This window comes from Salegentibacter agarivorans, assembly GCF_900113135.1.
Lineage (GTDB): Bacteria > Bacteroidota > Bacteroidia > Flavobacteriales > Flavobacteriaceae > Salegentibacter > Salegentibacter agarivorans.
The window spans coordinates 57,672-115,342 of the sequence record NZ_FOOH01000011.1 but is presented as its reverse complement, the minus strand read 5'-3'; the positions used below and the strand labels follow the sequence as shown (position 1 = coordinate 115,342).

General features: G+C 37.7%; 46 protein-coding genes (2 of these 46 cut by a window edge). 37 read left to right on the top strand and 9 right to left on the bottom strand.

What is annotated here, in order from left to right; genetic code table 11:
* The 6 genes from BM084_RS09910 to BM084_RS09885 form a co-directional block, all read right to left on the bottom strand.
* On the bottom strand, positions 1-1,085 hold the 5' portion of the coding sequence (locus BM084_RS09910) for a tetratricopeptide repeat-containing sensor histidine kinase (protein WP_093304556.1). 877 nt of this gene lie to the left of the window's left edge; 1,085 of the gene's 1,962 nt are visible here — the first part of the coding sequence; it begins with the start codon at positions 1,083-1,085; its stop codon lies beyond the left edge, outside the window.
* A gap of 94 nt (positions 1,086-1,179) precedes the next feature.
* Positions 1,180-1,986, bottom strand: coding sequence for a response regulator transcription factor (locus tag BM084_RS09905; RefSeq protein ID WP_075325437.1), 807 nt, complete (start codon positions 1,984-1,986; stop codon positions 1,180-1,182).
* 359 nt (positions 1,987-2,345) lie between these two features.
* Positions 2,346-4,823 (bottom strand): glycoside hydrolase family 9 protein, encoded by a 2,478-nt coding sequence (locus BM084_RS09900; RefSeq protein ID WP_093304554.1) that lies wholly within the window; start codon positions 4,821-4,823, stop codon positions 2,346-2,348.
* A gap of 253 nt (positions 4,824-5,076) precedes the next feature.
* Complete coding sequence (locus BM084_RS09895; protein ID WP_093304552.1) at positions 5,077-7,614, bottom strand: glycoside hydrolase family 9 protein; 2,538 nt, start codon at positions 7,612-7,614, stop codon at positions 5,077-5,079.
* Positions 7,615-7,836: 222 nt separating this feature from the next.
* Complete coding sequence (locus tag BM084_RS09890) at positions 7,837-8,718, bottom strand: DMT family transporter (RefSeq protein WP_093304550.1); 882 nt, start codon at positions 8,716-8,718, stop codon at positions 7,837-7,839.
* A 105-nt stretch (positions 8,719-8,823) separates the two neighbouring features.
* Complete coding sequence (locus BM084_RS09885) at positions 8,824-10,662, bottom strand: PLP-dependent aminotransferase family protein (protein WP_093304548.1); 1,839 nt, start codon at positions 10,660-10,662, stop codon at positions 8,824-8,826.
* 155 nt (positions 10,663-10,817) lie between these two features.
* Between BM084_RS09885 and BM084_RS09880 the strand changes: the two genes are divergently transcribed.
* From BM084_RS09880 to BM084_RS09830, 11 genes are all read left to right on the top strand, one after another.
* Positions 10,818-13,586: a helix-turn-helix and ligand-binding sensor domain-containing protein gene (locus BM084_RS09880; RefSeq protein ID WP_075325442.1), complete on the top strand. Its 2,769-nt coding sequence runs from the start codon at positions 10,818-10,820 to the stop codon at positions 13,584-13,586.
* Positions 13,587-13,826: 240 nt separating this feature from the next.
* Entirely contained in the window at positions 13,827-16,853 is a 3,027-nt protein-coding gene (locus BM084_RS09875; RefSeq protein ID WP_093304546.1) for a SusC/RagA family TonB-linked outer membrane protein, read from the top strand.
* 11 nt (positions 16,854-16,864) lie between these two features.
* The gene (locus BM084_RS09870; RefSeq protein ID WP_075325443.1) at positions 16,865-18,328 is read left to right on the top strand and encodes a RagB/SusD family nutrient uptake outer membrane protein; all 1,464 of its coding nucleotides are present in this window, start codon (positions 16,865-16,867) and stop codon (positions 18,326-18,328) included.
* Positions 18,329-18,340: 12 nt separating this feature from the next.
* A complete protein-coding gene (locus BM084_RS09865; protein WP_093304544.1) occupies positions 18,341-20,422 on the top strand; it encodes a hypothetical protein in 2,082 nt (693 codons plus the stop codon).
* Between the two features lie 12 nt (positions 20,423-20,434).
* Entirely contained in the window at positions 20,435-22,081 is a 1,647-nt protein-coding gene (locus BM084_RS09860; protein WP_093304542.1) for a family 16 glycosylhydrolase, read from the top strand.
* Positions 22,082-22,336: 255 nt separating this feature from the next.
* Positions 22,337-24,613, top strand: a complete 2,277-nt coding sequence (gene bglX / locus BM084_RS09855) for a beta-glucosidase BglX (protein ID WP_093304578.1) — start codon at positions 22,337-22,339, stop codon at positions 24,611-24,613.
* A 2-nt stretch (positions 24,614-24,615) separates the two neighbouring features.
* Positions 24,616-25,374, top strand: coding sequence for a glycoside hydrolase family 16 protein (locus BM084_RS09850; protein WP_075325446.1), 759 nt, complete (start codon positions 24,616-24,618; stop codon positions 25,372-25,374).
* A gap of 123 nt (positions 25,375-25,497) precedes the next feature.
* A complete protein-coding gene (locus BM084_RS09845) occupies positions 25,498-26,856 on the top strand; it encodes a 3-keto-disaccharide hydrolase (RefSeq protein ID WP_075325447.1) in 1,359 nt (452 codons plus the stop codon).
* Between the two features lie 2 nt (positions 26,857-26,858).
* On the top strand, positions 26,859-28,199 hold the full coding sequence (locus tag BM084_RS09840; RefSeq protein WP_075325448.1) for a Gfo/Idh/MocA family oxidoreductase: 1,341 nt from the start codon (positions 26,859-26,861) through the stop codon (positions 28,197-28,199).
* Positions 28,200-28,301: 102 nt separating this feature from the next.
* Complete coding sequence (locus tag BM084_RS09835) at positions 28,302-30,386, top strand: ATP-binding protein (RefSeq protein ID WP_075325449.1); 2,085 nt, start codon at positions 28,302-28,304, stop codon at positions 30,384-30,386.
* Between the two features lie 174 nt (positions 30,387-30,560).
* The gene (locus BM084_RS09830; protein ID WP_143083641.1) at positions 30,561-30,809 is read left to right on the top strand and encodes a hypothetical protein; all 249 of its coding nucleotides are present in this window, start codon (positions 30,561-30,563) and stop codon (positions 30,807-30,809) included.
* Here BM084_RS09830 and BM084_RS09825 read toward each other — a convergent pair whose 3' ends face one another.
* The gene (locus tag BM084_RS09825; RefSeq protein ID WP_075325451.1) at positions 30,810-31,397 is read right to left on the bottom strand and encodes a riboflavin synthase; all 588 of its coding nucleotides are present in this window, start codon (positions 31,395-31,397) and stop codon (positions 30,810-30,812) included.
* Between the two features lie 146 nt (positions 31,398-31,543).
* On the opposite strand from BM084_RS09825, the gene pdxA reads away from it, so the two are divergent.
* The 9 genes from pdxA (at position 31,544) to BM084_RS09780 (ending at position 39,186) form a co-directional block, all read left to right on the top strand.
* Positions 31,544-32,590 (top strand): 4-hydroxythreonine-4-phosphate dehydrogenase PdxA, encoded by a 1,047-nt coding sequence (gene pdxA, locus BM084_RS09820; protein ID WP_093304540.1) that lies wholly within the window; start codon positions 31,544-31,546, stop codon positions 32,588-32,590.
* Between the two features lie 96 nt (positions 32,591-32,686).
* A complete protein-coding gene (locus BM084_RS09815; RefSeq protein WP_075327882.1) occupies positions 32,687-33,226 on the top strand; it encodes a YceD family protein in 540 nt (179 codons plus the stop codon).
* 9 nt (positions 33,227-33,235) lie between these two features.
* Positions 33,236-33,433, top strand: a complete 198-nt coding sequence (gene rpmF, locus BM084_RS09810) for a 50S ribosomal protein L32 (RefSeq protein ID WP_037318365.1) — start codon at positions 33,236-33,238, stop codon at positions 33,431-33,433.
* Between the two features lie 178 nt (positions 33,434-33,611).
* On the top strand, positions 33,612-34,607 hold the full coding sequence (locus BM084_RS09805; RefSeq protein ID WP_075325453.1) for a beta-ketoacyl-ACP synthase III: 996 nt from the start codon (positions 33,612-33,614) through the stop codon (positions 34,605-34,607).
* Positions 34,608-34,628: 21 nt separating this feature from the next.
* Positions 34,629-35,147, top strand: coding sequence for an acetyl-CoA carboxylase biotin carboxyl carrier protein (gene accB, locus BM084_RS09800; protein ID WP_075325454.1), 519 nt, complete (start codon positions 34,629-34,631; stop codon positions 35,145-35,147).
* Between the two features lie 55 nt (positions 35,148-35,202).
* Positions 35,203-36,558 carry an acetyl-CoA carboxylase biotin carboxylase subunit gene (gene accC / locus BM084_RS09795; protein WP_075325455.1) on the top strand — a complete coding sequence of 452 codons (1,356 nt, stop codon included), beginning with the start codon at positions 35,203-35,205 and terminating at the stop codon, positions 36,556-36,558.
* Between the two features lie 231 nt (positions 36,559-36,789).
* The gene (locus BM084_RS09790; RefSeq protein WP_075325456.1) at positions 36,790-37,905 is read left to right on the top strand and encodes an NAD(P)/FAD-dependent oxidoreductase; all 1,116 of its coding nucleotides are present in this window, start codon (positions 36,790-36,792) and stop codon (positions 37,903-37,905) included.
* On the top strand, positions 37,902-38,573 hold the full coding sequence (mtgA, locus tag BM084_RS09785; RefSeq protein ID WP_075325457.1) for a monofunctional biosynthetic peptidoglycan transglycosylase: 672 nt from the start codon (positions 37,902-37,904) through the stop codon (positions 38,571-38,573). The genes BM084_RS09790 and mtgA overlap by 4 nt, the downstream gene beginning before the upstream one ends.
* 160 nt (positions 38,574-38,733) lie before the next feature.
* Positions 38,734-39,186 (top strand): transcription elongation factor, encoded by a 453-nt coding sequence (locus BM084_RS09780; protein ID WP_075325458.1) that lies wholly within the window; start codon positions 38,734-38,736, stop codon positions 39,184-39,186.
* A 384-nt stretch (positions 39,187-39,570) separates the two neighbouring features.
* On the opposite strand, the gene BM084_RS09775 is transcribed toward BM084_RS09780, so the two are convergent.
* Both BM084_RS09775 and BM084_RS09770 read right to left on the bottom strand, forming a co-directional pair.
* The gene (locus BM084_RS09775; protein WP_075325459.1) at positions 39,571-40,539 is read right to left on the bottom strand and encodes an ABC transporter ATP-binding protein; all 969 of its coding nucleotides are present in this window, start codon (positions 40,537-40,539) and stop codon (positions 39,571-39,573) included.
* Between the two features lie 52 nt (positions 40,540-40,591).
* A complete protein-coding gene (locus BM084_RS09770) occupies positions 40,592-41,638 on the bottom strand; it encodes a ferredoxin--NADP reductase (RefSeq protein ID WP_075325460.1) in 1,047 nt (348 codons plus the stop codon).
* A 182-nt stretch (positions 41,639-41,820) separates the two neighbouring features.
* On the opposite strand from BM084_RS09770, the gene BM084_RS09765 reads away from it, so the two are divergent.
* From BM084_RS09765 to BM084_RS09685, 17 genes are all read left to right on the top strand, one after another.
* Complete coding sequence (locus tag BM084_RS09765) at positions 41,821-43,302, top strand: DUF5687 family protein (protein ID WP_075325461.1); 1,482 nt, start codon at positions 41,821-41,823, stop codon at positions 43,300-43,302.
* Between the two features lie 11 nt (positions 43,303-43,313).
* Complete coding sequence (locus tag BM084_RS09760) at positions 43,314-44,039, top strand: ABC transporter ATP-binding protein (protein ID WP_093304538.1); 726 nt, start codon at positions 43,314-43,316, stop codon at positions 44,037-44,039.
* Between the two features lie 90 nt (positions 44,040-44,129).
* Positions 44,130-46,643 carry a type IX secretion system periplasmic lipoprotein PorW/SprE gene (gene porW, locus BM084_RS09755; RefSeq protein ID WP_093304536.1) on the top strand — a complete coding sequence of 838 codons (2,514 nt, stop codon included), beginning with the start codon at positions 44,130-44,132 and terminating at the stop codon, positions 46,641-46,643.
* Positions 46,644-46,662: 19 nt separating this feature from the next.
* Positions 46,663-46,893: an AtpZ/AtpI family protein gene (locus BM084_RS09750; RefSeq protein WP_093304534.1), complete on the top strand. Its 231-nt coding sequence runs from the start codon at positions 46,663-46,665 to the stop codon at positions 46,891-46,893.
* The gene (locus BM084_RS09745; protein WP_093304532.1) at positions 46,883-47,266 is read left to right on the top strand and encodes a hypothetical protein; all 384 of its coding nucleotides are present in this window, start codon (positions 46,883-46,885) and stop codon (positions 47,264-47,266) included. The genes BM084_RS09750 and BM084_RS09745 overlap by 11 nt, the downstream gene beginning before the upstream one ends.
* Before the next feature lie 134 nt (positions 47,267-47,400).
* Positions 47,401-48,489 (top strand): F0F1 ATP synthase subunit A, encoded by a 1,089-nt coding sequence (atpB, locus tag BM084_RS09740; RefSeq protein WP_075325465.1) that lies wholly within the window; start codon positions 47,401-47,403, stop codon positions 48,487-48,489.
* 23 nt (positions 48,490-48,512) lie between these two features.
* Entirely contained in the window at positions 48,513-48,737 is a 225-nt protein-coding gene (gene atpE, locus BM084_RS09735; RefSeq protein ID WP_037318413.1) for an ATP synthase F0 subunit C, read from the top strand.
* Positions 48,738-48,826: 89 nt separating this feature from the next.
* Complete coding sequence (locus tag BM084_RS09730) at positions 48,827-49,321, top strand: F0F1 ATP synthase subunit B (RefSeq protein WP_075325466.1); 495 nt, start codon at positions 48,827-48,829, stop codon at positions 49,319-49,321.
* A gap of 6 nt (positions 49,322-49,327) precedes the next feature.
* The gene (atpH, locus tag BM084_RS09725) at positions 49,328-49,882 is read left to right on the top strand and encodes an ATP synthase F1 subunit delta (protein WP_093304530.1); all 555 of its coding nucleotides are present in this window, start codon (positions 49,328-49,330) and stop codon (positions 49,880-49,882) included.
* Positions 49,883-50,006: 124 nt separating this feature from the next.
* Positions 50,007-51,587, top strand: coding sequence for a F0F1 ATP synthase subunit alpha (gene atpA, locus BM084_RS09720; protein ID WP_075325468.1), 1,581 nt, complete (start codon positions 50,007-50,009; stop codon positions 51,585-51,587).
* A gap of 119 nt (positions 51,588-51,706) precedes the next feature.
* Positions 51,707-52,567, top strand: coding sequence for an ATP synthase F1 subunit gamma (gene atpG / locus BM084_RS09715; RefSeq protein ID WP_093304528.1), 861 nt, complete (start codon positions 51,707-51,709; stop codon positions 52,565-52,567).
* A 114-nt stretch (positions 52,568-52,681) separates the two neighbouring features.
* Entirely contained in the window at positions 52,682-53,122 is a 441-nt protein-coding gene (locus BM084_RS09710; protein WP_075327883.1) for a hypothetical protein, read from the top strand.
* Between the two features lie 19 nt (positions 53,123-53,141).
* A complete protein-coding gene (locus BM084_RS09705) occupies positions 53,142-54,593 on the top strand; it encodes an oligosaccharide flippase family protein (RefSeq protein WP_075325470.1) in 1,452 nt (483 codons plus the stop codon).
* Between the two features lie 2 nt (positions 54,594-54,595).
* The gene (gene dut / locus BM084_RS09700; protein ID WP_093304526.1) at positions 54,596-55,030 is read left to right on the top strand and encodes a dUTP diphosphatase; all 435 of its coding nucleotides are present in this window, start codon (positions 54,596-54,598) and stop codon (positions 55,028-55,030) included.
* Between the two features lie 81 nt (positions 55,031-55,111).
* Complete coding sequence (locus BM084_RS09695; RefSeq protein ID WP_075325472.1) at positions 55,112-56,128, top strand: sugar phosphate nucleotidyltransferase; 1,017 nt, start codon at positions 55,112-55,114, stop codon at positions 56,126-56,128.
* A 100-nt stretch (positions 56,129-56,228) separates the two neighbouring features.
* Positions 56,229-57,605: a tetratricopeptide repeat protein gene (locus tag BM084_RS09690; protein WP_093304524.1), complete on the top strand. Its 1,377-nt coding sequence runs from the start codon at positions 56,229-56,231 to the stop codon at positions 57,603-57,605.
* On the top strand, positions 57,606-57,671 hold the 5' end (the start) of the coding sequence (locus tag BM084_RS09685) for a lipoprotein insertase outer membrane protein LolB1 (RefSeq protein WP_075325474.1). Its footprint extends 705 nt past the window's final position; the window shows 66 of its 771 coding nt (coding positions 1-66); it begins with the start codon at positions 57,606-57,608; its stop codon lies beyond the right edge, outside the window.

The following is a 57,671-nucleotide window of genomic DNA, read 5'->3' as shown; positions in this document are numbered from 1 at the left end:
GCTTCCTGATACTGTGCATTTTTCGCATAAGCTTCACCAAGACTGTTATAAGCTTTGCTTAAGAAGAAACCATCTCCAAAGCTTGGCGTAGCCACCTCGATAGATTTTTTAATATTAGTTATTGCGGCAGGATAATTTTTGTTCTGAATTTGTAACTCTCCAACCGAAAGGTAAGAACGCATTAGCATAAACGCATTATCTAGAAGATAGGCATACTTTATGGCATTTTTACCGGCTTCTTCAGCGCTTTCAAATTCATTCAAAAATGCATAAAGATCTACAAGAGAAATGTAAACATCGCTTAGATTATTATAAAAACCATAACGTTCACCAATTTCAATAGAACGTGTATAGTACTCCATTGCTTTGTTGTATTGTTTAAGTTTTAAATAATTATTTCCAACCACGTAAAGTGTAAAATCATAATCAAGATCTACTACGTTTCTTTCTTCAAAAAAGGAAAGTGATTTCAGGCCATACTCCAAACCTTCCTCATATTTTTCCTGCTTCCAAAACAAGTTGCTTAAATCGCTGTAAGCAATTCCAATTGCTTTATTATTATTTAATTTTTCTCCCAGGCGCAAAGTTTCGAGGGCAAAATCGGCAGCTCTTCCTAATTGTCCACGGCGTTCGTAAACATAGCCTAATTGTGTATTAAGAAATGAAAGGTCGCTTTCTGTTACTTTGGCTTCAGCTTCTTTGAGGACTGCCTCTGCTTCATCTAGTTTTTCCTGGCGCAATAGAATAGCAGCCTTGGTAATTTGGAATCTACCATTCCAAAGCGAATTATTTTTTTCTAAAGTAAGTGCCAATCCTTTTTCGGTAAACTCCAGGGCAGTGCTGAGGTTCCTGGTATGCCAGTAATAAGCCAGATCGTTTAAAACTTCAAACTTAAGAGTATCTGACTCAATTTTCTCCAAAGATTCTTCTAGCTCTTTCAAGTAAGAAAGGCCAAAATCATCGGTTTCTACAAAAATCTTTTTGTATGGATCAGGTTTACTAAAATCGAAGATTTGCCCATAAATTGATGGACTAAAAAGCACTAAAAAGGAAAGCGCTAAAAATAATTTTTTCTCCAGAATCAAGGATCGTAATATTGAGATATCCTTATAAATATAAGACTAAATAACTGTTTGTGAGAACTTTATTGATATAAAATTAAATGGTGTAAAACTGTTTTCAACTTAATACCGGGGAAATTATTCCGGTAGTAAGACATTTGGCAACAAGTTCAGTAGTATTTCTGCAACCGCTTTTTTGTAGTACGTTTCTTCTATGCGTCTTAATGGTGTGAGGAGAGAGGTTCATTTCTGTGGCTATTTGTTCAGCATTTAATCCTCGGGATAATTTACAAACAATAGTTTTTTCTTTTTCGGTGAGAAATTCTGAAAAATTGGCATCTGCACTTTCGCCGGGTTCAAATGTACCTTTAGAAATATCTATATTATAATAAGATTTTCCGCCGTTTATATGAATAAATGAAACTGTATTGGTACTGGTCACTTTAAGGTGAGAAACATCGGTTTGAATGCACAATACATGTTCTGGGGTTCCATTTTCTAACACACTTAATGGGAATGCTTGATACAACATAGTTCGTGTTTGTTCGCCGGCATTTTTCATTCTATAAGAAAACATATTTTTATAGTTTAATACATCTTCTTTATCAAGAAATTCGGTATAAAAATTATTGATGACTTTGCTCTTAAGACTTATAATTTCAATTTCTTCGGGGATAACGGTTTGTAATAAATCCTGTAGCGTAATATCTCCGGCCTTTTTATTTACAAAACGTTCTACCGAATTAGAAACATATTCCAATCCAAAATTATGAAGGTTTACAATATATAAATAGGAGTCTCCCGGGGCGAAAATAGTGGCAAATCTTTTAAATTCTTCAGAGATTTCAAACGGCCGATACTCTTTTACCTGGCGGGAATACATTTCCTGCCAGTAAGCGGAGATTTTTTCGAAATCCTTTTGCATAAAGTGTGATTGTTTAATCACATTAAATATAGGAATTTTCCTTATTTACCTTAGTCTTTTCAAGTTTTGTGGTAGAAAATTATATAAATGAAAAAACCTCCAGGGAAATCCTGAAGGTTTTTGCGTCAAATACTTTTTAATGGTATTAGAAATTAGATACTCATAAATGTTAATCCCCAAATCAAACATTTAAGAAGTTAGCCCTACCAAATCTTCTTTGAACTAATCTGCTATTACAATTAGTAATTTGACAAGGCTAAGATAGAGACAGAAAATAATTTATAAAATACCACTTTAAAGGTAATTTATTAGGTAATGAGATTTGAATATTCTAAGCTTTTTACAGTGAGATTTTCCAATTATTCGTTTAATAATTTATCGGCTGCCAATACTAAAAAAAGGTAATCTGTAGTACCACCGCCTAAAACATATTCGGTTTGTTGCCAAAGAAAAGGCCATTCCAGCAATTCAGGAAAATCGGGTCGAATTAATGCCGTTCCCGAGCCAATTCCGCCGGGAGTAAAAGAGAAATCGCCCCGGTTCATTCCATAAGCCTGGGTTAAGGAGCGAGAACCCACTCCCGAAGCAAAAGAAGATGTATTTACACCCGGATGTGTTCCTAAAACAAAATTGAGCGCGTTTAGCATATATTTCTTCGGAAAGATTTCAGGAAAAGCGGTATGTAAAAAATACTGTTTCATCCCAAAATTCTGAATTCCCCATCCTGCACCCCAAATATCGGGTTCATAAGGCATTCCGTAGGGAGTTTGCGCTCCTAATTTTTCTACTTGCACGTAATAATCTTCTACAGAAGCTTTTATTTTATTTCTGAAATTTTCATCTTGAATTTCATCAAAAACGGGTGCGAGAACCCAGCCGGTTTGCGCAATATTTTCAGCAAAAATTTCAGCATTTTCTTTTATAAAATTTTCATATTTCGCGTCAGAAGTACTTCTGAAGAGTTCTACACCTAAGCTGAGTTTGTGCACGGGATTATCTGTAGAGGTAGTTTCCCAGGTTTTTTTAGCAATTTCCAGGGCATCTTCAGCCAGGTCTGGATTAAAATCTTTTAGAGACCTGTAGGTGGCAGCTAGGGCCGCTGCACTTTGTAATTCCCTACGCGGATTTTCTTCGGTAAACACCCAGCGATCATCTGGCGCGCCTTCCTGGCCTAACGGAATTTCTTTTGAAGTACTGGTTTCTTTATAAATCTCGCCATCAGAATGGTTTACCGGGTCGCCCAACAAAACATATTGGTCTAAAGTAGGCACAATCACCCCACGATAAAACCGACCCAAAGATTTATAGCCATTTACAATATGTATGGTGCCGTGTTCTATTTGCTGAAGAAAATCGGGCTTTCCATCGGGTTGCAAAATATCTACGGTTTTTGTTTCCTGGTTTATGGTGGTATTATCATAATCTTCCTGAAAAATCTCATAAATATGCGAAAGTCCGTGGATGGTAGAAGCCTGGGATTCTATTCTAAGATCGTAATCTCCGGCATCGTGCCAACCACCGGCATCTAGCCCCGGTACGTGTTCGCCAGGTTCAAAATTGGTAAGGGTTTCAGGGCCTTGCAGGTAACCATCAAAATGATTGGTATCTACAGGCGCCATTCTTGCATCGTCTAAATGACAACGGCCATGCCATATTTTATATCTATCGTTTACCAACATATGGCACATTTGCACCGGTAAAAAATATTCTAAAGTGGGTTGCCAAACCTCACGTTTATAAACATCTTTGCTAATTTGAAAAGCTTCAGGAGTATAATCGCCGTATTTTACAACATACATTCCGGGTTCTTCGATTTTGGTAAAATCCAGCTGATAATATTTATACCTGAGGAATTCCCCCCAATTTGAAGGATTTTCTGAAAGAACCTCGGTAAAACCACCTTCATTATTTATCCGTAATAATTTCGCCTCTTTCAGGTTAGTATCATTTTTATCGGTTTCTATCACGGCAATTTTTTCCTGGGCGGGATGATAACCAACCTGGGAAATTTGAACTACGGGATCGTATGTATAATCTTCCAGGGTGTTTGGAGTAATAAGCCATTCAATAGCATTTTTGGTGGCTCCTGAAGGAACTAGTGACCTAACCACAAACCAGCCATTACTATGCTGTGCACGGCCATCTATTAACTCTAAATTATTTTCTTTTAAGTTTTCAATTTTTAAAGTTTGCCTGGGCGTACCGGGGGCAATCACTAATTCTTTTCCCGTAGCCATAGGCTTTATTTGATATTCATCGTCATCATCATAAGATCCCGGGCCATTTGCCTGGCGGTTAAAAAGACCAAATTCGTTATCCATATAATATGATTTGCCAAAAAGGTAGCCGGGGAAGAATTCGATATTCATTCCCACTTTTCCAATCCATTCTTCAGGCAAAGCTTCATCCAGGTCTACTACGATTTTAAAAGATTTTCCCTGCGGAATTATTTTCAGGTTATAAGAAAATTCCAAATCGGGATATTCAATAGGATTAAAGCCTGTTCGGTTTTTGGCTTCATCGGGATAAGCCATTTTCACACTAATATTATTATTTTCCCTATTTACAACCCGTTCCCCAACTTTTGGTACCGGTTGCCATTGCCCTGGGGTAGGCTCCAGGCGTAAATCTCCGTTGGTGGCAACTCTAATTCCATTTTGAATAATTCCTACACCGCCCTGATGACTTTCCGGATAAAAATCGTGCGCAAGCATGACGTTGAGACCGCGCATTTCAAGATATTCCTGCTCATTAATTTTTAAACTGTCTCCCTGGTTTTGGGCAAAAATTGTTGTTATTGAAAAACAAATTAGAAAGGAAAGTAATAGTGATTTCATATTGTTGAAGTTTGGCTATAAACTATAGAAAAAGATTTATAGGTTAGTTGGTAATTTTTAATTCTTGATCTTTATTTTAATCTAAAAGCTATTCTTCTTTTGAAATTAATGAAAAAACGGAAGAAGAGCTAACAAAGCGTTTATATTCTGAATATTAGGACATTATAAGTAGTTAAATATTCATTTGAATAATAGGAGTAAAAAGAGGAGACCGTTTAACTTTAACTAACAGCCTCCTTTTTGAATCAGTAGCTTATTTTTCGTTCAGGAGTTCATTTGTGGCATTAACAAGAAAAATATAGCTTGCTCCAATATCTACTATATATTCATTTTCGCCCCAGAAAAAAGGCCAGTTTTCCTTATTTTCGGGAAAATCAGGATTCATCAATAAAATGCCCGGTACAATTCCTCCCGCAATAAAACTGAAGTCTGCCCGGTTACTACCGTAGGCAACTTTTTTAGTTTTTGTCCCCACTCCCGAAACAAAAGAGAGATTAGAATGCGGATGTCTTCCAAAAATATAATGTAATCCCTTAAATACATGTTCTTTATCTACCAGGTCTGGATATAATTTATGCGCCCTGTAATTTGCGATGGCAAAATCAATAATCCCGTGATTTCCACCCCAACCCGGTCTGAGAAACATAGGTACACCGTAGGGATTGTCTTTTTCTAACTGGTCAATTTCATCAACATATTTTTGAACATAAGTTTTCAGTTTTTTATTGAATTTCTCATCCATATGAGGCGCGGCATGTAATGCAATATCTATGGTTCTGTCCAGACTTTCATCCATCGCTTTCCAGATTTTTTCTTCAAAAGCTTCGGCATATTTTTCCTCTTTAGTACTTACGTAAAGCTGCATGGAAGCATTCATTTCACTAAGCTTTAGAAAACGTGCAAAATAGCCGGAAGAGGCTTCCTCTAAGGGCATATTTTCATTTTCCTCCCATAGTTTCTTTGCTAATTCAATGCATTCTTTAGATAAAGAAGAATTGTAATCCTTTAAAGCCCGGCTGGCTGCTGCCAATGCACCGGCGGTGCGGTAATCCAGGTAAGGAGAACGCTCTGTAAAAACCCATCTATCATCTAATGTTCCACTGGATAAACCATCGCTTTCAAACGGTTCCAAATCGGGATTGTAGGGCAGGTTATCAGTTTCGGTAGAGGCATCTCCAAGATGATGGTACTGGTGCAGGTTGGGAACCACTATCCCACGTACCGGATGCCCTATATTATTAATTTGAGCCACAAGATTTAGGGTTCCATGTTCAATTTGCTGAAGGATATCTATTTTTCCATCAGGCCGATGAATATCTACATAACGATTTTTCTGATTAATATGGGTTTGATCACGTTCCAGCCCAAATTCTTCCCAGGATGCCACAAGATCTGTAATTGTGAGACAATGTGTGCCGGTTTGGATGTCGTAATCTCCTGCATCAAACCATCCGCCTACATCCAGGCCGGGAATATGTTCATAGGGTTCAAATTTAGTATCGGTAGAAGAGCCCATACTGTAGCCATCAAAATGTTCCTGATCCAGCGGGGCTTGTATAGCATCATCCATAAATGGTCTGCCGTGCCATGTTCTATAGGCTTCATTCACCTTCATATGGTCCATTTGCACGGGGAAAAACACATCCAGGGTTGGATGCCAGGCCGTTTCATAAACCTGCTCACTAATAGGAAATGTATTTGTTGTTTGATCTCCATATTTAATATAATAAATCCCAGTTTCCGTGATATCAGAAAAATCAAATTCAGCATAATTATACCTAAAATGTTTTCCCCATTCGGCCACTTTTTTACTAAATTTTTCGATTGTTTTTCCCTCAGAAGTTACCTGGTATAAGGAAGCAGTTTGCAGTTGATTATCATTTTCGTCCAGTTCTATAATGGCAACCTTTTCCTGGCTTGGATGGTAACCTACCTGGGAGAAGCCAATATTTGGATCGCGTAACCAGTTGGATACCGTGTTGGCTTCTAAATGCCATTCTAACACCTTTCCGGTCTTATTTGCCGGTAGTATACTGCGGGTAACAAACCAGCCGTTTTGAGCCAGGCTTCTTCCATCAAATAATGAAATTTCGGTTTCTGAAGTAATTTCTACGTGGTGATAAGGATCTTCGGGTGCCAGAATAATGGTGTTACCACTGGCAAGGGGTTGGGGTACTATAAATTCTTCTTCCCCACGGGTGTCCAGGGTAGAATGCCCGGCAAACTGCGGTACTTTTTCACTAATGGGTTTAATCTTAGTATTACCTGATGGGTAAAGGGGAAAAATACCGGGATTACCATTTACCAGGTAGGATTTTTCAAAATAAGCAGCTGGGAGAAATTCTAAATTAAATCCTGCTTTTCCTTCCAGGTTTTCAGGAAGAGGTTCATCCAGATAAACAGAAATATTTATTCTTTTTCCTTCGGGTTTAACAATGATTTTTGATGTAAATTCTAATTGCTCATACCTGGTAGTTACTTCTACGGTATTGGTACTACGATCTACCTTTCGTTCTAAAAGTGAAGGTACGAGATCCCATTGTTCGGGGGTATTTTGTAGTCTTACAGCACCTCCGGTACTGCTTCTCATCCCGTGATGAATTAGTTCAATTCCTGCGTTTTTCTCATCAAAAAAGAATCCGTTATACTCGTTACTAAAAACAAGGACATTGAGCCCCCGCGTTTCAAAATATTCTTTTTCGTTAAGCTCAAGTTGAGCAAATATTTGGCCGGTACATAAGCTGCAAAAAACAATGAGTAACCAATTCTGAACTGAGTAATTTCTATGCATAAGTGTTTAGTTTTTATAAAAGTATAAAATAATTGTTAAATACACACTTTATTATTTTTCAGTTAAAAAGAATGGGAAAAGCAATAATTTTTTTGAAGATTTAATGAGTGAAAAAAGAAGGTTCTCAGTTAAAAAAATAGACCGGAGTTGTGTTTTAGTGGAAAGAGAATTTTAATTATTCAGCAATTATATAAAGAGAGAGGTATATAGGCTGGTGAAACTTTAGTTTGACCGGGAAGTTAATATTACACCCAAAAATACTACGCTTAAGCCAACAATATCCATAATCTTAATAGTATCACCAAAAGCTATCCAGGCCATGAGCATGGTCACCGGCGGCCCCAGGTAAAATAAACTCGCTACCCGGGTGGCGTCAAGTCGTTCAATTAACCGCCACATGAGAATATAGGCGCCGAGGGAGACAGCCAGAATGAGCCATATCATAGCAAAAGTAAATTCAGAAACCCATTCTACAGCTAATTTTTCTACAAAAATTGAAGGGATAGCTAAAGCCAGCATAGTGGCCAGACTTTGATAGAAAAGAGTCTGGTCTAGTGGTAGTTTCTCGTTCTTATCATCTATCTCCATTTTACGCTGAATTAATGTAGCAATAGTGATTCCTACAACAGATCCTAAAGGAATTAGATAACCAAAAATTGAACTTGATTTGCTAAAATCTATTCTAAAAGCTACGGTTAATACTACACCTAAAAAACCTAATATTAATCCCCACCATTGATATTTATTGGTTTTTTCATTAGTAACATAACCAGAAAGTGCACCGGTGGCTAATGGCTGCAACGCGACGATTAGGGCTACTATCCCCGCCGGCACTTCTTCCGCAAGCGCAAGTAAAACGCAGGTTAGCCATACTCCATGCGCCAGGAAACCAATAAGCATATTGAGGGACACCGCTTTAAAACCTACCCATTTCAATCTATTTCTGAAAAGAAGGTAAAGCAATAATAATACGGTTACTGCGAGATATCTTAGGAAGATTAAAGTAAAAGGCCCGGTATAAGGAAGTCCATATTCGGCTCCTATAAAACCGGAGTTCCATAATAAAACAAAGCCTACAATTAGTAAAATTGTACTTCTTTTCATCGTAGCGGTTTTCTACAGCGCGCAGCGCTTTAACCATTGAAACTACACAGTTTTTAGCTAACTCACAATAGAAAAAAGAGGGAGGCCTTAAAACCTCCCCTAACTCTAAATTTGTTCAACGAAATCTAAAAAGACTTTTTTATGAAGCTCAAGATCCAAATCGGGAGATACAGATACCCGGGCTATATAATCTTTGTCGGCTTCTTTAGTAGTTCCCTGGGTAGACGTGGCAGGGATTGTCCAGTAACAACCCTTTAGTTGCCCATAACTCACACAATATTTACTTTCGTTTGGAATTTCACTAATCATCATATTGATTAGCTTTTGATTTAATTTCCTTTTATAAGCTTCTCTTTCTTCTTGTGTATTTCCTTTTGTAGGAAGATCTAATGAAAATACAGAGGGAGTAAAGCCTTGCTCAGCTAATTCTTCTGATACAAAATTGATTTTTGCGTCTGGTAATGTTTTCCTGATAAAGTCTACAAATTCCTGTGTGTTCTTATAGGCATCGGCAATTCTTTGATTCATAGAAGGTAATTGCTCTGCTAATATTTCAACCTGAAGGGCAGTTGCTTCATTATCACAAAGAATAAGATGCTTATCTATCTTGCTCAATAAATTTTCAGCTTTTTGATTGGCAACACAGTAACCGGCAGTACATTTTCCGCCACTTGGAAATTTAGATCCACTAACATATGAAATTGTTCGAATAGAAGATAATATTCCATCTTCGGCTAAAAATTGTACGTTAGGACAAAAGGTTTGATCTAAAATAAATACAGGATCTATAGCCGTTTCGCCCCTGGCGGTTTTACGTTTTTTGCTTAAAGCGTCTCTTAATTTTTCCAGGTTGGGAACTTCAACTCGTGGATTGGTAGGGATTTCGGCAATAATATAAGGAACAGCATCTTCTTTGGCAACCTGCTCCAAAACCATATCAGTACTTTGCACCATATCATTATCACCGTCTACCGGTAAATCTACAATGTCTACATTTTCCAGGCTGGCAGCAACCCGTCTTGCCTGGTCGTTTGTACCACCGTAACAATTAGGAGGAACAACAATTTTAATCGCTTTTCCAGGATGTTTCTCCAGGGCTTCGTCAATAAGTCCCATTATAATGGCATATTGCATCGAAAGTCCGCACGAGGCAAGTAATGCATTTGAATTTGTGCCGGTAATATTTTGGATTGATGTAATTACACTAGCTTTATTGTTTTCAGTATTATTGCGGTTAGAAGAAGGTTTTCCTGCTAATTGTTTTAAAGCAGAAAAAGAATCTGCCGGGGTCATAGCAATACTTTCTCTTCTTCTTACGTGTTGTATTTCAGAAATGTACGTCTCATTTTTTTCGCCATTTACCAGTAAAATACTTCCAGTATTTGGATAAGTATTAAGCCAAAAGTCGATATTTGGATGCAGATCAACTTTGCCAATTTCGTCTTTTTGTGAAATAAATATAGTGCTCCCGTTAAATTCAGAAATCTCTTCAGCATTCTCCACCTGTTTTAATTCAAAATTATATCCGTACACATTTTTTAGCGCTTCAGTATCAAAAAAATCCGGTAACGAATTGGTATAAACGATCTGTGTATTTTTATTGTCGAATAGATTTTTTCTTAAAACCGCTAAAACAGGCATCGTCCTGGAAGAAAAACTGATAATATTTTCGGGCTTGAGATTATTCAATTTAGCAATTCCCCATTCCAGAACAGACGATAAGGGGTGACCTAAACGAATATAATCGAAAGCAGTGGGTAATGCTTTAAGTGCTGAGGTTTCAGCATTGTTAGCAGCAAATAAGGTTTCAAACTTTTCAAGAAATTCAGTTTTCGCCAATTTTTCATTATAAATGTCCAATCTATGGGTGGTTAGTTTCAACCAATCATTGGGTACGTTTTTTATTACCTCTTCAATATAGTTTAGCACTTTCTGCTCTTTCATAACTTAACTTTTAGATAAGTTGGTAATATAAACTGCTTAATACAATTTTAAAAGTAAAAGCGATCGATTTTCTTAGTACCGTTATAATTCTTTTCTTAATTTTTCCCTTTAGTAAAAGCCCATATTATTTAGTAATTTCCGTTTTTTGCTAAACTATGCGTTTACTTGCTCTCTTTTTGTTTTTTAGCTTTAGCCTGTTTGCTCAGGAGCTGCCGCCAATTACCAATTTTGACCCCGGAATTTACAATGCCGGCAATCAAAACTGGATGCTGACGCAAGCAGATAATAACCATATTTATATAGCCAATAACCTTGGCTTACTCTCTTTTAACGGTGAACATTGGAATTTACACAGGGTGCCAAATGCCAGTGCGGTTCGCTCTGTGTTAGCCAAGGATAAAAGAATTTATACGGGGTCTTATATGGATTTTGGATATTGGGACACAGACCAAAAAGGAGAACTAAATTATACCAGCCTAAAAAACCTTTCTGAAGAAAAAATCCTTGATGGCGAACAATTCTGGCATATTGAAGCCCTGGAAGAATATATTATTTTTCAAAGTTTACGTCGGCTTTATAGCTTTACCCGGGAAACCGAAGAAATTAATACAATTAATGCCGGTAATATTATCTCCAATTTATTTAAGGTAAATAATAAACTTTACTACCAGGTTGCAGAAGACGGACTTTACACCATAGACAACGGGAGGATTGAACAGGTTATTTCTAATGCTAAAATTAAAGACAAACCCATTGTAGGTCTATTTCCTTTTGAAGAAAATAAAATGCTTGCCGTTACCCGTGATGACGGGCTTTTCACTATTGAAAATTCTAATTGGGAGCCTTTTCAGTTTAAAGATTATCCTTTAAATGAAAGTATTTTTACCGCAAAATTGCTGGAAGACCAAACCCTTGTTTTAGGAAGCATTGGTAATGGGCTGCACGTTTATGACCTGGCAACTTCACAAAACTACCAATTGCTCCAACCGGTAATTAATAATAATACGGTTTTATCAATTTTGGAGGATAAAGCCGGTAATATTTGGGGTGGGCTGGATAATGGACTTGTGCTTATTAATCGTAAAAGTCCGTTTAGGTTATTCACCGATATTTCGGGAAAAGTAGGCACGGTTTATTGCAGTCATCAATTTGGGGATAATTTGTATTTAGGTACTAACCAGGGTTTGTATCTTAAAATAGGAACTTCTAATACTTATGAACTCATTCCCGGTACTAGCGGTCAGGTATGGAGTATTAATGAAATTAAAGGAAAACTTTACGCAGGGCATGACCGCGGAATTTTTGCAATTGAAGGGAACAGTGCAACCCATATTTCAGATGGTCCCGGGGTCTGGGAAATAAGGGAATTTAAAAACGGACTGCTTCAGGGGCATTACGACGGAATTAGTTTTTGGGAAGAAGGAAATGTTGAAAATGATCCCGTTTATTTAGCAAATTTCGATCTTTCTTCGAGAAATTTAGTGGTACAGAATGATTCTACTTTTTGGGTGGGCCACGATCATAAGGGAGTTTTTAAATTAAAAATTAATGCTGAAGTAAATGAAGTTTTAGACCTGGAAAATTACAGCGTATCCTACGATGGTGGTATGGGACTTAAAGTATTTCAGTTTAATGGCGCTATCTATTATTCTACTGAAGATGAAATTTATAAATATGAACCAAAAACTGACACCTTCAGCCTTGAAAATGAATTAAATAATTTAATTCAGGAGCAAAGAATTAGCGGAATTTCCCACGTTTTACCCGATAATACCTGGTGGGGATTTGGTGAAGACAATCTTTTATATGTTACCCGAGATGCTTTTCAGGATAGGTTAAGCGCAAAATCGGCAGCTATTCCCTTAGAATATAGGAGTATTGCGAAGGGTTTTGAAAATATTTCCCTAATTGGGGAAAGTGAATATCTGGTGGGTTCTAATGTAGGCTATACTATTTTTTCTACCCCTTTAGATTTGCCTTCTATGGAGCAACTTAATATAAATAAGGTTTCTACTGCTGCGTTGGAGGAGGAGTTTAAAAGTCACAAGTTAGACCTTAATCAATTAGAATTACCAAACTCGGTTAATAATATCAATTTTGAATTTAGTATACCGGCCTATTCCAAACTTGCAAAACCGGTGTATAGTTATAGAATTAAAGGTTTTAGTACGGGTTGGAGCACCTGGCAACGCAACGGTAGCGCAACTTTTGAAAATCTTCCGGCGGGAGATTATGTATTTGAAGTACGTGGTAAATATAATAACAGTATAAGTGAAATAGCTACTTACGCATTCACTATTGCTTTACCATGGTACGCTACAACGGTAGCAATTGTAGTTTATATTTTACTTTTCTTATTGCTCATTTTTATCTTGCATAAAATTTACACGGGATATTACAGAAAACAGCGGGAAAGATTATTGGAACAGAATAAAAAGAAGCTGGAAATACGGCAATTAGAATCGCAACAGGAGATTATTACACTTCAAAATCAAAAACTGGAATCTGATGTAGCTTCTAAAAACCGGGAATTAGCGGCCTCTACGATGAATATTATTAAAAAGAATGAATTTCTTACCCAGCTTAAAAACAAACTGACTGAAGCCAATAAAAAGGAAGATATTCAGGAGGTCATTTCTATTATTAATAAGAATATTGCCGAAAAAGATAACTGGAAACTATTTAAAGAAGCTTTTGATAATGCCGACAAGGATTTCCTGCAATCTGTAAAAAAAGAACATCCTAACCTAACTTCTAACGATCTTAAACTTTGTGCTTATTTAAGGCTCAATTTATCCTCAAAAGAGATCGCTCCACTGCTTAATATTTCGGTGAGAAGTGTAGAAATAAAACGATATCGTTTGCGGAAGAAAATGAATTTAGAGCATGATCAGGGATTGGTAGAATACATCCTTAAGTTTTAGTGCCTTTACATGAACGTATTCTTCCTCAACATTACCACAACATTTAATGTAAACCACAGAAAATCAATATTTAGCTTAAAATAATTATAGGCTGCGTATTCATTGATTTCAGCGGGTTTTGTATGCATATTTCGCAAAATTCACCTAATAATTTTTCCTGTATACTATTTGTAAGGGTGATTTATTATTGCTGTTAATGCTTTCTTAATACATTGATTTCCGAATTTAAATCATCAACAAATGAATAAAATACTCGTACTAATTTTGTTTTGTATAGGAACCTTTTCCTTGCAGGCACAAACCTTTTCTGTTTCGGGAATGGTAGATGAAGCTGATACCGGACTTCCACTACCGGGAGTAAACATTATTGTAAAAAATACTTCTAATGGAGTGGTAACCGATTTTGATGGAAATTACACCATTAATGAAGTTTCAGCCGGAGACGTTTTAGTATTTTCCTATGTGGGGTTTCTTCCGCAGGAAGTTACCGTGGGAGAAAATCAGAATGTAATAGATGTTACATTAAAAACAGATGCTGCTGCTTTAGAAGAAGTTGTAGTAATTGGTTATGGAACCCAGCAACGTAAAGATATTACCGGTGCCGTTTCCGTTGTTTCCAATGAAACTATTGAAGAACTTAATCCTATTAAAATTGAGCAGGCCCTGCAGGGTACTGCGGCCGGGGTGAATGTTACTCCATCTTCCGGCGCACCGGGAGCAGGAATTAATGTAAATATTCGAGGAATCGCTTCCAACAGTGAAAATGGCCCGCTAATTCTTATAGACGGTTACCAGGGAGATTTAAACACTATAAACCCTAACGATATTGAATCTATTTCTATCCTAAAAGATGCGCAAGCCGCAATTTATGGTATTGCAGGAGCTAATGGAGTGGTTTTGGTAACTACAAAATCTGGTAAAAAGAATACCGCGCCTACCGTACAGTATGATGCTTATGTAGGAATGCAGGAAACTTCAAGAAAATTACCACTATTGAATGCCACAGAATATGCTTTACTTTTAAATGAAAGTTATGCCAACAATGGCCAGGCCTTGCCTTATCCCAATGTTAGCGATTTAGGTAGGGGAACAAATTTTCAGGACGAGGTTTTTGACACTTCTCCAATTATGAGTCATAACCTTACTTTAAATGGAGGTTCAGAAAAAGTAACCTATTCGTTCGGGGTTTCACACCTTGACCAGGAAGGAATAATTGGCGCTGAAAAATCTGATTTTCAAAGAAGCACCGCGAGATTTAATATTGGGGTAGATATTTCAGATGAATTTAAATTTACCGCCAATTCAATTTATACAAGTCTAAACCGAAGATCTATTAACGAAAACGGCTTAGGTTCTGTTTTATTTAACGCCTTGAATATTCCGTCCACATTTAGCCGCGACCAGGAAGATTTGGAAGGAAGATTAGGAAACGAGATTATTAATCCACTTTCACAAATTGAAAATACCTTTAATGACTATAATCTTAATAAATTCAACGGTTCTTTCAGTCTGGATTATACGCCTATAGAAGAATTGACCTTCACCTCCAGAATTGGTTACAGTCTATCTAATTCAAAAGGAAAAGATTTTGCGCCAATTATAGATTATGGGCCGGGAAAGGTTTTTAACAATGTTCGTAGTACGGTAAACCAAAACCGAATTAACGATAATTCTTATACCTATGACCTTTTTGGGACTTACGAGAATACTTTTAATGAAACACACCATTTAACCGGTACTGCCGGGATGACGGTAATTAGGGACTGGGGAGATGGTTTATATGCTACTGGTTATGATGTTCCAAATAACTCCTGGGACTTTGCTGATATTAGCCTAACTACGGGAACAAACGATGGTTTGAACAACAGTGCTTATAAATATGACATTAGAAAGTTATCCTTCTTCGGAAGGCTACAGTACGATTATCAAGGAAAATACCTTGTTTCTGGGATGCTTCGTAGAGATGCTTCCACAAGATTTGGCCCGGAAAACCGTGTAGGTTATTTCCCGTCAGCAACGGCTGGTTGGATTCTTTCTGAAGAAGATTTCTTAGAAGATTCTAATGTAATTTCATTCTTAAAATTAAGAGGAAGTTTTGGTATACTTGGTAATGATGAAGCCGGTGGCGCAGAATTCTACCGTTCATTATTAGATGGTGAAGCTACTTATGTTTTAAATGGGAGTTTAGTAAACGGTACCGCTTTAGGTAGAATTGCAAATCCCGGGGCAGGCTGGGAAGAAGCCGAAAAAACAAACATTGGTATAGATCTTAGGCTTTTTAATAACAGAGTTGATATTGCCGCCGATATTTTTAGAGAAGATCGAAAAGATCTTTTGGTTGCAGGAATTCCTGTTTCGGGGATTTTTGGTGGTGGCGCACCGGGATCTGGCGCTCCAACTATAAATGCTGGAACTACCCGAAATGAAGGTTTTGAATTTGCTATTAATTATAAAGAAAATTTTGGGGACGATATTCGAGTTGGAATTGGTTATAATGCCACTTTCTTAAGGAATGAAGTAACCGCGGTAAATGGAACCGAGTTTCTTCCCGGCGGTCAATTTGGTGTGGGACAACCACAACCGGCACGTTTTCAGGAAGGTTTCCCTATTGGTTATTTCTACGGATATAAAACCGACGGGATTTTCCAAACGCAGGAAGAAGTAGATGCGCATCCTTCACAGGAATCGTTAGGTGCTGAAGCCTCGCCTGGCGATATTCGTTATGTAGATACCAATGGTGACGGAGTTATAAATGTAGATGATCGTACCAATATTGGCGATCCTATTCCTACCGCTACAATGGGCTTAAATCTTAATTTCAATTATAAGAATTTCGATTTTACCGCGTATACATACGCTTCTTTAGGGAACGATATGGTAAGAAATTACGAGCGTAATCAGCCAAATGTAAATCGCCACGCTTATTATTTAGAAAGATGGACCGGGCCGGGAACAAGCAACGAAGTGCCTCGTGTAACAACAGGTGCAACTTCTAATGTGGCTTTTTCAGATTTTTATGTTGAAGACGCTTCTTATGCAAGGATTCAGAATGTTCAGCTGGGTTATAGCCTGCCTGAAACATTTTTAGAGCAAGTAGGTATAAACCGCTTAAGAGTTTATGCTTCGGTACAAAACCTTTACACTTTCACTAATTACAAAGGTTTTGATCCTTCGGCCTCTACCGGTGAAGCTATTGGTGGCGGAATTGACTACGGATTCTACCCTGTACCAAGAATTTTCCTTGCAGGTTTAAACCTTAACTTTTAAAAAATCGCACAATGAAGAGATATAACAACATATTCAATAAAATGCTTCTTCTGCTCCTGCTGGCTTTCAGTTTTGGTTGCAGCGAAGATTATTTGGAAAAAACCGAAGAATACAATATAGATTCTGAGAATTATTTTAATTCTGAAGAAGATTATTACAACGCGTTAATTGGCGTTTATGATATTTTACAATCTACTTACGTAAATGTATTGCTGGGCGAAATTGCTTCAGATAATACATTAAGTGGAGGTGAAAGCGCCAATGATGTTATAGGCTTTCAACAAGTAGATGAAATGACGCATACTCCTGTAAACGATAACCTGGACGATGTTTGGGATTGGAATTTTGCTGGGGTACAACGCGCAAACTATGTTTTGGAATTTCAGGACAAAACAGATTTTGAAGGTCTCGAAATGATTATTGCTGAGGTTCGTTTTTTACGTGCTTATTTCACTTTTGAATTGGTAAAATGGTTTGGGCCAATTCCAATAAAAGGAGATGAGCGTTTTGTATTAGGAGATGAGACTTCTGTTCCAAGAGCTTCTACCGAAGAAGTTTACGCGCAAATTGAAAGCGATTTACAATTTGCTATAGAAAACCTTAATTATGCTGCACCTGAAACTGGTAGAGCAACCAAAGGAGCTGCAATGGCTTTGCTTGGTAAAGCGCATTTATATCAGGAAGAATTTGATGAAGCTGCAAATGTGTTGACAGATTTGATCGAAAATGGTCCTTACGCTTTAGCAGATTTTGATACTCTTTTCTTACAGGAAGGTGAGAATAACGAAGAATCGGTTTTTGAGGTGCAATACACCGGTGAAGAAGGAGCAGGTTTTGGATGTTTACAATGTAGTGAAGGTAATGTAGCTGTAGGTTTCCAGGGAATAAGAAATTATTCGGGTCCTGTTTTTGAACCTGGTTTCAGTTTTAATGTTCCTACTCAGGAAGCATACGATTTGTTTACAGAAGATGATATTCGTAGAGATCTTTCCATTTTAGATATCGAAGCCTGGGCGGCAGAAACCGGCGCAACTTATGCTGAAGGCTACAAACACACCGGTTATTTTAACCGAAAATACCTTCCAAGAGAAAATGATAACGTAGGTGATGCTAACCTTACCCAGCCTAATAATTACCGTTCTATTCGTTATGCCGATGTTTTATTAATGGCTGCTGAAGCCCTGAACCGTGGCGGAATAGACGATAGTGAGGCTAGAACTTACCTTAATGAAGTTCGTGAGAGAGCAGGGTTAGATGGAGTAGATGCTGCAGGAAATGCACTTACCGAAATTATTTACGAAGAAAGAAGAAAAGAATTAGTAGGCGAAGGTCACCGTTTCTTTGATTTGGTAAGAACCGGCAGAGCCGCAGATAACATTGAAGGATTTACTGCAGGGAAAAATGAACTTTTCCCTATTCCGTTAGAAGAAATAGAATTTTCTCAGGGCAACTGGGAGCAAAATCCGGGATACTAAAACATTAGAATTATGAAAAGACATTATAAAATAATTTTTGCATTCCTTCTTGCTCTACCATTTTTTGGCTGCGAGAGTGATGACGATGCCCTTGTAGATCTTGAGCAGGTACAGGCACCGGCAAATTTGGGTGCAACATTTCAAATAACTCAAGATAATTCCGGTTTGGTAGAGATTACCCCAACCGGTGAAGGAGCTGCGGTGTATACCGTAGATTTCGGTGATGGTTCTACTCCTGCAGAAGGGATTAAAGTAGGAGATGCCGTAGAACACGTTTATGCAGAAGGTGAATATGAAGTAGAGGTTACCGGGACTCATATTAACGGTAAAATGACTTCGGGAATTCAACCTTTAACCGTTTCTTTCCTTGCTCCTGAAAACCTGGAGGTGGATATTACAAAGAATACTGATGGATATTCGGTTTCTGTTTCTGCAGCAGCAGATTATGCTGCAATGTTTGAGGTTTACTTTGGTGATGAAGAAGATGAGGTGCCAACCTTACTTATGCTAGGAGAATCTATTACTCATACCTATGCTGAAATAGGAACCTATGATATTAAGGTAATTGCCCTAAGTGGTGGTACAGCAACGGTTGAATATACAGAAACTGTAGAAATGAATGGACCAGTTCCTGCACCTACTCCCAATAAATTACCTGAAAGTGTTATCTCACTATTCAGTAATACTTATACAAATGTACCAGTAGATACCTGGCTCACGGATTGGTCAGCTGCAGAACTGGAAGAAACGGACATTGAAGGAAATGATATTAAGAAATATACTGATTTAAATTATGCTGGAATTTTAACTGAAAGCACTCAGATTGATGCAACTAACATGACTCATTTACGTACTGATATTTTCTCTCTAGATGCAGAAACCTTTAAAGTTAAACTTGTAGACTTTGGACCTAACGGTGTTTATGATGGAGGTGGTGATGATGTTGAGCATGAAGTGGTAATTGAGGACATGCCCCAGGGAGAATGGGTAACTCTTGACATTCCTCTGGAAGACTTTACAGATTTAACCACCAGAGCACATATTTCTCAATTGATTTATTCAGCTACACCTGAAGGTGAGACTACTGTATTAGTAGATAATGTATTCTTTTATGATGAAAGTGTACAGGTGCCAACTTCGCCGGTAAATGCCGCTCCGACCCCAATTCATTTAGAAGAGGATGTAAAGTCAATATTTAGTGATAAGTATTCAGATCCCGCAGGCGTTGACTATTATCCAGATTGGGGTCAATCAACAACCTATGAAGTGGTTTCTGTAAATGGAAATGAGGCGATTAAATATGGCAACGCAAATTATCAGGGAATTGATATTGGAGAGGCTATAGATGTAACTGCATTTGAATCTGTTCACATAGATGTTTGGTCTGGAGATTACTCCTCAATACCATTCTTTCTTATTTCTTCTGGTTCAGGAGAAAAAAGTGTAAACTTGAATGTAACTCCAAATCAATGGAACAGTATTGAAATTCCCTTGTCTGAATTTACCAGTCAGGATCTTAATATAAGCGATATTTTTCAGTTCAAATTTGATGTGGGAACTGCTCCCGGTGGTGCTTTTTATATTGACAATCTTTATTTTTTTTCAGAGAGTGATGCAACTGCTGTTACATTACCGGCGACTTTTGAAAACTCTTCTTTAACCTATTCTCTAACTCCTTTTGAAGGAGCAGATTCTGCAGTTGAAGAAAACCCTTTTCAAGAAGGCATCAATACCAGTAATACTGTTGTGAGAAGTACAAAAACCGAAGGTGCCCTATTTTACGCTGGTACAACACTTCAGTTAGACGGTCCCATAGAATTTAACGGAAACAATAAAATTAGCGTAAAAGTGTATTCACCAAAGGCTGATATTCCGGTTAGAGTGAAATTAGAAAATAACGATGACTCTGGAATATTTGCCGAAGTAGATGCTATTACTACTGTAGCCAATCAATGGGAAGAATTAGTTTTTGAATTTTCAGATGAGCAAATTGTGCAGGAATATTCTAAAGTGATTTTATTCTTTGAAATTATTGAAGGTGTAGCAGGTGACGGCAGCACTTATTATTACGACGATATTCAACTTACGAATTAAAAAAGAACACAAATGAAAAATATATTTAAAACAAGTCTTGCGGTACTTTCGCTGGTTTTTTTCAGCGCCTGTTCCAACGACGATTATGATATAGGTGATATTACCACACCTTCTAACCTTAGTGTTAGCGCTGAAGTGGTAGGGCAAACTGAGGAAATGCCTAATGGCGACGGTAGTGGAGCGGTAAGTTTTAGCGCCAGCGCCGATAACGCCATGACCTACAAGTTTATTTATGGTGATGGTTTTGAAGAAGTTTCTGCTTCTGGAGAAACCACCCATAGTTTTAACGAGAACGGTGTAAATGATTATACAGTAACAGTTGTGGCATCTGGTACAGGGGGAGTTTCCTCGAATATGACCACCACCGTAACTGTCTTTAGTGATTTTAGCGATCCGGAAACTAAGGAATTGCTTACCGGCGGAAGTTCAAAAACCTGGTATGTAGCAGCTTCACAGCCGGCTCACCTGGGAGTTGGGCCAAGCTCTGGAGAAGGATTTACGGCTCCTATATATTATGCCGCTGCTCCTTTTGAAAAAGCCGGCGCAGATGTTAGTTCTTGTTTCTATACCGATGAAATGACGTTTAGCCTGAACGAAAATGATAATATAGTTTATAATTACAATAACAATGGGCAAACCTTTGTAAATGTTGCTTACACCGGTGATTTTGGTGGAGATGGTTCTGAAGACCAGTGTCTTGATTTTAGTAATACTGGAGACTTTAGTGCTTCTCTATCTCCTTCAACGTCTGGATTGCCAGAAGATGCTACTACCGGTACGGTAATTAACATCGCTGGCGGCGGAACGATGAGCTACTATGTAGGTTCAAGTTCTTACGAAGTTCTTAATATTACACCAACTACAATGGATGTTAGGGTAATACCGGGTAACGATCCTGCTTTGGCCTGGTATTTAAAATTTACCACTTCCCAGGGCGGAGAAGAAGAGCCTGAAGAATTTCAAACCGAATATGAAAATCTTGTTTGGGAACAGGATTTTGATACCGATGGCCCTGTAGATAGCAGTATCTGGAATTTTGAGATCGGTAATAATGGTGGTTGGGGAAACCAGGAATCTCAATATTATACCGAGGATAACGCAATAATAGAAAATGGAAACCTGGTAATTACTGCAAAGGCAGAAGAAACCAACGGCTTTGATTATTCATCTTCAAGAATAACTACAAAAGACAATTTTGAATTTCAATACGGAAGAGTAGAAGCTCGTGCTAAGTTACCTGAAGGAGCCGGAACCTGGCCTGCAATTTGGATGCTGGGATCTGATTTTGATGAAGTGGGTTGGCCTGAAACTGGTGAGATAGATATTATGGAGCACGTGGGAAACCAACAGGATATAATTCATGGTACCCTTCATTATCCGGGTCGATCTGGTGGAAATGCTGATGGGAGTTCTATAGAAGTTCCCGGTGTAAGTGACGAATTCCATACCTATACGGTAGAATGGTCTCCCGAAAGGATACTATTTCTTGTAGACGGTGAAGTATACCATACTTATGCGAACAATCCTGATTCTCCATTTAATAAAGACTTCTTTATAATTCTAAATGTAGCGATGGGTGGAACTTTTGGCGGAGAGATTGATCCGGCATTTGATGAACGCTCCATGGAAATTGATTACATCAGGGTTTATCAAGAGTAACAAAATTTATGATAAGACTGCCTGATTACTGTTATTGTTTTCTGAATTTACGGTTGAAGATTATTTGTTTGTAGGCCACAAACTTAACTTCTTAAACACACTTCAGGCAGTTTTTTTTTTCGCTAATCGTATGTCGCTTTAATGCCGGGAGTGGTGAGACCTGCCCAAATTATTTAGATGGGCTGTGCCTCGCAATTAAATTTTATTTTCCAATTATGCCTCCTGGGCATGTCCCGAGGTAGATTACTTCAAATTATGAAAAAACTAAATTTATTAGGGTGTTTCCTGTTAGGCTGTTTTATGGTCAAAGCACAGGATTCAACTATAAAAAGTTCGGTTAAAAATGTAGAAGCCAAAGTAGATTCGGTTTTAACGTTAATGACCCTCGAAGAAAAAGTAGGACAACTTGTACAATATAACGGGAGTTGGGACCTTACGGGACCTGCTTCTGAAATGAATAATAAACAAAAGGAAGAAAATCTTAAAGCCGGTAAAGTAGGTGCTATGCTTAATGTACTTTCGGTAGATGCCACCCGGGAAGCACAAAAGCTCGTAATGGAAAACTCCCGACTTCAAATTCCGTTGATGTTCGGGTATGATGTAATACACGGGTATACTACTATTTTTCCTGTGCCGCTGGCAGAAACAGCTAGCTGGGACCTGGAAGCTATGGAGAGAACGGCAGAAATTGCAGCATTAGAATCTGCGGCTAACGGGGTTAACTGGACTTTTTCGCCTATGATAGATGTTTCTCGAGATGCGCGTTGGGGAAGAATTATGGAAGGTTCTGGGGAAGATCCTTATTTAACTTCCAAAGTTGCGGTAGCCAAAGTAAAGGGCTATCAAAGTGAAGATCTTGCAAATCCGCGCAGTATAGCCGCTACAGCCAAGCATTTTGCAGGTTACGGTTTTGGTGAAGCCGGCCGGGATTATAATACGGTGCACATTGGAGAGAACGAACTGCATAATACTATTCTTCCTCCATTTAAAGCAGCAGCCGATGCAGGAGTTGCTACTTTTATGAACGCTTTTAACGATTTAGACGGAATCCCCGCAACCGGGCATAAAACCCTACAAAGAGATATTCTTAAACGGGATTGGGACTGGAACGGATTTGTAGTTTCAGATTGGGGTTCTATTCCAGAAATGATTGCTCACGGAATTGCAAAAGATAAAAAGGAAGCTGCTAAAATCGCCTTAAATGCCGGTAGCGATATGGATATGGAAGGTGGCGCTTACGAGTCTAGCCTCGTAGATTTGGTTGAAGAAGGAGAAGTAAGCGAAGATTATATAAATGATGCGGTGAAAAGAGTGCTAAGGGTAAAATTTAAACTCGGACTTTTTGATGATCCTTATTTATATTCTAATGCCAATCTTTTAGACCAGATATCTTTTGAAGAACATAAAGCTGTAGCTCGCGACGTGGCGAAAAAATCTATTGTGCTGCTGAAGAATGAAAAAGATTTACTTCCAATAAAAGAATTCGTCAAAAAGATTGCTGTTATTGGCCCGTGGGCCGATGATAAAGATACTCCAATTGGAAACTGGAGAGCACAGGGAGAAGCTAATTCAGCTGTTTCCTTGCTGGAAGGTTTGCAAAATAATAACGATGAAAATGTTGAAATCTCTTATGCTAAAGGAGCCGACCTGGGCGTTGGGGAACGAAGCTTTTTAATGCCTCTTGAAATTAATGAAACCGATAAATCGGGGTTTGAAGAAGCGATTAATACCGCTTCAGAAGCCGATTTGGTGATTGTGGCACTGGGAGAAGATGCTTTTCAAACCGGTGAAGGAAGAAGCCAGGTAAATATTGGTTTGGCCGGAGTTCAGCAGGAATTGCTGGAAGAAATTTATAAAGTGAATCAAAATGTTGTCTTGGTTTTAATCAACGGCAGACCTTTGGAAATTACCTGGGCAGCAGAAAATATTCCGGCTATTGTTGAAGCCTGGCAATTAGGTTCTGAAAGCGGAAATGCAATTGCCGATGTTTTACTGGGAGATTACAATCCTTCGGGAAAACTTCCGGTTTCTTTTCCGCGAGCCGTAGGCCAGGAACCGCTTTATTATAATCAAAAAAGTACGGGAAGACCATCCAATCCCACACATGTGACTTATTCAGGATACACCGATGAAAAGAAAGATGCACTTTATCCTTTTGGTTTCGGACTTAGTTATACCGATTTCGAATATGGGGATTTGCAACTTTCTTCAGAAGAAATGGATGCCAATGGAAGTATCGAGGCAAGCATAACTTTAAGCAACATTGGAAACGTTGAAGGAAAAGAGATCGTTCAGCTTTACTTAAGAGATCTTGTGGCGAGCACAACCAGGCCTGTAAAGGAACTTAAAGGTTTTGAAGCGGTAAACTTAGCTCCCGGGGAATCTAAAACGGTCACTTTCGAGATAGATGAAGAAATGCTTCAGTTTTATAACGCCAATAGAAAATGGGAATCTGAGGCCGGGGAATTTGAAGTTTTTATAGGCGGGAATTCTAGAGATCTTCAAAAAGCTACATTCAGTTTAAAAAAATAAAGATGAAAAAAAAGAATATAATATTGAGCGCGGTTCTATGTGCGGGTTTGCAGGTTTCTGCTCAGGAATTAATTTGGGAAGAAGATTTTGAAGGCGATTCGCTGAATATGGAAAACTGGAGCTACGAAACCGGTGACGGTTGTCCCGATCTTTGCGGATGGGGAAATAATGAGCGCCAGATTTATAGCGAAGATTATGTAGAGGTAAAAGACGGGAATTTAGTACTTACTGCCGATAAAGTTGGGGATAAGTATTACAGTGGGAAAGTAAATACCAAAGATAAATTTGAGTTTCAGTACGGTACTGTTGAGGTAAGAGCAAAATTACCCGATGGCCACGGACTTTGGCCGGCAATCTGGATGCTTGGAGATAATATTGATGTGGTAGGCTGGCCGGCTTCCGGTGAAATTGATATTATGGAATTTGTAGGGAGACAGCCCGACACTATTCATAATGCGCTGCACACTCCAGCAAGCCACGGTGATACCGAAAACATTAAAACCACGCCGGTAAAAAATGCAACTTCAGAATTTCGCGTGTTTAAAATGAACTGGACGGAGGATGCGATCACTTTTTATATTGACGGTGAAAAAACCTATACATTTTCTCCTTCAGAAAAGAATGAGGAAACATACCCATACAGGCACCCGTTTTATTTCTTATTGAATCTTGCAGTAGGCGGTAATTTTGGTGGGCCAGAAGTTGATGATTCTATTTTTCCGAAGCAGTTTTTAATAGATTATGTAAAGGTTTATAAATAAAAATCCCCCCCCCTTTTTTAGTAAGGCCGGCATACCAGTAGCGTATGCTGGCCTTTTATTTTAATGAATTGGCTGGTGATTAATAATTTATGTATATTTTACAGATATTTTAAATCCTACCTTATGAGAAACCTTTTTATTTTCCTGTTTTCAGCATTGGTATTCACAAGCTGTGCCGACTCAGAAAAAGATGCGACACCCTGGACCCAATTATTTAACGAAGAAAACCTGGATGGATGGACTAAAAAAGGTGGCGATGCCGAGTACCGGGTAGAAAATTCAGCAATAATTGGCACTACCCAACATAACACGCCCAACACCTTTCTTACTACTAATAAAAATTACGAAGATTTTATTCTGGAGGTGGATTTTAAGCTGCATCCCACTATGAATTCCGGGATTCAAATTAGAAGCAATAGTTTAGACAATTATATGGATGGTCGGGTACACGGGTATCAGGTAGAAATTGATCCCTCAGACCGTGCTTGGAGCGGTGGAATTTATGATGAAGCACGCCGTGGCTGGTTGGTGGACTTAGGCGAAAATTCTAAAGCTCAGCAGGCTTTTAAACAAAACGAATGGAATACCTATAGAATTGAGGCCATTGGCGACACTATTAAAACCTGGATAAACGGGGTTCCCGCTTCGCATTTAATAGATGATAAAACTTCAGAAGGGTTTATTGCCTTACAGGTACACAGCATTGGCGAAGATGCTGAGGCAGGCACCGAAGTAATGTGGAAAAACATTAAAATTCTTACCGAAGATTTAGAGAAATATAGCAAAGAAACTCCCCTGGAACCTGTAAAAACCAAAAACAGTTTAACTACAGCTGAAAAAGATAACGGCTGGGAAATGTTATGGGATGGTGAAACCACTGAAGGTTGGCGTGGTGCACGTTTAGATGAATTTCCGGAAGAAGGATGGAAAATAGAAGATGGAGTACTTACAGTGTTGGCCAGCGGTGGCGGAGAATCTGAAGCCGGTGGGGATATCGTTACCAAAGAACTTTATGGCGATTTTGAATTAAAAGTTGATTTTAAAATTACCGAGGGTGCCAACTCCGGCATTAAGTATTTTGTGGATACCGATCTCAATAAAGGTCCGGGTTCTTCAATAGGTTTGGAATACCAGATTCTTGACGATGAACGTCATCCTGATGCCAAATTGGGTAACCACGAGGGAAGTAGAACAATGGCTTCTTTATATGATTTAATTCAAGCCGATCTCGCTAAATCGGTTAATCCAATAGGAGAATGGAACACCGCCCGTATTGTTTCAAAAGATAAAAAAGTAGAACATTGGTTAAATGGCGAGAAAGTGCTGGAATATAGACGAAAAAGTGAAGAGTACCGCCAGCTGGTTTCTGAAAGCAAGTATGTAGACTGGCCAAATTTTGGAGAAGCCGAGGAGGGCCATATTCTGCTTCAGGATCATGGTAATAAAGTGAGTTTTAAAAACATTAAGATCAAAGCAGAATAAATATGAATTCACGAAGAGATTTTATAAAAAAAACAGCTTTAGGCGGAACTGCTCTTGCAGTTGGAAGTTCGGCAATGGCAATGAGCGCTAAAAGCTACCGCAAAATTATAGGTTCTAACGATAGGATTAATGTGGCTATAGCCGGTTTGGGAAGAAGGTTAGGTGCTTATTTTGATCCTATTGCTCGCAAAGATTCTAATGTAGAACTCCTGTATTTATGCGACGTGATGGAAAGTCAGCGGGTAAATGCATTAGAGCGTTTTTCAGAACATATAGATTACAAACCAAAACTTGAAAACGATATTCGTAAAGTTTTTGACGATAAAAAGGTAGATGCCATTATTAACGCTACACCAGATCATTGGCACACCCCGGGCTCTATTATGGCAATGAAAGCCGGGAAGCATGTGTATGTTGAAAAACCTTCCAGCCATAATATGTTTGAAAATGAACTGCTGGTAGAAGCTACTAAGAAATATGGAAAAGTGGTGCAAATGGGAAATCAGCAACGCTCTTCAAATCATACGATTGAAATTATAAAGGATATTCACGAGGGGGCGATTGGTGAAGTTTATAAAGCAGTGGCATTTTATACAAATGCACGTGGCGAGGTGCCAAATCAGAAAAAAGCATCTGTTCCGCATGGATTAGATTGGGATTTATGGCAGGGACCGGCACCAAGAAGAGAATACACTGAAGAAACCTGGGATTATAACTGGCACTGGTATGGTTATAATTATGGTACAGCCGAATCCGGAAATAACGGAACCCACGAAATGGATGTAGCACGTTGGGCATTACAGGTTGGAATCCCGCTACGCACCGATGTACAATCAGGAAAACGACATTTTAAAGATGACGGCTGGGAAATGTACGATACCATGGAGGCTACTTTTAAGTTTGCAGACAATAAGGTTATTCAGTGGGATGGTAAAAGCCGAAATGCCTACGATACCTACGGTGGCGGCCGCGGCACCATAATTTATGGTACCGATGGTGGCGTATTTGTAGACCGTGAGAAATATGTGCTTACCAATAGAAATGGTGAAATAATTAAAGAATACAATTCAGCATCTGATGAAGCCGGGACAGCTTTAGGGGGTGGAGGAGATATGTCTACAGCGCATATGCTTAATTTCTTTGATGGAATACGCGGCACAGCCAAACTAAATGCGCCCATAGATGATGCAAACATAAGTATGACCATGGTACACTATACCAATATTGCCGATCAATTGGGTAGAGGCTTTGATATAGACGATAAAACAGGAAGAATTTTTGACAGGCATGCGATGAAGCTTTGGGGCCGTGAATACGCCCCCGGGTGGAAACCTGAAATTTAACCTCTGGGTTAATTTTTCTATAAACTATTTTAGTAAAACCTTATCAAAATCATAAGTGCAGAGAGTTCTTATTTAATACCTTAGCCGCTCATAACGCCCCTTATGAATAATACTAAAATTGATGAGAATAAGGAGATAAAAAGGCTTCAAACCTTACTTTCCTATAATATTCTTGATACACCCTACGAAAAAGATTTTAATGAGCTAGCGCAGCTTATTGCCCTAATTTGCGATGTCCCCGTTGCTTTTATTGCAATGATAGACGATAAAAGACAGTGGTATAAAGCCAAGGTAGGTCTTGATGGCAGTGAAACACCGTTAGAAGAAACATTCTGCCAATATACTGTTAAGCAGGATGAACTGGTTGAAATTTCTGATGCTCGTTTAGATGAAAGGGTAAAAGATAATCCTCACGTTACTTCAGAAAATGGAATTCGGTTTTATGCCGGGATGCCTTTAAAGGCTGAAAACGGCCATAATATTGGGACGGTTTGCGTTGTAGATGGCAAACCAAGAAAGCTTGATGCCCAGCAAAGACAAGCCTTGAAATTACTTACCAACCAGGCAATGCACCTCATAGAAGCCAGGAAAAAGAATAAAAGTCTGGGAAAGGAATTAAATAGTATTCTCGAAAAACGAATCGCACGCACAGAAAAGAAACTCGAACTCAAAGAGAGCGAGAATAGATCCTTAATGCAGGCGATTAAAAATTCTAGCGGAGTTGTAGAATTTAAACCAGATGGAACGATAATTTCTGTAAACCGAAATTTTGAAGAAATTTCAGGATATACTGAAAAGGAACTGTTAGGGAGTCCTCATCATAAGTTTATTACTCCGGCCGATTATGCTGAAAATAAGCAACTATGGGCTTCTCTAAGAAAATGTGAATATAAAACGGGTCGTGTACGTAGAATCCATAAAGATGGATCTGAATTTTATTTACAGGCGTCTTATAATCCAATTCAGGACCTGGATGGGAATGTGATAAAAGTGGTAAAGATTTCACAGGATATTACTAAAGAAATTGAAGCAGAAATTTCTTTGGAAAAGGCCAAAGAAATGGCCGAAAGCCTTAATGAACAGAAAGATAACTTTATTGCAAATGTTAGTCATGAAATTAGAACACCAATTCACGCAGTTTTAGGATTTACCGATCTTTTACTGGAGAATGAAAAAGACGCGCATAAAACAAATTATTTAAAAGCGGTAAAAATCGCAGGAGATTCCTTGCTATTTATTGTAAATGATATCCTGGATCTTTCAAAAATGGATGCAGGCCTATTACAAATAGATAAAGATGTTTTTGATATTAGGGATGCCGTAAATAGAGTGTTTTCAATTTTACATTTAAAGGCGCACCAAAAGAAAATTGGGTTTGAACCGCATATTGAATTTAATGTTCCTGCTTTATTAATGGGAGATAAAAATAGACTTTCGCAGGTACTTATTAATCTTTTGGGAAATGCTATAAAATTTACTTCAGAAGGAAGTGTGAAATTATTTTTAAGTGTGACAAAAGAAACTGCTGATAAAACAATATTGAAATTTAAAGTTTCAGATTCCGGAATTGGTATTCCGAAGAATAAATTGGAGACTGTTTTTCAACGTTTCTTACAAGCAGATAAAAATACCTCTCAAAAGTATGGTGGCACAGGTTTAGGACTAAATATTTCCAGACAGTTGATAGAAAAACAGGGAGGAACAATTGAAGTAAAGAGTGAACCCGGAAAAGGAACCGATTTTATTGTTGAAATTCCTTTTGAAAAAGCCACTCAGGAAAAACAGCTTGTTAAAGATGCGAAAGATAATTTTGAGGAAAAGTATTCAGGAAGAATCTTAATTTGCGAAGACAGTGAACTAAATCAGCGATTGGTAAAGGCCCTTTTAAAAGGAAAAGGTCTTGAGGTAGATATTGCTTCTAATGGAGAAATAGCTCTTTCGTTTTTGAGGAAAAGCACTTATGACCTGATTTTTATGGATGTTCAAATGCCGGTCAAAAATGGGTATGACACTACGAAATTTCTTAGAAAAGAAATGGGGTTAAAAACGCCTATTGTAGCATTAACAGCTAACTTTATGGCTACCGAAAGACAAAAATGTGCTGAGGTTGGTATGGATGATTACCTGGCCAAACCTTTTCAGAAAAAACAATTGTTCGAAAAGGTTGAAAAATGGGTACAGGGATAAAAGGATTAAAATTTGCGCTGAATAGCCTGTACTAAATTATAGAGTTAATAGGGAAATAGATTAATTTGTAAAAATGGTTAAAGTATAGCAAATTTGTATTATTTTTATAAAGTATGCCCCGTACAAAAACCAACTTGCTAACTTTTACGTATATCTACTCCACAACAAAGTTTTTTGGCGAATAACATTAATGTAGTACATTACGCACGAATTATGAGGGTTGATGTGAGAAATAATTATTCTAAATATATACTTGTTTTAATACTCCTTTTTTTCTCTCAAGTAGTATTAGGACAAAATCCTCCAGAGCCTAGTCCAACTGCAATTCCTCCACCCCCAGGTCTTCCCATAGATTTTGGAATTTCAGCTTTAATCGCTGCTGGGTTAGCGCTGGGTATTCATCATATTAAGAATAGAAAATAATTACTTTAAATCCTGCAGGCGTTTAACGTATTTCCCAATAACATCAAATTCCAGGTTTACAATAGCTCCTTCCGTAAGGTTTTTAAATGTGGTATGTTTGTAGGTATAAGGAATTATAGCGACGCTAAATTCATTTTTCTTAGAATTTACAACAGTTAAACTCACGCCATTTACGGTTATAGAACCTTTCTCAATCGTAATATTTTGCAAAGTTGGGTCGTAGTCAAAAGTGAACTCCCAACTGCCGTCTCTCTCTTCTACCTTTTTGCAAATTGCGGTTTGGTCTACGTGTCCCTGTACAATATGGCCGTCTAAGCGGTCACCTAACTTCATTCCACGTTCCAGGTTTACCGGTGCGCCTTCAGCCAAATTCTTTAAATTCGTTTTTTCCAGTGTTTCGGCTACTGCAGTAACGGTATACTCATTATCCTTAATTGAAACCACAGTTAGACAAACGCCGTTATGCGCTACACTTTGGTCTATTTTTAATTCGGGCATCATTGCTGCTTTAATGTGAAAATGCATATTTCCCCCTTCGGTTTCTATGCGGCTTACTTCTCCTACTTCTTCAATAATTCCGGTAAACATATCTTTGGATTATTCTTACATTTGTGATGTAAAAATATAAATAAACACGGGAAGTTTAATGAAATAGCCCAGAACAAATCCAGATTTAATTTTGGATTGAAAATGGTAATTTATTAGCAAGAAATATTCCCACTAATTATAAGCAGATGAAGCAAGCAGAAAAGGTGAAATTAGGAATAAGCATAGGAGACTTAAATGGAATTGGAAGTGAAATAATGCTTAAAACCTTTGATGATTCCAGGATGTTAGACTTCTGTACCCCGGTAATCTTTGCTTCCACTAAAGTACTCACTTTTTTAAAGAAACATTTTAATCTTTCCCTTAACTACCAGGGAATAGATGAGGCTTCAAAAGCTATAGATGGAAAAATTAATGTTGTAAATGTTTGGAAAGAGGGGGTAAATATCAATTTTGGCGAAGAAGATCCTAAAATTGGTGAATATGCTTTTAAATCGCTTCAGGCTGCAACAAAATCGCTTAAGGAAAATGAAATTGATGTGTTAGTTACGGCACCTATCAATAAACACAGTATCCAGTCGGCTGATTTTAATTTTCCCGGCCATACCGATTATTTAGCTAAGGAACTTGAAGGGGAGAGTCTTATGTTTATGATTACCGACACCTTAAAAATTGGTTTACTTACAGATCACGTAGCACTAAAAGATATTGCGAATACAATTACCCCAGAGTTAATTGAAAAGAAACTAAACATAATTCAGGAAACCTTAAAACAGGATTTTAGGGTGCAAAAACCAAAAATTGCTGTTTTAGGAATAAATCCGCATAGTGGAGATAATGGAGTAATTGGAAAAGAAGATGAAGAGATTTTAAAGCCTACCCTTCAGAAATTACGTGATAAAGGCGATTTGGTTTTTGGCCCATTTTCAGCCGATAGTTTTTTCGGTTCAAAAAATTACGTAAATTTTGATGCAGTGGTGGCTTCTTATCATGACCAGGGTTTAATTCCGTTTAAAACACTTTCTTTTGGGAATGGGGTGAATTTTACCGCTGGTTTAAGTAAGGTAAGAACCTCGCCAGATCACGGTACCGCTTTTGAAATAGCTGGAACAAATTCGGCTAATATTAATTCTTTTAAAGAAGCTGTTTTTCGAGCAATAGAAATTCATAAATGCCGTGAAGAATATAAGGAACTCACCAAAAACCCTTTAAAGAAACAGGGTAGAAAGTTATAAACAAAAATTTGTTTATAACAGCGCTCTAATTTATTAATTTTTATATATTTGCACCCGCCTAAGCCGAAGCGGCCCGGGCAAGAAATTGACGATGAGATGAGGAAATTAGCAGCGTATACAATTCCTTTTGTGGGATTAAAGCTGGGAAAACACCAGTTTGAATACGATATTGATAATGAGTTCTTTGAGCATTTTGAGTACGACGATTTAAATAGTGCCAATGTTAAAGTTGATTTGTTGTTGGAGAAGAAAACAACAATGATGGAGCTTACTTTTAAAGCTTCGGGTGCTGTAAACGTAAATTGTGACCTCACAAATGAGCCATACAATCAGCCTATAGACGGCAGTTTGTTTTTGGTAATTAAGTTTGGAGAAGAATTTAACGATGAAAATGAAGATTTACTTATTTTGCCACACGGTGAATTTGAAGTAAATATTCAGCAATATATTTACGAACTTATAGTTTTGTCTATACCATTAAAAAGGGTGCATCCCGGGGTAGAAGACGGTACTTTAGAATCTGACGTACTTGATAAACTTGAAGAATTAAGTATTAATAATAACGAGAATAAAAATGATGAGGATGAAATAGATCCTCGCTGGGATAAATTAAAAAACTTATTAAACGATAAATAACAGCAAGCCATGGCACATCCAAAGAGAAAAATCTCGAAAACCAGAAGAGATAAAAGAAGGACACATTATAAAGCTTCGGTACCTAAAATAGCTACAGATCCTACAACAGGAGAGGCGCATTTGTACCACAGAGCACACTGGCATGAAGGTAAACTATATTACCGAGGCCAGGTATTAATTGACAATACCGAAGAAATAGAAGCTTAATTTAACATAGAGCTTTAACTTTTTATAAAAACTCTCACCCACGTGAGAGTTTTTTGTTTGAAGTTGAATAAGTGCTAAAAAGACCTTAATTTGCACCCCCGTTCAAAGAAAAATTAGTACTTTTCTTTTTAAGTTTTTACGTTTTTTTAGAACGTAAAAGGGGTTAAAAGTCAAATCTATGAATAAAATCACAGCAGCAATTACCGCTGTGGGTGCTTATGTGCCCGAAGATGTGTTAACCAACAAAATGTTGGAAGAAATGGTTGAGACCAATGATGAATGGATTTTCAGCCGAACCGGAATACGAGAACGCCGAATACTTAAAGACCCTAATAAAGGAACTTCATACTTAGGAATAGAAGCAGCTAAAGATTTATTAGAAAAATCTAATCTCGATCCAAAAGAGATAGACCTTGTTATTCTTGCATCTGTCACTCCAGATTTACCTGTAGCTGCAACCGCAGTTCACGTTGCGACCCAAATAGGTGCTATAAATGCTTTTGCTTACGATCTTCAGGCAGCATGTTCAGGATTTTTATATGCAATGTCTACCGCTTCAGCGTATATAGAATCTGGTCGGTACAAAAAAGTACTGGTAATTGGAGCCGATAAAATGTCTTCTATTATTGATTATACCGATAGAACTACGTGTATTATCTTTGGAGATGGCGCCGGTGCAGTACTTATGGAACCAAATGAAGAAGGTTTTGGCTTACAGGACGAGCTGCTTAGAAGCGATTCTATTGGAAGGGATTCTCTTAGAATAGAAGCGGGAGGCTCTTTAATGCCACCTACTGCAGAGACTGTAGCCAATAAATTACATTATGTGAGACAGGACGGTAAAACGGTTTTTAAATTTGCAGTTTCCAATATGGCAGAAGTTAGTGCTAATATTATGGAACGTAATAAATTAACCAATGAAGATGTAGACTGGCTTGTGGCGCACCAGGCAAATAAACGAATTGTGGGGGCAACGGCTAGCCGCATGGGACTGGAAGATAAAAAAGTGCTTATGAATATTGAGCGCTACGGAAACACTACATCGGCTACTTTGCCTTTATTGCTTAGCGATTTCGAGAAGCAATTTAAAAAAGGAGATAATTTAGTTTTTGCTTCATTTGGGGGCGGCTTCACCTGGGGGGCGACCTATTTAAAATGGGCATATAATTCTTAAAAAAACCAACACCCTATTATTATGGATTTAAAAGAAATTCAGAATTTAATCAAGTTTGTAGCCAAATCTGGTGCCAGCGAGGTAAAACTGGAAACGGGCGATGTAAAGATCACCATTAAAACAGGCTCAGACGAGAAAGAAACTATTGTTCAACATGTGCCAATGGGCGGCCAAATGCAGCAAATGCCTGCACAGCCACAGCCTCAACAGCAACCTCAACAACAGGCACCTGCTCCTTCTCAGGAAAGTGATTCCCAGAGTAAAGAAGAGCAAAAAGCACCTGCAGGAGAAGATTCAAATTATATTACCGTAAAATCTCCTATAATTGGAACATTTTACCGTAAACCTTCTCCAGATAAGCCAACTTTTGTAGAAGTAGGAGATTCAATTAAAGAAGGTGATGTGCTTTGTGTAATTGAGGCTATGAAACTTTTCAATGAAATTGAAAGCGAAGTTTCAGGGAAAATAGTAAAAGTATTGGTAGACGATTCTTCTCCTGTAGAGTTCGACCAACCATTATTTTTAGTAGATCCATCATAAATTACTGCCCATTTAGCTTAAGGGAAATTTTTCCCGGGCCAAAAAAACAATAGGTATGTTTAAAAAAATATTGATTGCAAACAGGGGCGAGATCGCATTGCGCATACTTCGCACCTGTAAAGAAATGGGAATTAGCACCGTGGCGGTTTATTCTACCGCAGATGCTGAAAGTCTTCACGTAAGATTTGCCGACGAGGCCGTTTGTATTGGACCTCCGCCCAGTAATTTATCATATTTAAAAATCTCAAATATTATTGCTGCTGCAGAAATAACCAATGCAGATGCTATTCATCCCGGTTATGGTTTTCTTTCAGAAAATGCCAAGTTTTCAAAGATTTGTGAAGAGCACGATATAAAATTTATCGGCGCCTCTCCAGATATGATCGCGAAAATGGGAGATAAAGCTACCGCAAAAGCCACTATGAGAGCTGCGGGAGTTCCTTGTGTTCCAGGATCAGAAGGGGTGATGAAAGATTTTAAGGAATGCCAAAAACTTGCGAAAGAAATAGGCTTTCCTGTAATGCTAAAAGCTACCGCCGGTGGTGGTGGTAAAGGAATGCGAGCCGTTTGGAAAGAAGAAAATCTTGAAGATGCCTGGGATTCTGCCCGCCAGGAAGCAGGCGCTGCTTTTGGAAACGACGGGATGTATATGGAAAAGCTTATTGAAGAGCCTCGCCATATTGAAATTCAAATTGTAGGAGACAGCACGGGTAAAGCCTGTCACCTTTCAGAAAGGGATTGCTCGGTACAACGCCGTCACCAAAAATTAACCGAAGAAACTCCATCTCCTTTTATGACCGATAGCCTTCGAAAGAAAATGGGAGAGGCCGCAGTAAAAGCTGCCGAATATATTAAGTATGAAGGTGCCGGTACCGTAGAATTTTTGGTAGATAAACACCGAAACTTCTACTTTATGGAGATGAATACCCGTATTCAGGTAGAACACCCAATTACCGAGCAGGTAATAGACTACGATCTTATTAGAGAGCAAATTCTTGTAGCGGCAGGAGTGCCAATTTCTGGGAAAAATTATTTCCCACAGTTACACTCTATAGAATGCCGAATTAATGCTGAAGATCCTTTTAACGGTTTTAGGCCTTCACCGGGAAAAATCACGAATTTGCACGCTCCCGGCGGTCACGGAGTACGAATAGATACCCACGTTTATAGTGGATATATTATTCCGCCAAACTACGATTCTATGATCGCGAAATTGATCACTACTGCCCAAACCAGGGAAGAAGCGATCAATAAAATGAAACGCGCCTTAGATGAATTTGTAATAGAAGGGATAAAAACAACGATTCCTTTCCATAGGCAACTTATGGATCACCCCGATTATATTGAAGGGAACTACACCACTAAGTTTATGGAAGATTTTAAAATGAAACCACTCGAAAAAGAGGATTAAGTTTTTTCAGTGAATCTAAATATAAGACCTCACAGGTTTCCAAAACCTGTGAGGTCTTTTTATTTACTGGATTTACGTTATTCTGAACCTGCCCTGTCGTTCAGCAGGGATTGTATCAGAATCTAACAAGTTACAAATACAAATATGCTCTGAACTTAAACCAGGTTGATTAGAATTTTCAGACAGCCTCCTTTTTTAATTTCGTATTTTCATTGAAAATTAACTCATTCAATGAACTTTTCTTACTGGGAAACCAAAACCTGGTTTTCAAATATCGATTTTTGTATTGTAGGTAGCGGAATTACCGGGCTAAATTGTGCGCTTGATTTAAAAACACGGTTCCCGAAATCGAAAATCCTGATTTTGGAACGCGGAATTTTACCCAATGGTGCGAGTACAAAAAACGCCGGATTTGCCTGTTTTGGAAGTGTTTCAGAGATTCTTGACGATCTAAATTCACATTCTGAAGAGGAAGTGCTACAACTAGTACAAAAACGGTTAAAAGGTTTAAAATTGCTTCGGAAGAATCTTGGAGATCAAAATATTCGCTATAAAGAATATGGCGGTTACGAACTTTTTGTCAATGAGGATATAACTCTTTTTGAAGAATGTAGGTCGGCTTTACCACAACTTAATAAAATGCTGAAACCAATATTTGGAGACGCTGTTTTTAGTGTTCAAAAAGACAGTTTTGGATTTAAAAATATTCAAAAAAAACTCATTTTTAATCAATTTGAAGGGCAATTAAATACCGGGAAAATGATGGAAGCTCTGCTACATAAAGTGCAGAAGTCCGGCATCAAAATCCTGAATAATATTACAGTTGAAGGATTTGTAGAAACAAAGAACTCAGTAAAGATTAAAACCGATAAATTAGATTTTTCAGCAAATAAATTATTGATCGCTACTAATGGATTTTCAGAAAAATTGGGAATTGCTCAGGTAAAACCCGCCCGCGCCCAGGTTTTGATCACCAAACCGATTAAAAACCTGGAAATTAAGGGTACATTTCATTTGGATAAGGGTTATTATTATTTCAGAAATATTGACGATCGTATTCTTTTTGGCGGTGGCAGAAACCTGGATTTTAAAACCGAAGAAACTACCGAAATCGCTCAAACGAAACTTATTCAGCAAAAACTGGAGAAATTACTAAAAACCACAATTTTGCCTGAAACTGCTTTTGAGATCGATGAACGCTGGAGCGGTATTATGGGCGTTGGAAAGCAGAAAAATCCGGTCGTTAAACAAATTTCAGATAATGTTTTTTGCGGAGTTCGCCTTGGCGGAATGGGTGTTGCTATTGGCAGTTTAGTAGGGAAAGAACTTTCAGAATTGATAAAATGATTAAAAAAATATTCAAATTTCTATTGAAACTTGCAGGAATTTTACTCCTGTTTTCGCTTTTAATTGTATTGCTGTTCAAATGGTTTCCGGTACCGTTTACGCCGTTAATGGCTATTCGATATTTTGAAAATCCTGAGGAGAAAATTCAACATTCCTGGGTGCCACGACAAGATATTTCCCGGCATTTGCAACTTGGCGTAATTGCCAGTGAAGATCAAAATTTCGTAAAACATAATGGTTTTGATATTGAAGCTATAGAAAAGGCCATTGAAGATAATCAGAAAGGAAAGCGGGTACGCGGCGCCAGCACAATTTCCCAACAAACCGCAAAGAATGTATTTTTATGGCCGGGGAGAAATTGGTTAAGAAAAGGCCTGGAGGTATATTTCACTTTTTTGATCGAAACTTTTTGGAGTAAAGAAAGAATTTTAGAAGTTTATCTAAATAGTATTGAAATGGGCCGCGGAATTTACGGCGCAGAAGCTGCTGCACAGCATTGGTTTAACAAATCGGCTGCAAATCTTTCTGTCTACGAAGCTGCTGCAATTGCGGCTATTTTACCGAATCCTAGAGAATACCGGGCAAATCCTGCCAGTAATTATATAAATCAAAGAAAAAACTGGATTGTAAGGCAAATGCAGAATTACGGGAAGTTTAGTTTAGAGTAAATCAGTAAAAAAATTACCGTCAATCTGAACTGGTTTCAGTTTTTTAATTGGTGAGGATTAATGAACGCTTAGAACTCCGAACAAATATCGGAGCATGCTCTGAAATAAATTCAGGATGACGATTCTACAAACTTCTCATATTTCAAAAAGAGAATAATCTATGAATGCAATAAAAGAAAAACTTTATATAGCCTGTGAAGCTTATGTGGACGAACGTATAAAGCGTATTGAAGCTGCTATGGCCGGACTTGAAAGTGATCTGGAAAACGAAACCAAAAGCAGTGCGGGCGATAAATATGAAACCGGCCGGGAAATGATAAACCTGGAAATAAATAAACTAGCCGAACAGCTACAGCAATTTAAAAATCTAAGAAATACGCTTAATGTTGCTAAAAGCCGAACTAACAATGGTTCCGCTCAATTAGGAACTGCGGTAAAGACCAATATGGCTAATTATTTTATCGCGATCCCGGCAGATCGTATTATTGTAGATGGCGAAGAGTATTTTGCCATTGGCGCCAATTCCCCAATCGCGCAATTATTGCTTCATAAAAAAGCCGGTGAAGAAATTACATTTAATGGAAAATCAGCTGAAATTTTGGAAGTCTTTTAAATTAAAATGATTAGGCACGAATTCACGAATATTCTATAAAATAGCTCCCCTACTTTCAAAGGATGGAATGAATTCAGCGCAGCTGAAGAACGGGGTGGTTGGACAACCGATAAAATAACAACTGAAAAACTTTTTGATATCAAACCCCTTCGGCCTACGGCCACCTCCCCTTGAAAAAATGGGAGGAGCTTTAATATTTTTTCCCGAGCAAATATCTATAAATACTGTGCCAAGGAAGAAGGTACGACTGAAGCAATCTGCACAACTGAAACAGTCATTCCAAAGATTACCGCGCTCCTGAGTGGCTCGTTTGACGCTAAGATTGAAGAAAAAAACTTCGGAAAAGAGACTAAAACAATTCGTGTATTTGTGGCAAAGCTTAAACTACTTCAACCTTGATTTAATTAATTTTTCGGAAACTTTGAGACTTATCTTTTTCCCTTCTTTTAAAGCTTTCGAATGATTAAAATAAATGATTTTCCCGTTTAAATCGGCTTCAATTACCCAGGTTTCGCCTTTAAACCAGGATTTTTTTACTTCGGCTTTAATTCCTGCTTTTTGGGTAAGTTTAATTTCTTCGGGGTAAAGAATTACTTTTTTTCGACTGCTTTCATCTTCAGTCAGCTCCTTTAGTATTAACTCATTTACATCGCCGAAGAGGGACGCCACATACTTATTAGGCGGATTTTGATATAATTCTGCCGGAGAATTTTCAGCGTAAATTTTTGCGTTTTTTAAAACAATGGTTTTATCGGCAAAAGAAAGTGCATCGGTACTATCGTGGGTGGCGACAATGCAGGTGATATTGTTTTCCTTTAAATAATCAAAAAGTCTGCGGCGTAAATTATTTTTTCTAAAATGATCTATATGGCTAAAAGGTTCGTCCAGTAAAAGCAATTCGGGTTCATTGGCCAGTGCTCTTGCAAGAGCTACGCGCTGTTGTTGCCCACCGCTTAAGAGTTTCGCTTTTTTATTGGCTAGCTCGGTCATTTCAACAACTTCCAGTAACTCTTTAATACGTTTTTTCTTTTTTTGAGGATATTGGTTACTAAGATATTTCCCAATATTATCAGCAACACTTAAAGGAAGCATTAAATCGAAATCTTGCGCGAGATATTTTATAAACGGCTCGCCTGGCACAAGGTTAAAATTGGGGCCTAAAAGTTCTTTTTCTCCCCAAAAAATCTTGCCATCGGTATGCAGCAGGCCGTAAATAAGTTTTAGTAACGTACTTTTTCCGCAGCCGCTTTCCCCAATTACAGATAGGTTTTCTCCTTTTTCCAGTGTAAAACCGATATCTTTTAAAACCGGTTCTTCAGCATAGGCAAAGGAGACATTTTTGAGTTTCAGCATAAATATTTTTTGTTCCTACAAGGTAAGCTTTTCAGACTTTTCCGGTAAGAAACTATACATCGTCGTAATCTACCTTTAGTTTTGGGGTAAGCGGTTGCGCCTGGCAGGTAAGAATCAAGCCTTCTGCAATCTCTTCATCGGTAAGGATTTGATTTTTACGCATTTCGGCTTTTCCTTCTACGATCCTGGCAATACAACTGCTGCAAATTCCGCCCTGGCAGGAATAAGGCACATCTAAATCGTGCTCCAAAGCGGCGTCTAAAACCGTTTCTTTGGTATCCATAGAGAAAGTGGTTTCCTCATCGTCTACCATAATGGTAAGTTCAGTTTGGCCTTCTACATTGGTTTCTATAGCTCCCGTTTCTTCAGAAGTAAAAAGTTCGTAAAGAATTTTGTCTTCGGTAACGCCGTTTTCTTTTAAAACATCGCTTACCTGGTTAATCATTTCTTCAGGTCCACAGAGGTAAAAAGCATCAAAGGCGTGGTCTTTAAACTTGTTTTTCACCACAAAATTCACCGTACTGGTTTCAATTCTTCCAAAATGTGAATTGTCTTCCCGGGTACGACTATATACAAATTCAATAAAAAGTCTATCGGGGAATTTAGCCTGAAGTTCCAGCAATTCCTTGAAAAATATAGTTTCTTCTGGAGATTTATTTCCATAAGTAAGTACAAACCGACTTTTTGGTTCTTCGGCTAAAACAGTTTTTATAATAGAAAGCACCGGGGTAATCCCGCTTCCTGCTGCAAAGGCTGCATAATTTCTAGCTTCACCGGTAGGTTTTAAAATAAATTTCCCTTCTGGCGGGTGAACATCTAAAACATCGCCGGCATTAAGTTTATTATTGGCAATTACAGAAAATTTACCGCCTTCAACTTCTTTCACGGTAACTTTGAATTCTCCTGAATTTGGTGCCGAGCAAAGCGAATAAGCACGTCTTAATTCTTCGTCGCCTAATTTTATTTTTATCGTAATATATTGGCCCGCGTCAAACTTAAACTCTTCTTTTAAATTTTCTGGAATATTAAACGACAAGCTCACTGCCTGCGGGGTTTCCCTAATAACTTCTTTTATTTCTAACGGAAAAAACTGACTCATCAAAAATTTATTTTTGGCAAAAATACAAAGTATGTGAAATTAAAGAGTGTAACAAATACCTAAATTTCTATACATGTAAGGTAAATATGCCCGTAACCTGATTATACTGGTGTTTTATTTTGGGTATTTAATCATTTTGGGTTAGTATTTTTAATCCCGTTAATGGGTTAAATTATTAAATTATGTTTAAACGGTTTTTATGGTTAGAATGGAAATCTTTTTTCCGTTCCGCAAGTGTGGGGAAGAGTATTGGATTAAAAGTTCTGCTTATTTTCCTGGCTTTATATTTTTCTGTAGCATTTCTCGCTTTGGGAATTGGTCTTTATCCTTTGCTGCAGGAAACTTTTCCAGACCAGGATCCTTTACAAATGGTAAACCGTTTTGTTTTACTGTGGCTGGTTTTTGAACTCGGTTTTAGGTTTATGCTGCAAACACTGCCGGTTTTAGATATAAAACCACTTTTAAATTTGCCAATTCCCAGACGAAAAGCGGTGAATTTTGTACTGCTTAAGTCTATGTATTCCTTTTTTAACTTTCTGCCATTATTTATAATTATTCCCTTCGGAATTTTTTGCATTTATAAAGGTGATTATGGAATCTGGAATATTCTGGGTTGGATGGTAGCGATGATTGCCACAACTCAATGCATAAATTTTCTAAATTTTATTATTAAAAAGAAATTTACCGATAATCTAAAAGCATTAATTCCCGCCATTCTTTTAGTAGTGATTTTGGGCGCACTGGAATATTTTGAAGTTTTTGAGATAAGTTTCTGGTTTGGCAAAATGATGGATTACCTGGTTTTAAACCCTTACCTGGCTATTGTACCTATAATTCTGGTAATTGCTTTTTATAAATGGAACCAACTTAACCTGGAAAGCAAGTTTTATCTCGATGCCGGTTTAAAGGAAAAACAAAAAGATGCCGATACAAAAGATTTTGTTTGGACTAAAAAATTTGGAGCCCTTGCGCCTTTTCTTCAATTAGATTTAAAACTAATTTGGAGAAATAAAAGACCAAAAACAACAATTTATATGTCCTTGCTTTTGTTGTGCTACGGTTTATTTATTTACCCTAGCGATATGTATGGGCATCCAGCTATGTATGTATTTGTCGGTATTTTTATGACCGGAATTTTTATGATCAATTTTGGTCAATTTGTGCCTTCCTGGGATGCATCTTATTATCCAATGATTATGTCGCAAAACATCCCGTTAAAAGATTACCTGTCTTCCAAAGCGATGTTAATTAGCTTTAGCGTAATAATACTGGCTATTTTAAGCACACCTTATATTTATTTTGGCTGGAATATTTTATTGATAAATATGGTGGCCGCTTTATATAATATTGGCGTAAATGTTCCTATTTTGCTGTATTCAGGCTCTTTTAATAAAAAGAGAATAGACCTGGATAAAAGTCCGTTTATGAATTATCAGGGCACAGGCGCAGCTCAATGGATAGTTGGCCTACCCTTAATGTTTTTACCAATTTTAATCTTCTGGCTTCTGGATTATTTCATAGGATTTGAAGCAGGTTTAATTGGGCTTTCCGGCTTGGGAATTCTTGGTCTGCTATTGCGATCTAGTTTAATGAAATACATTGCCGGAGTTTACCAAAAAAGAAAATACGCAATGATTAATGGTTTTAAACAAACCGGCGAATAAAATTTATAAATATGATAACTGCTACAAACCTTAGTAAAATATACGGAGGCACAAAAGTTCTAAATATAGATCATCTTGATATTCCAACAGGAGAAAGTTTTGGCCTGGTTGGTAACAACGGTGCCGGTAAAACCACTTTTTTCAGTTTATTGTTGGATTTAATTCAGCCAACCACGGGGAATATTTTTAATAACGAGATCACCGTAAGCCAGAGTGAAGACTGGAAACCTTTTACCGCTTCTTTTATAGATGAAAGTTTCCTTATTGGCTATTTAACTCCCGAAGAATATTTTTATTTCGTAGGGGATTTACGTGGCGCTAATAAAGCTGATATTGATGCTTTTTTAGCCAATTTTGAAGATTTCTTCCATGGAGAAATTATTGGACGTAGAAAATATTTACGAGACCTTTCTAAAGGGAATCAGAAAAAGGTGGGAATTGTTGCGGCGCTAATAGGAAATCCCAAAGTGGTGATTTTAGATGAGCCTTTTGCCAATTTAGATCCAACAACTCAAATTCGATTGAAAAAGATTATTAAAGATCTTACCGAAAATCGTGAAACCACTGTATTAATTTCCAGTCATGACCTTATTCACGTGACCGAAGTGTGTGAGCGAATTGTGGTTTTAGCTAAAGGTATACCGGTAAAAGATATTAAAACTTCTGAGGCTACTTTAAGCGAATTGGAAAGTTATTTTTCTGGTGAAGTAGGCGCGGCTCAGGCTGAAGAACTGTAGCAAATTGGTTTGCGTTTGTAAAAAGAAGCGTATTTTTGCACACTAAACAAACTGATTTTTAGTTATAAAGCCATCGAGAACCGGTTAATTTTGAATACAATTACCAAACTTACTTTATTGTTGCTCCTGGTTGGGAGCATCGCTGGCTGTTCACGCAAAAATAACACCTTTGTAAACCGAAACTGGCACGCCATTACTACAGAGTATAATACGCTCTATAACGGTAATTTAGGCCTGGAGCAAGGTAAGGAGGAACTCAACCAAAACTACGCCGATAATTACTGGGATATCTTACCCATTGAGCGTATGCAAATTGATGAAAACATCGTTTTGCCAGATAGCATCAGAAATCAGAATTTTGGCTACGCCGAAGAAAAAGCGGTAAAAGCAATTCAGCGGCACTCGATGCTGATAGAAGGAAAAGAAAGAAATCCGCAAATAGATGAAGCTTATTTATTGCTGGGAAAAGCCCGGTATTTTGATCAACGCTTTATTCCAGCGTTAGAAGCTTTCAATTATATTTTAAGACGTTATCCTGCCAGCAACAATATTATTCACGCCCGTGTTTGGCGAGAAAAAACCCATATGCGCCTGGATAATAATCGTCTTGCGGTGAATAATCTCAAAAAAGTACTGGATTTAGAGCATCTTGAAGAACAGGATATTGCTGATGCCAGTGCAACTATGGCCCAGGCTTATATCAATCTGCGGCATTTAGACAGTGCGGTTGTTCCCTTAAGGAATGCAGCCGAATTTACCGAAAACAACGAAGAAAAAGGACGCTATTTCTATATTCTTGGCCAACTTCATAATCGATTGGGAGAAATTTCTGAAGCAAACGCTGCTTTTGATGAAGTGATAGATTTGAACAGGAAAGCCCCTAGAATTTATATGATTAATGCCTATGTGCAAAAAGCCCGGAATTTTGAAATGGGGCAGGGCAATAATTACCAATTGCGGGAAATGCTTCGTGAATTGGAAGAAGACCGCGAAAATCGACCATTTTTAGATAAAATTTATTTCCAAATTGGTGAATATTATAACCGTTTAGATTCTGTAGATACTGCGGTAGAATATTATAAAAAATCGCTGCGTGAACCGGCGAGTGATATTTATTTACGTTCCATTAATTATGAAATCCTGGCCAATATTAATTTTGACCGAAGCAATTACCTGGCCGCCAGTAAATATTTTGACAGTACCCTGGCAGAGATGGATCCGCAACTAAGAGAATTTAGAACTATAAAAAAGAAAAGGGATAACCTGGAAGATGTTATTAGGTATGAAGACATAGCTTATAAAAACGATAGCATCTTGCAGTTAAGCCAAATGATGCCGGCTGAACAACTGGATTATTTTAAGAATTATACCACAGATTTACGAGCTAAATTAGAAGCCGATAATAATGCAGCTGCTATGCCTGTGAATTTACCGGCCATAGAAAGCAGGCAGCCACCAGCTTCTGCGCGTACTTTTTATTTTTATAGTGAAGTGAGGGTTCAACAGGGGAGACAGGAATTTTTGAATCAGTGGGGAGATAGGCCGTTAGCAGATAACTGGCGCTGGGCAGAAGTTAGTTTTGAAAGGGAAGATGCAGTGGCAGAAGAAGCCGGGCTTTCACAGCAGGTTTTAGACAACGATCCGCGGCTGGATCCTTATACCTACATAGATCAAATCCCGACAGATTTGGCCGTTTTGGATACCATAACCCGGGACAGGGATTTTGCGTATTATCAACTCGGAATAATTTATAAAGAGAATTTCAGGGAATATAAAATGGCGCAGGATAGATTGGAGGCTGTTTTAGAAATTTCTTCAGACGAACGCCTTATTTTGCCTTCTATGTATAATTTGTACCAGATTTACCAGGCCACAAATCAAAGTTTTAGGGCTGAAGAAATGAAGCAGGAAATTTTGGAGAATTACCCAGATTCCCGCTATGCCGCCTATATTTTGAATCCTGAAAGTATTAGAGAAGATGAAAATTCTCATGAAGCAATTTATGCAGAACTTTACCGAAATTTTGAGGCACAAAATTTTGAAAAGGCTATTGCTGAAACAAACCGTTATATTTCAGAATTTGCTGGAGATCCCATTGTTGCAAAGCTTGAACTTTTAAAAGCCCAGGCCAGCGGAAGACTTTTAGGTTTGGAAGCTTATAAAAATGCATTAAATCACGTGGCTTTAACCTATCCGCAAACCCAGGAAGGAAAAAAAGCCCAGGGAATTTTAAATAAAACAATTCCACAGTTAAGTGGTTTGGAATTTAATACCGACAGTCTTCAGCAGAATTATAAACTACTTTACAGGTTTGATATTTCAGAACAGGAAGCAGCTTCAGCCTTAAAAGAAAAAATAGAGACAGCGATTTCAGAAATTAAATACGATCATCTTTCAGTTTCTATAGATGTTTATAATCCGGAAACGATTTTTGTAATGGTACACGGCCTTGAAGATCTTAATCGTGCAGAAGGTTTTGCTGAATTACTTCAAATAAATGAAGATTATTTAGTGGAACAAGAATCAATGCCTATTTCCTCAGAAAATTATAGGATTATACAAATTCAAAAGAATTTAGAAGAATACCCACAACCGATCAATTAAGATTTTTTCAGCTTAAATTATGAAAAACGATAATTTAAATAAATACCTGGGTTTTGTGAATATTGCTTTCCAGATGGGAATTATTATCGCCGGAGGTGTGTTATTGGGCATTTGGTTAGACGGGAAATTTCCGAATAAATATTGGGCATTTACAATTTCCTTATCCTTGTTGGGCGTTTTTATAGCGCTTTACCAGGTTTATAGAAGTGTAATTAAAATGAGCGAAGAAGACGAAAAAAATGAAAAATGAATTATTAGCTTTCCTAGAGCGATTGCTTCCTTTTAGTATTTTACTATGGCTTATTCAATTCCTATTACAGCAGTATGTATTTGAAGTAGAATTTTACTATAGTAGTTTTAGTATTTATCTTTTTCATTTTCTGGCCACATTTCTAATTTATTTAAGCCTGGTTTTTGTTTATAAGAATTTCACCGATAAAACCGGGTTTGCATTTATGGGATTAAGCTTGTTTAAAATGGTAGCGGCGGTAATTTTTTTGCTGCCATTAGTCTTGAGCGAGGTAAATGCAGTCTTTGTAAATGTTCTTGCTTTTTTTATTCCTTACTTTTTGTTTTTGGTCTTTGAGACCCTGTACGCAGTGAAACTAATAAACAAGACTTAAAATACTGTTTATCAGTTATAATGATAAAAATAACGCTTTTGCTAAAATTTTAGTTGGGGTGCTTTCAAATAAAAATTAAAAGTATACCTTTGCAGCCGAATTTAAAGCCCATAATTTTAAGCAGACCAGGTACTATGATAGCACATAAATCTTTAAAGATTATAGTGACGTTTACACTAGCCTTAGCCTTACTTCCTTTTAACGCTTTTGCCAAAGCAGATCCGGAGGCAGAAGAATCTAAAGAATTTAATCCTACCGATATGATTATGCACCACATTGGTGATTCTCACGGCTGGCATTTCTTTGGGGAAGGAGATAGTTCTTTTACATTGCCATTACCGGTAATTCTTTTTACTGAAGAAGGTGGTTTTGTAACTTTTATGTCTAGTGAATTTCATCACGATACCGAAGGGCATCACGTGGTAGAAAAAGATGGGATGCGTTTTGTAAATTATCACGAAGATATTTACAAATTAGACGCAGGTGCAGAAACTGTGGAGTTTGATGAAGAGCATAACGTATTAAATGCCAGTAAACCCTGGGATTTTTCTATAACCAAGAACGTAGCTGCTATGTTCTTAACTGTTATTTTAATGTTGATTTTCTTCTTCGGTTTGGCCGGTCACCACAAAAAGAATAAAAAAGCTCCTGCTGGTTTCAATAATATTTTAGAGACTTTAGTGCTTTTTGTTCGCGATGAGATCGCAAGACCTCAAATTGGTGATAAGAAGTATATGAAGTTTATGCCGTTTTTATTAACAGTGTTCTTCTTTATTTGGATCACTAACCTTTTAGGTTTGTTGCCAGGTGCAGCCAACGTAACAGGAAATATCGCGGTAACCGTTTCTTTAGGTCTTTTTACCCTTGCTTTAATTTTAATTAACGGAAATAAAGATTTTTGGCAACATACTTTGTGGATGCCGGGAATACCTACTTTTGTGAAGCCAATTTTGGCGGTGGTAGAGGTGCTTGGCTTAATCATTAAGCCGGTAGCACTTATGATTCGTTTATTTGCGAATATTACCGCGGGTCACATTATTATATTGAGTTTAATTGGATTGATATTTATATTGGAAAGCGCTGGAGTTGCCGGGATTTCGGTTCCTTTTGCCCTTTTCATCACAATACTGGAATTGTTAGTAGCATTCCTTCAAGCGTTTATTTTTACAATGCTGTCGGCCCTGTTTATTGGGATGGCGGTTGCGGAACATGAACATCATTAATTTTAATTTTTAATTTTTATACTATGGAATTATTACACGTAGGTCTTGCAGCTTTAGGAGCTGGATTAGCAGTTGTTGGAGCCGCTATTGGCGTTGGTAAAATTGGCGGTGCCGCAATGGACGCTATTGCCCGTCAACCAGAAGCTTCTGGAAAAATCCAGACTGCAATGATTATTGCTGCTGCACTTGTAGAGGGTGTTGCTCTTTTTGGAGTTGTAGCTGCGCTTTTAGGTGTATTGACCACCTAAGAAGATTTCAAAAACCCATTCGTAACGGTTGGTTGCGAATGGGCTTTTTTAAAAAAATGATGTTAACGGTATTATATAAATAAAGAATTATGGATTTAATTACTCCAGAAGTTGGTCTAATATTTTGGCAAACCATCGTATTTTTAGTGCTGATGCTTATTCTTGCCAAATTCGCCTGGAAGCCAATTCTTGGTGCGGTAAGAACCCGTGAAGAATCTATTAATGAAGCCCTTGCTTCTGCTGAAGATGCGCGTAAAGAAATGCAAAATCTTAAGGCAGATAATGAAAAATTATTGCAGGAAGCTCGTGCCGAAAGAGACGAAATGCTTAAAGAAGCACGCCAGTTGAAGGAGAAGATGATTGCTGAAGCTGAAGGCGATGCCCAGGAAAAGGCAGATAAAATTGTAGCCAAAGCTAAAGAAAACATCGAGATGGAGAAGCGTGCAGCAATGGCCGATATTAAAAACCAGGTAGCTACACTTTCTATTGAGATTGCTGAAAAAGTGATTGGAAAAGAATTATCTACCGAAGAGAAACAACATCAAATGATAGATAAGATGTTGAAAGACGCTACCTTAAACTAAGATGTAATGAAAGGAACCAGGGCAGCACAACGTTACGCCAAAGCAATTTTGGACTTGGCAAAAGAGAAAAATACAGCAGATATTGTTTTTACAGATATGCAGCAAATTTCTCAAACCATTGCAAGTAGTCCAGATCTTGCCGATATGCTTAAAAGTCCGGTTGTAAACTCATCGGTTAAAAAAGCCAGTTTAAAGGAAATCTTTAAAGATGCCGGTGAAATTACTCAGGGCAGTTTTGATGTACTTATTGAAAATAGAAGAATTAATCTTCTTGATCTTGTAGCAAGAAATTATATAGTACGTTACAATACCTTGAATAAGTCTCAGGAAGCTATAGTGACTACCGCAGTTCCATTAACAGCAGAACTAGAAGAAAAGATTTTAGCCAAGGTAAAGAAATTAACCGGAGCCGGCGCTAAGATTAAAAATGTTATCAATAAAGATATTATAGGAGGTTTTGTTTTAAGAATTGGCGATTTACAATATGACGCCAGCGTATCCCGAAACCTCAATAGGTTAAAAAGAGAATTAAAAGATAATTCATATAGTTCTACTATATAAAATTTGTCGGTCAAAAGCAGTTTCGAATCGTTTTTGGTCTTATTTATAAAATGCCTATAATGGGCTTTGAAAAATTTAATAAAAACAGTCACGAGATTATAGTGGCATTTTATCTTAAATAATTATGGCAGAAGTAAATCCTGCTGAAGTATCAGCAATATTAAAGAAACAATTATCAGGTTTTGAAAGCGGAGCCTCTTTAGACGAGGTGGGAACTGTTCTTACTGTTGGTGATGGTATCGCCAATGTGTATGGTTTAGCCAACGCGCAATACGGAGAATTGGTTCAGTTTGACAGCGGCCTTGAAGGAATGGTACTAAACCTTGAGGAAGACAATGTAGGTGTCGTTTTATTAGGGCCTTCTAAGGATGTTAGAGAAGGATCTGTAGTAAAAAGAACCGAAAGAATTGCTTCCATCAATGTTGGTGAAGGAATTGTAGGTCGTGTAGTAGATACTTTAGGACAGCCTATAGATGGTAAAGGTGATATTGAAGGGGAAACTTTTCAAATGCCATTAGAGCGTAAAGCGCCAGGTGTAATTTACCGTCAGCCGGTAACAGAACCGTTGCAAACAGGAATCAAATCTATTGATGCGATGGTCCCTGTAGGTAGAGGACAGCGTGAGCTTGTGATTGGTGACCGTCAAACCGGTAAAACTACCGTTTGTATTGACACCATTCTTAACCAAAAAGAATTTTATGATGCAGGGGAACCTGTACATTGTATATATGTAGCGATTGGGCAAAAAGCCTCAACCGTTGCAGGGATTGCCAAAGTACTTGAAGATAAAGGAGCTTTAGCTTATACTACCATAGTGGCCGCAAATGCATCAGACCCTGCTCCAATGCAGGTTTATGCTCCATTTGCCGGTGCAGCTATTGGAGAGTATTTTAGGGATACCGGTCGCCCGGCTTTGATTATCTACGATGATCTTTCTAAACAAGCCGTTGCTTACCGTGAGGTATCTTTGCTTTTACGTCGCCCACCGGGACGTGAAGCATATCCTGGAGATGTTTTCTTCTTACACTCAAGATTATTAGAGCGTGCAGCAAAGGTTATTGATGACGACGACATTGCACAAAATATGAACGATCTTCCTGATTCTCTTAAAGGAAAAATAAAAGGAGGAGGTTCTTTAACCGCGCTTCCAATTATTGAAACTCAGGCAGGAGACGTTTCAGCATATATCCCAACCAACGTAATTTCGATTACCGATGGACAGATTTTCCTAACTTCAGATTTATTTAACTCGGGGGTTCGTCCTGCGATTGATGTTGGTATTTCTGTATCTCGTGTAGGTGGTTCAGCACAAATTAAGTCGATGAAAAAAGTTGCCGGTACTTTAAAATTAGACCAGGCACAATACCGTGAATTAGAGGCTTTTGCTAAGTTCGGTTCAGACCTTGACCCAACCACTTTAAGAGTTATTCAAAAAGGTAAGCGTAACGTAGAAATCCTTAAACAGGCAGAAAACGATCCTTACCCGGTAGAAGACCAAATCGCAATTATTTATGCAGGTTCTAAAAACTTGCTAAAGGATGTGCCGGTAGAAAAAGTAAAAGAATTTGAAAGAGATTATTTACAGTTTTTAGATACTAAACACAGAGATGTTTTAGATACTCTAAAAGCCGGTAAATTAACCGATGAAGTTACAGATACTTTAGTTTCAGTAGCGAAAGAGCTTTCAGCTAAGTATAAAAAATAGTATTGAGTATTGAGCTTAGAGTAGTTAGAAACTTAAGTTCATATTTAAACTTTAAATAAATTATAGGTATCGAGTATTTTGTCTAAAATCTAAATACTCGATACTCAATACTAAATAAAATGGCAAACTTAAAAGAATTACGTAGCAGGATTACTTCAGTATCTTCAACGATGCAAATCACCAGCGCCATGAAAATGGTGTCGGCGGCAAAGTTGAGCAGGGCTCAGGATGCAATTACGCAAATGAGACCTTATTCTGAAAAATTAACCCAGCTGTTACAGGATTTAAGTGCAACCCTGGATGATGATACCAGCAGTAAATACGCCGAAGACCGTGAGGTAAAAAACGTATTGGTTGTTGCTATTTCATCTAACAAAGGTCTTGCAGGTGCTTTTAATACTAATATTGTAAAAGGCGTTAGGTATAAAACCAAAAACGATTACCAGTCTAAAAATGTTTCACTTTATACTTTAGGTAAAAAAGCCAATGATGTTCTTAAAAAGGACTTCGAGGTATATAAGAATAACAACGAAATTTACGACGATCTAACGTTTGAAAACGTATCTGAAATCGCAGAAGAATTGATGCAGTTGTTCTTAGACGAAAAATATGATAAAATAGTATTGGTGTACAACCAGTTTAAGAATGCGGCTACTCAAATTGTACAGCATGAGCAATTTTTGCCCATTGAACAATTTGATACCGAAGAAGAAAAACAGTTGGATTATCTTTTCGAACCATCAAAGATCGAAATCGTAAAAGAGCTTATTCCTAAATCTTTAAAAATGCAATTGTTTAAAGCATTAAGAGATTCTTTCGCTTCAGAACACGGCGCTCGTATGACGGCTATGCATAAGGCAACCGATAATGCCAAAGAGCTAAGAGACGATCTTAAATTGTCTTATAACAAAGCGAGACAGGCTTCTATTACCAATGAGATCCTTGAGATTGTTGGTGGTGCCGAAGCATTGAATGGATAAAACCAAAAATAATATTCCGGAAGTAATTCCGTTCTAAAAACCCGTAAGTTAACTACGGGTTTTTTATTTGGTATGCGTTTTGTTTTTGTACTTTTAAACAACAAACTTTCTATTATGAAAAAACTACTTTTTTTATTCAGCAGTATATTCGCTTTAACTTTAATTACAGGTTGCGGTAGCAATAAAGAACTGCAGGAGCGCGCACCCGCACAGTTTCAGGGTATTTATTATACCCAGGGTGAAAATGGGTTAGATCTCCACATTCCTGTGGCCGTTATTCAGGATAATCGTGTGAATTTGAAAAGTGTTTATTTTAGAGGAATGAAATCTCCATTGGTTCAGGATAGCGAACAAACCAATTTATTTATTGCTAATTTCGGTACCAATGGTATGGATATTATGAGCTCTGATCCTGCTGAAGAAAACAAAAATAGGGTACCACAAAAAACAGAACAAATGCCTTTTGAGATTGAAGATGATGAAGCAATTCTCGTGTTTTCCCAGAATGAGAAAACCAAATATTACAAGTTAACAGGAATCCAAGAACAGAACTAAAATCTAATTTTCTCTCCTGTTGAGTACCTTTAAAAAACTATTTCAGCAAACATTTATTTACGGCCTCGCCACGGTGTTGCCGCGTATGCTGAATGTTTTATTAATACCACTTTATACCCACGTTTTACCAAAAGCAGAATATGGCGAAGTTTCTATAATCTTCGCCTATTTTGTGTTTTTTAATGTCATCCTTGCTTATGGGATGGAAACCGCATTTTTTAGGTTTTACAATAAAATGAAGAATAGCAAAGAAGTACTAAGTACTTCCGGCTGGTCTCTGGTTACGACTTCTTTAGTGTTCTTCGCTGCGGCTTTTTTAGTGCAGGATTTTATTGCGGAAATGGTAAATATCCCGGTTAAATATATTCAACTGGTTATTTGGATTCTATTCCTGGACGCCCTGGTTATTATCCCGTTTACCTGGCTTCGAGCAGCTGAAAAACCTATGCGTTTTGCTGTAATTAAGATCATAAATGTTTGCATAAACCTGGGGTTAAATATTTTCTTTTTACTGTTTTTGGAAGATTTGGCTTTAGAAAATTCAGTTTTCCAAAGTATTTATGTTCCAGATTTTGAGATCAGTTATATTTTTATTTCCAACCTGGTGGCCAGCAGTGTTACGCTGTTAATGATGCTTCCTTTCTATTTTAAAATAGATTTCAGGTTTAATAGCAAACTCTGGAAAGCTATGATGTCTTATGCTTTTCCGGTTTTAATCGCCGGACTTGCTTTCTCGATAAACGAAGTTTTTGATAGGATAATGTTGGATTATCTGCTTCCGCAGAATATTGCCAGAGATGAGATTGGTGCGTATGCGGCCTGCTATAAATTAGCCTTGTTTATGACGCTTTTTGCTACGGCCTTTAGACTGGGAATAGAACCGTTTTTCTTTAGTCACGCTGAAGCTAAAAACGCCCAGGAAACCTATGCGATTATTACCAAGTATTTCGTGGTTTTTGGAAGTTTTATCCTCGTAGCCGTAATTGTTTTTATAGATATTTTAAAAGAACTTTTAATTCAGAATAGTACTTACTGGGAGGCAATGCATATTGTTCCGCTTATTTTACTGGCAAACCTGTTTCTGGGCATTTACCATAATCTTTCGGTTTGGTATAAAATTACTGATCGTACCCGGTTTGGAGGTTATATCTCGGTAGTAGGTGCACTATTTACCCTGGTGCTCAATATTATTTTAATTCCGTATATAAGCTATACCGGTTCTGCGATCGCAACTTTGGTTGCTTACGGAGTAATGATGCTCCTTTCTTATTTCTACGGAAGAAAATATTATCCTATTCCATATAACCTTAAAAAAATAGGCGGCTATTTAGTACTTTCCGTCTTATTTTCGGTATTTTCCTTTTATGTTTTCCGCGGAAATTATTTCGTTGGAATTAGCTTATTAATAGTCTTTCTCGGAACAGTATATGTTTCTGAAAGAAAACAACTCATTAAAATATTACAATCTTAACTATGCAAGTAAAGATCATCAATAAATCGGCACACAAACTGCCGCATTACGAGACTGAAGCTTCAGCAGGAATGGACCTTAGAGCCAATATTTCTGAAGCTGTTACGTTAAAACCATTAGAAAGAGCTATCGTTAAAACCGGACTTTTTATAGAACTTCCGGTAGGTTACGAAGCCCAGGTTAGACCACGAAGTGGCCTGGCTGCCAAAAAGGGAATCACTGTATTAAACGCACCCGGCACCATAGATGCCGATTATCGTGGAGAAATAGGCGTGATTTTGGTGAACTTATCCAACGAAGAATTCACCATAGAAAATGGTGAGCGTGTTGCTCAAATGGTGATTGCTAAACACGAACATATTTCCTGGGAAGAAGTTGAAACGCTGGAAGAAACCACTCGTGGCGCGGGTGGATTTGGCAGTACAGGAAGTAATTAAGCTATCTAATAAGCTTATATTATATAAAATTAATTTTAATCAATGATTTCCGCCTGCGCGGAAATGACAAATATTAAATAAATGAAGATTATAGTTCCTATGGCGGGTCGTGGTTCACGACTTCGTCCTCATACGTTAACAGTACCAAAACCTTTAATTCCCGTAGCTGGAAAGCCAATCGTGCATCGTCTGGTAGAAGATATTGCAAAGGTTCTTGACCAACCTATAGACGAGATTGCTTTTATTTTGGGTGATCCTGCATTTTTCGGAGATGATATCGTAGAAAGTTTAGAAGGACTGGCAAAGGGTTTAAATGCAAAAGCTTCTATTTACCGTCAGGATCAACCTTTAGGGACCGGTCACGCTATTATGAGCGCCAAGGAATCCCTTTCTGGTCCCGCAGTTGTAGCTTATGCTGACACCTTAATAAAAGCTGATTTTAAACTTGACAAAGATGCAGATGCGGTGATCTGGACTAAAAAAGTAGGGAATCCCGAAGCTTTTGGGGTGGTAAACCTTAATGAAAAGAACGAGATTATAGAATTGGTTGAAAAGCCAAAAGAATTCGTAAGTGACCAGGCGGTTATTGGTATTTACTATTTTAAAGATATCGCGGTTTTAAAAGAAAAGCTGGAAGAAGTGCTTGATGAAAACCTGATGCACGGTGGCGAATACCAGATTAATGATGGTATTAAGAAAATGATGGCTGAAGACAGGATCTTTAAGACCGGAACCGTAGATGAATGGATGGATTGCGGAAACAAAAATGTAACAGTGGAAACCAATGGCAGAATGCTGAATTTCCTTCACCAAGATGGTGAAAAACTGATTTCAGATTCTGTAAAGATCACTAATTCTGAAATTACTGAGCCTTGTTATATTGGCGAAAATGTAGAGCTGGTAAATGCTAAAATTGGCCCGAATGTTTCAGTAGGCGACGGAACTAAAATTACTGATGCTGAAGTAAAGAATAGCTTAATTCAAACTTTTGCTGAAGTGAGAAATGCAAAACTGGATAATGCGATGATAGGTAATTTTGCGAAATTTGACGGGAACTTTACCCAAATTAGCATTGGCGATTATTCAACTTTAGAATAAGCTTATTGAAGAGGTTGTTTGAAAAATGCGGTTTCGTCAGGCTGAACTGGTTTCAGCTTCAAACAACCTCTTTACTTCAATTTTATCCTGAAAATTATTTATGAAAAAGTACTTCTTCATTATTGCTATGCTTTCAGGAGCCTTGTTTTCCTTTCAACAAAGTTCTGCCCAGGAAAAAGAAGTGGTGCTTGAAGATCTAAATCAGGATGATCTTGGAAATGTAACCGACGAATTTCAGGAGCAATTCTTTGAAGCCTTAAAACAGAAAGGCATTGAAAATTACGAAAAAGCTATACTTGCATTAGAAGAATGCCAAAAGTTAGAACCTGGTAATCCGGTGGTGTATTTTGAAATGGCCAGAAATTATAATGAATTAGAGAATTATGATAAGGCGATTGCAAACCTTGAAAAAGCCCATCAGTTAGCCCCAGAAAGAGAAGATGTTTTAAATGAACTTTATAAAAGCTACACCCGGGCGCAGCAATATAATGCTGCTATAGAAACCCTGGTAAAACTTCAAAAGTTTGACGATGATTATAAAGAAAAGCTTGCCAATATTTATTTACTGAATCAGCAGTATGACGAGGCATTGCAAACTATAGATGAACTAGACCAACAGGAAGGCCCCAGCACTTACCGGAATAAATTACGAACACAAATTTTTGCCCGCACCGGTGATACCGCGGCACAAATAGAAAATCTGGAAGAAAGTATTAGAAATAATCCTGAAAACGAACAGAATTATCTCAACCTCATTTATATCTACAGCGATTTAGGGGAAAATGAAGAAGCTTACAATACTGCACAGGAATTATTAGCTGCAAATCCTGGATCAAGCCTTGTACATTTGGCACTTTATAAATTTCACCTGGAAAGGCAAGAACCAGAAGACGCTGTAAATTCAATGAAAATTGTCTTTGAAAGTGAAGAAATAGATCCCGAATCTAAATTTAAAGTACTAAATGATTTTCTGCTTTTTGTAGATAATAATCCAGAATTTGAAGAGGAATTAATGGAGGTAAGCAAAATGCTTAGTGAACGTGAGAATGCTCCAAAACTCTATGGCCAATTGGGGCAATATTATTTAAATAGAGGTGAAATTGAAGAGGCGCTTAATTTTTTTGAAGCCGGGCTGGCAGAAAGTACCGAAGATTTTCAGTTAGTTAAGAATACTATTTTATTGCAAATAGAGTTAGAAAAGTATAAAGAGGCCCGGGATTTGAGTAAGGAAATGCTAGAAGTATTTCCCGCACAGCCTGTTTTGTTTTTATTACAGGGAATTGCTTTAAATCAACTGGAAGAATATCGGGAAGCCATAGAAATACTTACATTTGGCCTGGATTATTTAATAGATAGTCCCAAAATGCAGGTAGACTTCTATACCCAATTAAGCAGATCACATGAAGCACTGGGAGAAGAAGAAAAATCGGTTGAATTTTTGAAGAAGGCCGAAGCATTAATTAAAGAAATTGAATAGATGTATAGAAAGATTTTAGGATTGGTATTGTTAAGCCTTTTTGTTGTTTCCTGCGGAAGCCGAAAA

Excerpts from the sequence above, each read along its gene's own strand:
- BM084_RS09905 (WP_075325437.1), bottom strand. The coding sequence starts at position 1,986 with ATGCAAAAGGATTTCGAAAAAATCTCCGCTTACTGGCAGGAAATGTAT.
- BM084_RS09900 (WP_093304554.1), bottom strand. The coding sequence starts at position 4,823 with ATGAAATCACTATTACTTTCCTTTCTAATTTGTTTTTCAATAACAACA.
- BM084_RS09895 (WP_093304552.1), bottom strand. The coding sequence starts at position 7,614 with ATGCATAGAAATTACTCAGTTCAGAATTGGTTACTCATTGTTTTTTGC.
- BM084_RS09890 (WP_093304550.1), bottom strand. The coding sequence starts at position 8,718 with ATGAAAAGAAGTACAATTTTACTAATTGTAGGCTTTGTTTTATTATGG.
- BM084_RS09885 (WP_093304548.1), bottom strand. The coding sequence starts at position 10,662 with ATGAAAGAGCAGAAAGTGCTAAACTATATTGAAGAGGTAATAAAAAAC.
- BM084_RS09880 (WP_075325442.1), top strand. The coding sequence starts at position 10,818 with ATGCGTTTACTTGCTCTCTTTTTGTTTTTTAGCTTTAGCCTGTTTGCT.
- BM084_RS09875 (WP_093304546.1), top strand. The coding sequence starts at position 13,827 with ATGAATAAAATACTCGTACTAATTTTGTTTTGTATAGGAACCTTTTCC.
- BM084_RS09870 (WP_075325443.1), top strand. The coding sequence starts at position 16,865 with ATGAAGAGATATAACAACATATTCAATAAAATGCTTCTTCTGCTCCTG.
- BM084_RS09865 (WP_093304544.1), top strand. The coding sequence starts at position 18,341 with ATGAAAAGACATTATAAAATAATTTTTGCATTCCTTCTTGCTCTACCA.
- BM084_RS09860 (WP_093304542.1), top strand. The coding sequence starts at position 20,435 with ATGAAAAATATATTTAAAACAAGTCTTGCGGTACTTTCGCTGGTTTTT.
- bglX (WP_093304578.1), top strand. The coding sequence starts at position 22,337 with ATGAAAAAACTAAATTTATTAGGGTGTTTCCTGTTAGGCTGTTTTATG.
- BM084_RS09850 (WP_075325446.1), top strand. The coding sequence starts at position 24,616 with ATGAAAAAAAAGAATATAATATTGAGCGCGGTTCTATGTGCGGGTTTG.
- BM084_RS09845 (WP_075325447.1), top strand. The coding sequence starts at position 25,498 with ATGAGAAACCTTTTTATTTTCCTGTTTTCAGCATTGGTATTCACAAGC.
- BM084_RS09840 (WP_075325448.1), top strand. The coding sequence starts at position 26,859 with ATGAATTCACGAAGAGATTTTATAAAAAAAACAGCTTTAGGCGGAACT.
- BM084_RS09835 (WP_075325449.1), top strand. The coding sequence starts at position 28,302 with ATGAATAATACTAAAATTGATGAGAATAAGGAGATAAAAAGGCTTCAA.
- BM084_RS09825 (WP_075325451.1), bottom strand. The coding sequence starts at position 31,397 with ATGTTTACCGGAATTATTGAAGAAGTAGGAGAAGTAAGCCGCATAGAA.
- pdxA (WP_093304540.1), top strand. The coding sequence starts at position 31,544 with ATGAAGCAAGCAGAAAAGGTGAAATTAGGAATAAGCATAGGAGACTTA.
- BM084_RS09815 (WP_075327882.1), top strand. The coding sequence starts at position 32,687 with ATGAGGAAATTAGCAGCGTATACAATTCCTTTTGTGGGATTAAAGCTG.
- rpmF (WP_037318365.1), top strand. The coding sequence starts at position 33,236 with ATGGCACATCCAAAGAGAAAAATCTCGAAAACCAGAAGAGATAAAAGA.
- BM084_RS09805 (WP_075325453.1), top strand. The coding sequence starts at position 33,612 with ATGAATAAAATCACAGCAGCAATTACCGCTGTGGGTGCTTATGTGCCC.
- accB (WP_075325454.1), top strand. The coding sequence starts at position 34,629 with ATGGATTTAAAAGAAATTCAGAATTTAATCAAGTTTGTAGCCAAATCT.
- accC (WP_075325455.1), top strand. The coding sequence starts at position 35,203 with ATGTTTAAAAAAATATTGATTGCAAACAGGGGCGAGATCGCATTGCGC.
- BM084_RS09790 (WP_075325456.1), top strand. The coding sequence starts at position 36,790 with ATGAACTTTTCTTACTGGGAAACCAAAACCTGGTTTTCAAATATCGAT.
- mtgA (WP_075325457.1), top strand. The coding sequence starts at position 37,902 with ATGATTAAAAAAATATTCAAATTTCTATTGAAACTTGCAGGAATTTTA.
- BM084_RS09780 (WP_075325458.1), top strand. The coding sequence starts at position 38,734 with ATGAATGCAATAAAAGAAAAACTTTATATAGCCTGTGAAGCTTATGTG.
- BM084_RS09775 (WP_075325459.1), bottom strand. The coding sequence starts at position 40,539 with ATGCTGAAACTCAAAAATGTCTCCTTTGCCTATGCTGAAGAACCGGTT.
- BM084_RS09770 (WP_075325460.1), bottom strand. The coding sequence starts at position 41,638 with ATGAGTCAGTTTTTTCCGTTAGAAATAAAAGAAGTTATTAGGGAAACC.
- BM084_RS09765 (WP_075325461.1), top strand. The coding sequence starts at position 41,821 with ATGTTTAAACGGTTTTTATGGTTAGAATGGAAATCTTTTTTCCGTTCC.
- BM084_RS09760 (WP_093304538.1), top strand. The coding sequence starts at position 43,314 with ATGATAACTGCTACAAACCTTAGTAAAATATACGGAGGCACAAAAGTT.
- BM084_RS09750 (WP_093304534.1), top strand. The coding sequence starts at position 46,663 with ATGAAAAACGATAATTTAAATAAATACCTGGGTTTTGTGAATATTGCT.
- BM084_RS09745 (WP_093304532.1), top strand. The coding sequence starts at position 46,883 with ATGAAAAATGAATTATTAGCTTTCCTAGAGCGATTGCTTCCTTTTAGT.
- atpB (WP_075325465.1), top strand. The coding sequence starts at position 47,401 with ATGATAGCACATAAATCTTTAAAGATTATAGTGACGTTTACACTAGCC.
- atpE (WP_037318413.1), top strand. The coding sequence starts at position 48,513 with ATGGAATTATTACACGTAGGTCTTGCAGCTTTAGGAGCTGGATTAGCA.
- BM084_RS09730 (WP_075325466.1), top strand. The coding sequence starts at position 48,827 with ATGGATTTAATTACTCCAGAAGTTGGTCTAATATTTTGGCAAACCATC.
- atpH (WP_093304530.1), top strand. The coding sequence starts at position 49,328 with ATGAAAGGAACCAGGGCAGCACAACGTTACGCCAAAGCAATTTTGGAC.
- atpA (WP_075325468.1), top strand. The coding sequence starts at position 50,007 with ATGGCAGAAGTAAATCCTGCTGAAGTATCAGCAATATTAAAGAAACAA.
- atpG (WP_093304528.1), top strand. The coding sequence starts at position 51,707 with ATGGCAAACTTAAAAGAATTACGTAGCAGGATTACTTCAGTATCTTCA.
- BM084_RS09710 (WP_075327883.1), top strand. The coding sequence starts at position 52,682 with ATGAAAAAACTACTTTTTTTATTCAGCAGTATATTCGCTTTAACTTTA.
- dut (WP_093304526.1), top strand. The coding sequence starts at position 54,596 with ATGCAAGTAAAGATCATCAATAAATCGGCACACAAACTGCCGCATTAC.
- BM084_RS09695 (WP_075325472.1), top strand. The coding sequence starts at position 55,112 with ATGAAGATTATAGTTCCTATGGCGGGTCGTGGTTCACGACTTCGTCCT.
- BM084_RS09690 (WP_093304524.1), top strand. The coding sequence starts at position 56,229 with ATGAAAAAGTACTTCTTCATTATTGCTATGCTTTCAGGAGCCTTGTTT.